The sequence below is a fragment of the Lentimonas sp. CC4 genome, from assembly GCF_902728235.1.
Lineage (GTDB): Bacteria > Verrucomicrobiota > Verrucomicrobiia > Opitutales > Coraliomargaritaceae > Lentimonas.
On record NZ_CACVBO010000001.1, the window covers coordinates 173,015 to 230,685 of the forward strand.

The window sequence follows — 57,671 nt, forward strand, 5'->3', positions numbered from 1 at the left end:
TCGGATTAATGCCATGTGCCTCTAACCAACGACAGAGCATAAAGTGATGCGAAGAATAGAGAGACACCACACCAAGCACGAGCTTACGTGGGCGGTAACCACTCTTAATATAGCGGCGTAAACTGTCACCACACTCCACCCCTTCCTCACACAGTTGCTTCGACAGTGTAATGGCATTGCCATTAGAACTAAGCACCATCCCAGTAATCACTTTACTTGGTGCGACACCAATACCTAATTGCATCACGAACGGCATCGGGCTCAGTGCTTGAGACACATCCAAATCTCCAAAGGCCAGCTTATCTCGAACTGTCGCCCATCCCACCTCACGCTTCAGTTCGACGTTCAACCCGGCATCTCGAAAAAGTCCTAAACTCTCAGCCACGATAAGCGGCGCAGCATCTAAGAGCCGAATATAACCTAAGCGTATTGCAGCCGTAGGTTGTGAGGATATTGAAAAATCTGAAGTAAGTGCTTCCATCTGGAATGCACTTTTAGCATTGACCATGCCCATTCCATTATAAATGAAACAATAGAATTCTTAAAGTTAATGAATTAGATTCATGATAGAAACAATCGACAGTCGACAGCTCCTTGCATTCTGCACCTTGGTCCAAACAGGCAGCTTCACAGATACAGCCCGCGAGCTAAGCCTCACGCAGTCTGCAATCAGTCATTCCGTAAAAAATCTGGAGGAAGATTTACGCTGCCAACTCGTCACACGAACAGGGCGAAAAATCCATATCACAGACGATGGCGAAGAGCTATACAGAGATGCGCAAGCCATTCTCCATCAGATGGAAGCAGCTCGAAACCGCATACAAGATCGAGCCAACTTAGGCAGAGGCCGCCTACGCATTGGGGCGAGCACGACTGCCTGCCAACACATCCTGCCAAACGTCTTACGTGAGTTCAATGAATGCTTCCCCGATTGCATGCTCACCATTACCCCGGCCGACACACCTGAACTACTTGAAATGGTGCGGCGACATGAGATTGATTTAGCGGTCGTAGTCTCACCGGGCACTGTAAAAGACATTATCGTCAAAACACTTTTTTCCGATGAACTGGTGTTAGTGACCTCTCCGATTCACCCTTTTGCCCAACAAAAAACGGTAAAAATGGACGAAATTGCTCAAGAACGTCTCGTTCTATACAATAAAGGCAGCCATACCTTCAGCCTTATTGAGCAGTATTTCCGCCAGAACAAGCTCGCGCTACAGAACTACATTGAGCTCGGCAGCATGGAGGCAATCAAGGAACTGATCGCGATTAATTATGGCGTGAGCTTCCTCGCCTCGTGGATCGTAGAAAACGAAGTCACTCGTGGCAGCCTGACTCGCATCAAATTCGGCCGCAACAAAATCATACGAGAATGGGGCATCTGCTACGCCAACGAGAAGAAACTCTCCATCACCGAAGAAACCTTTCTAGGCATCTGCGAGTCCGTCGCGGATACAATACCGCTGGCGCAGTCTTAGTAAATAGCATTGCCACCAATAAAAATAAGAATGTTTGGAACTTCTTCCCCGCACAGAGGACTACGTAAGCGTCATGTAACACATGACTTTTTCATATGTTAAGTTAGGGGTAACTTATAAGGTATAAAACAGACTCCCCACCACTCTTCGGAGCGGTGGGGTTTAATGTATCTGGAGCCATCGAATACAGTCGAAGGATGCGTGTCGTATATGGGAGGGAAGGCCTCCGCTGCCTGCCGCGTTCTACGCTGCCGTCCGCGGAGCCACAGCACAGAGCCAGTGCACTCAGCCAGAGCACCAGCACGACGCAAGACGAGACGGAGCTCGTCCCTCCCGAATCGGGGCATAAAATATAATGCGCGTGAGCGAAAGCGTCGACACGCGGCGCAGTCGTAGACTGGGACATAGCATTGCCACCACTAAAATAAAAATCTTTGGAACTTCTGTCCCTGGCAGAGGACTACTTTAGCGTCATGTAACACATGACTTTTTCATATGTTAAGTTAGGGGTAACTTATTAGGTATAAAACAGACTCCCCACTACTCTTCGGAGCGGTGGGGTTTAATGTATCTGGAGCCATCGAATGCAGTCGAATGGATGCGTGTCGTATATGGGAAGGATGGCCTCCGCGCCGCCCGCCGAGCCACAGCACAGAGCCAGTGCACTCAACCAGAGCACCAGCACGACGTAAGACGAGACGGAGCTCTTCCCTCCCGAATCGGGGCATAAAATATAATGCGCGTGAGCGAAAGCGTCGACACGCGGCGCAGTCGTAGACTGGGACATAGCATTGCCACAAATAAAATAAAAATCTTTGGAACTTCTGTCCCTGGCAGAGGACTACTTTAGCGTCATGTAACACATGACTTTTTCATATGTTAAGTTAGGGGTAACTTATTAGGTATAAAACAGACTCCCCACCACTCTTCGGAGCGGTGGGGTTTAATGTATCCGGAGCCATCGAATGCAGTCGAATGGATGCGTTTCGTATATGGGAAGGAGGGCCTCCGCTGCCTGCCGCGTTCTACGCTGCCGCCCGCCGAGCCACAGCACAGAGCCAGTGCACTCAACCCCAGCACTAAACCAGAGGCCAGCACGACGCAGCGCGCGGAGCACGCCCCTCCCGAATGCGTGTTACTAAATATAATGCGCGTCAGTAAATTCGCCGTCTAGCTTCGCGACTCATCCGCCGATATACGACATTTCGATTTTAGACTTCGTCGCAGTGCCCGACGAGCGGATCTCGGAATAATGATCGCTACGCACCTGCCAATGCTTAGAGAGGCGTGCAAATAAGTCCTCCTTCGAGTAAGATTCAGAGCGCATATAGGCTTTCAAATCTAAGCCCTCACTCGCAAAGAGACAGGTATATAATTTCCCATCGGCTGAAATGCGCGCACGCGTGCAGCCTCCGCAGAACGGCTGTGTCACTGAAGTAATCAAACCGAACTCTGCGGAGCCATCTGCATAACGATAGCGCTTGGCGACTTCGTTATTCGAAGTCAAATCGACTGGCTCCACATCAAATTCAGAACGAATCAGATCCAAGATTTCACGGCCACTGACGACTTTATCCAGCTTCCAATCATTACAATTACCGACATCCATAAATTCGATAAAACGCAGCGACACACCGAGGTCTTTAAAATAGCGAGCCATCGGCAAGATCTCGCCGCAATTCATGCCACGCTCCACCACCATATTGACTTTCACCCCAAGACCGGCAGCTAACGCAGCATCAATCCCCGCTAAAATCACTTTCGGTCCAATTCCACGACCATTAATCGAGCCACACAATTCTGCATCCAACGCATCCAAGCTGACTGTGACACGATTCAAGCCTGCCTCTTTCAACTCAGCCACCTTCTCAGCAAGGCGAAGCCCATTGGTGGTAATCGCAATATCTTCTAAACCAGAAAACCTCGATAGCCCGTGAATATACTTCACCAACCCTGGACGCAGCAGCGGCTCCCCACCAGTCAGGCGGACCTTACGCACGCCCAACGCAACAAACGCTTCGACCAGATCATCCAATTCGCTAAAGCGCAGCCACTCGTGCTTACGCAAAAACTGATACTCTGGACCGAAGATCTCCTTCGGCATACAATACGTGCAACGCAAATTACAGCGATCCGTTAGCGAGATGCGCAAATCCGTGAGGCCACGAGCTCTTTTATCCAATACCATTCAGTCTTTACATGAGAGAAAGTAAAGAGAGTGCCAAGACGGATCTTCGAGAATCGCCAAAGCACTTCGCTAGAAAAAACAGGCAGGAATGCCTGCGTCACATCAAAAGTGAAACAGGCATTCCTGCCTGTTACTCCTATTAACTCGCAAACGGCACAGTCTTCGGGCCGTCGTAGCCATCTTGCTGCGACTCAACGATTACGTTTGAGCGAATACCACCGCGGCCACGCCAGATTGTCTCAAGGCGCGCCCAACGCGGCTTGGTCACTTCAAACAAATCTTCAAAGATCTTGTTCGTCGCCGCTTCGAAGAAAATCCCCTTATTGCGATAATCGTGCAGGTAGAGCTTCATCGCCTTCAGCTCAATGCAGAGCTCATCGGGTGCGTAGCTAAACACCACCGTGGCATAGTCCGGATGACCAGTCATCGGGCAGGTGGAAGTAAACTCCTCCTGAATATGCTGAATGGTATAATTACGCTCTTGATTTGGATTTGGGAAAGTCTCGATGTCCATAAAACCGAGACAGTGTGAGTTCTCAGCAAAAGTTCAACCACTGAAAGAGACGCTAGAAGTCAGAAGTGTGATTCTCATTGATGTCAGGTTGAACAAATTGAAGCCCCAAAGCCAGGGGCTAGAATTCAGTCTATGTGCATGATCCTAAATTCGCGTTAATTCGCGTCTATTCGCGGTTCCAACTCATCTTTTTAGGATGATTCTTTAGCAGGGGTCGTGCTTGCGCGAACCGCGAATGCAACAAGACATTCCGAGCTTCACCGCCCCAGATCGCATCCACCTCCTCTCACCTACGCGGTCTTCGACGAGCAAAGCCCCTACTTTCCGAATTATAAATCAAAAGTAGGACTACGATTATAACCCAGAAAATCGCCCCCCGCCCTTGAACCAACCTGAGAAACTGCTCTAACTTCACCGCATGCCCGCCCAAGAGCCGCTCTCTCCGCTTAAAATATTCCTGATCTACCTTCGCCTCGGTTGCCTCTCCTTCGGCGGACCAGTCGCGCACTTCGGCTACTACAAGGAAGAATTCGTCAGTCGGCGCAAGTGGCTGACCGATGCACACTATGCTGAACTGCTTGCACTGTGCCAATTCGTGCCAGGCCCATCGAGTAGTCAACTGGGCTTTGCCATCGGCTGGCATCGAGGCGGACTAGCCGGCGCCTGCGCGGCATGGTTGGGCTTCACCATGCCTTCGGCGCTCATCATGATCGCCTTCGCCTATGGGCTCACTGAGCTAAGCGACGGCGCAACGCCCTTCATCCATGGCCTACTCATTGCAGCGGTCGCAGTCGTCGCCAAAGCGATCCTCGACATGGGTAAAAAGCTTTGCCCCGACTTTCCACGTATCGGCATCGCTCTACTCAGTGCAGTGCTGGTGAGCTGTGTCACCAGCGCGTTCATGCAAATCGGCGTGATCTTACTAGGTGCCGCAATTGGTAATGCCCTGTTTCGTCAATCGCCCCAAAACAAACCCGAACTCCATGGCGGCGAAGCCATGGCAGGCCACCGCACGATGCTAATCGGTATCATTGGCTTTAGTGCCCTGCTAGTATTCGCACTACTCACTCCAGCCGACGCACCCGGTGCCATCTATGCGATGAACTATCAAGCGGGCGCTCTCGTTTTTGGCGGCGGCCATGTGATGTTGCCACTCCTATACGATAGTGTCGTGCCGAGCGGGCTCGTCTCAGAGTCCAACTTCCTAGCTGGCTACAGTGCGGTGCAAGCCATGCCTGGCCCCTTGTTTACACTTTCAGCATTTCTCGGCACTGCCAGTCAAACCACGAATCCGCACTGGATCGGCGGGCTGATCGCCCTAATCGCCATTTTCCTGCCAGGCATGCTGCTGCTGGGAGGACTCATTCCAATCTGGAATCAATTTCGCAACAAACTGTGGGCACAAGCAGGGCTCATCGGAGCCAATGCTGCAGTCGTCGGCCTACTAGCCGCGGCGTTCGTCAACCCCGTATGGTCACACGGTATACAACGCTGGCCTGATGCCACCCTGGCCGCCGCCGCGTTCATCGCACTCTATCGCTTTAAAGCACCCGCCTGGCTCGTCGTATTAACCTGCGGTGCAGGTGGGTATTTGGTGAATCTGGTATAGTGCTACGAGTGTGCACGCTGAAGTGAATCATTCACACTTCTCTCTGCGGTTAAATCCGAACCTGCTATCCCTTCGTCGTTTGATACCTGATCGACGATCTGATTTTCCAAGTGAGCTAGGCGGTGTAGAGGGAGGTGCTATTTACTATTTATACCGTTTCTGATATATTTTGCACATGATCAATACCCCTCCCACCCGGCAAGCGGGTGACCTCCCCTTGGCAGCATATCCTTCTACATAAGTCAGAGAGTCGTGAAGTTAGAAATCAACGGCTCCTTCCCTGCGAAGGGAAGGAGTTTTAAAGCTCTCCTCCTTTCCGAAAGTGGAGTGGTCGGCTCTTGACCCGGCGTAGCTCGGAGAGCGTAGACGGTTGCCCGACCTGTCCGCCGTAGCCTTGGCGAAGGTGGAGGTGGTTGACTTCGAAAGTCATGCACGATGTGCGCATTATTTTCAAGAAATGGTATTAGACAGTCTCGAAGCCAAGAGTTCATCGAGGGGCGGCAGCCGCGAGCGAAGTGGGTCATTACGAAACTTCGCTGCAAGTGGCCTTTTCGTGGTCTTCGCCATTCGACAAGCTCATGGTCACGAGACGAGTAAAGCCTCTACGCTGGTAGTCGCGAAATACACAAAAAAACGCCTCCGGTGAAAGAAGCGTTTTTGAAAAAGTGAATCTTAAAAGCCGAAGCCCTTACAAAGGATGCGCCATGAAGTTTACGCGCCGAGTGTAGGTATCCCCATGCTCACGGACAACATCATCCACGTCATTGTAGCCTGAACCTGCCAAGCTCGGAAGACTTAACAACTCCAAGCCTTCATCCGAAACAACTGTCAGCATCACATCCGCGTAGAGCAATGGCAACTGTGAGGTGCCTCCAGTCAAAGTCGCATCCGTGCCACCATACGCATAATCACCACTCAAATTCAAATTGGCATCAACATTCACTGGAACAGTCGATGCTGCCGTAGGATCGTTTTCATAAATCAGCACCTTAAAATCAACAATGTTGGATACCAAATAATTCTCAGCCGCAGTGATATTAGTCTCAGTCCAAAAACTCGGACCTGAAGCATCCAAAATAAGTTGAGGACTCGCGGTATCGCTACGACTCCCCATTAACAGATCAAACGTATCATCAGCGCGTGCAACTGATCGATAGAGGGCATAGACGCTCACCCGATCATCCGCAGCAACACCATTCTGATCATACGACTCCTGATAAGCCAAACGATAGGCTACGGCACAAATATCTCCTGGAATCGCAGTCACTCCATCTGATTCAAGTTTATCACGATCCAAGGCAGGCGTAAACAACTTCAAGGCCACAGTCTGTGAAGTATAGGGAGCGCCAGCGGCCAATGTCTCAGGGCCATCCACTCGCAACCATTGTTGCCCATTATTACGAAACACTGCTGTCTCTAAGTCTTGCGTGATCATATCCATCGCAATACGTGCTTCCGCATTTGCCGAAAGCTTGCCCGAGGAACGAGTCCACACCTTGAGCACCTCACTGGTGATCTGAATAACCAAACCAACGAGGATGACCATGATAACGGTCGCCACCATGATTTCGATCAGAGTAAAGGCGCGTTTCGCAGTGCGACGAGTTCTATGAGATAAAGTATTCATACGGTTAGCTTATCGAACAATTGCCATGTTATATGTAAAGATCGGCTCTAACGCCTTTAACGTCACAAGGTTACTTGTAGCGTTATAGGTCAACGAAGGCTCTTCAGCAAAGATACGCACCTCCATCGCAAAGGAACCTTCTGGGTAAAGCTCAGGGTTCGTTTCAGACATAGTATAGCGCGGATAGTTACCCACTCCTGCATCCGTCATTTCTGTGCTAGGATTCACCGAAGAAGCCGTCAACACGACACGGTAAACAGTGCCCGCAGCTAGCATGTTAGTCCCGTCAGAGACATCGGCAGCCGACAGTTGGGCAGTTGTATCTGTCTCACCGACAAAACCAATCTTCAATGAAATGATGTCATTGTTATCATAGGCACGAAAAACAAGGAGCGTCGCGTAACCATCATTCACCACCGCATCATAAATCGCATTAAACCTAGAGCCAGTCGGTGCAATGTCTGGGGAGTTCTGCAAAAATGCATTGATCGTATTCACGATCGATGACACCTCGTCGGTCTTCTCGACCTCATCGACGGACTTGAGGGTCGGCGCTAGCAAACCCACTAATGCGAGCACAGTGACCAAGAAAATACCAATTGCCAATACGACCTCAATCAAGCTGAAGCCACCAGAGCGGTTGCGTGAGAAACAGGACTTCATATGTCTATTCATGTCTAAGTAATTATTATTCTATTTCAGTAGAACTCGAAGCTTGAATGGCTCCTGGCGATGTAACTGGAGTGGTGGTGCCAGCACGACGAAAAATTAACGCAGCTTTCAAGCCTTGATCTTCCTCTGAGACCTTCAACTGACTGACTTCAGTGTTTTGATCATTAGGGATCATAGTCGCAGCTCGTAGCACTAGATACGCATTTGCATTCGCTGAAGTCCCATTACTGTTGAATTCGTAATACAGGTATTCAGTCGATCCTGTCGTCTGAGCGGACTTTCTAGGATAGTCTAGCGGCAGATTTGTCGCACTCCAATTCGCACCGGACTCTGACTCGCTCGTCGTTGCATCAAAGTAGATACCCTCGGGCAGCAATGTCCCTGGGGTCGCAGCTATCCAGCCTTCAGTGCCCGTGCTATCTGTCCCCTTATATATGATCCCAAATTGTCGGCGATATTTATCCAAGTCAGACGGATCATTATTAATGATTAATAGTGTTTCCGCATTCTTCATAATCGCTTGACCACGTGCCCCCTGAGCAATGCCGGAAACAATGCGCACCGAAGAACTCAGCGAAGCACCGCCCCCCGAGTTACCACCGATGAAAATAATGGAGGATGCCAACAGAATGATACTGATAACAACCAGTAGTTCAATCAGCGTAAATCCGCGTTTGGAGTTCGATTGATTCATTTAACTAAAAAAGGCTAGTCCCAAAGCTTGTAAGTCGGATTGCTTGCATCACTAGGATTAGAGCCAACATAGGCACTCACCGAAGAGCGAATGGTGCCTTCGCCAGCATCTGGACCACTCGGCGTGATCGAGCCATTACCATCGGTATCGACGACAATGAAAATTTGCGTATTATTAAAGCGATCTGCGAGTTGATCCGTCGAAATGGTCCCATCAGCCTTGAGCAAGAACTCTGACTCCGAAAAACTATAAAAAGCAATCTGGCGACGATTTCCACCAAATGACACTCCAGCGTTGCTAGAAGAAGGATCACGCGCAGACAGTGTCTTAATAAATTCAAGACTTTCCGATGAGAGGTCGATTTCATCACTATCAGACGTGCCAGTCACCAGAGGGAAATAACTATACTCCCCCTTAAACAGCTGCATGGCATTCACATAATTAGATAGCTGAGCCTTCGAAGCAGCAACATTTGCCTGCTTCTTAACTGCCCCAACGGTCGGAATTAGAATCCCAGCTAAAATACCGATGATGGCGATCACCATCAACAGCTCGATTAAAGTGAAGCCTTTATTTGTGTGCTTTTTCATATTCATTATTCGCCGGAGTAAATATTATCAATGTTTGTGGGCTCTTTACGATTGTCTGGTGTCAAAACCCCGTCTGCGCCAACCGCAACCGCAGTTCCATCGGGGCCTTTCGAGTAGAGCACAAAACCAAAATTATCCCAGCTAGCAGTGGCACCGGTTTTATACTTATATACATATTCAGTCCCCCAAGGGTCCTGAAAGGCCACTGCGGTCGGCGCGACGTTCACAGCAGAAGGTAAAGTCCCCGTATACTCCATCTTAGAGGGATCAATAAAGGACTTCGGCCCAGTCGCTGGCACCTCACTCGCAGAAACCAAATCAAATGAAGTCGTCGTGCCAGTTCGATTAAACTTCATCCAGCCCATCAATGCCTGAGCCAATTCATCTCCATCAGCAGCCCAGGGATAATCACCATATGTCGATTTATATGCCTCCAGCGCCTGCGAAATCACCGCCAATTCGGCTTTGGCTTGAGTGCGTGCTTGGGCATTTTGCACGCCGCGCGAGATGCCGAAGGTAATACCAGCGAGGACCATGATCACAGCAATGACCATGAGCAGTTCGATCAAAGTGAAACCACTCTTAGTCGAGCGCTTGCGTGCGAAAAGTTCAGATGGGGGATAATCAGAAAACATGCCTAATGGGGATAGAGACAAGGGATTGAGCCGAGGAGATCGGCGAAAGAGGTATATTCGTGCCAAACCAGCCGCGCTGTCAATGCTTTGAAAGCCCCTTTTTACAATTCACCGGGCCCAATGCCGAATTGCGAGAAGCGGGCAATCACGACATTCGCAAAAAAAAGCCCCGGCCAAACGAAATAAATCTATCCCGCATACGGCTTCTTAAAAATCGCACCACTGCGACGACGCTCGGCAATACGCTCCACCTCATCGTCGCTCATCGGCTCAGGAAAGCTCGTTTTCGGGTCAATTTTCCACTTAGCTGGCTTGAGGTCATGATCAACGGCTACGCGGTAATCGAATACGAAACAGTCGCCCTCCCAGAGGCTAGTCTCCTTCGGCATCATCTCCATATAACGCAAAATTCCGCCCTTGAGGTGGTAAACATTTTCAAAGCCCTTCTGCTTCAAATAGGCAGTCGAGCGCTCGCAGCGAATCCCGCCCGTGCAATACATGGCGATTTTCTTGTCTTTCTGTGAGGCGAGGTGCTCGTCCACAAATTTGGCAAATTCGGTAAAATCGTCGGTATCGGGGTTGAGCGCCCCCTTAAATTTACCCACGCCCACCTCATAGTCATTACGTGTATCAATCGTGATCACGTCCGGATCTGAAATCAAGTCGTTCCACTCTTCCGGCTCCAGGTAGGTGCCCACTTCGTCGCGTGGATCGGCGCCGTCTTGGCGAAAAGTGACGATCTCAGGCTTCTTTTTAACCTTAAACTTCGGAAACGGGCAAAAGTCTGCATAGGAATATTTCACGTCCATCGCCGCAAAGCGCGGATCGGATTTGAGTAGCGCGATAGTCGCATCCACCGCCTCGGGCGAGCCCGCACAGGTTGAGTTGATCCCCTCATTCGCAAAGATGATCGTGCCACGCAGCCCGACCTTCAGGCCATGGTCGATGATACGCTCCGCCCAGGCGTCGCGATCAGGTAGTTCGACGAAATGGTAAAAGGCTGCGATTTTCCAAGATTCAGACGAGTCAGGCATAGAGGGGGACGTATTAAAGTTAGAAGGCTCTAAGCAAGGAGAAAGTGAGAGCACTGGCGACAGAAATTAGAATTCCGGACTTAAAACATCCTCAAATCTCAGGTCTCTTTTTTCATATCTCATTAAAAAGCCTTGTCATCGCGTGTGGAACTGTCAAAGCCCTCCGCCTCACTTCTGGAAAGCCCTTAAAATAAGGCGACGCTTTCCTTCACTAGCTCAAGTATCGGTAATATCCGGTCAACGGGCGTATTACAGATATTATGGACATCAAGTTTACCGATCTCGGCCTGCGCGCCGAACTCATCGAAGGTATTCAACGCCTCGGCTTTGAATCTCCCTCTCCTATTCAGGCACAAACCATCCCTGTCGCTCTAAGCGGCAAGGACATCGTCGGCCTCTCCCAGACTGGCTCTGGTAAAACCGCAGCATTTGGCCTTCCAGCGCTCAATCTGATCGACATCGATCGCAAAGAAACACAGGTGCTCGTGCTCTGCCCGACCCGTGAGTTGGCCGTTCAGGTCTGCGAAGAGATCAATCGTCTCGCTTCTGCGCTGCGCGGTCTCGTGGCTGTGCCCGTCTATGGTGGTGCTCCGCTCGACCGTCAAATGCGTGCGCTCCGCAATGGCGCTCACATCGTCGTTGGCACCCCTGGCCGCGTCATGGATCACCTGCGCCGCAAAACACTGCGCACCGACGCCATCAAAATTTGCATCCTCGACGAAGCCGACCGCATGCTCGACATGGGCTTCCGCGAAGACATGGAGATCATCCTCGGCGACATGCCCGAAGAGCGCCAAGCACTGTTCTTCTCTGCAACTATGAACCGCGGCGTCGAAGGCTTGATCCGCAAATTCAGCCGCAATGCCGAGCAAATCTCGATCGAGCGCAAGTCGCTGACCGTTGATACCATCGAGCAGACCTACTACGAAGTGCGCAACCGCTCGAAGATCGAAGTGCTGTGCCGTATCCTCGACCTAGAGACTAAGCCACGCGGCATCGTCTTCTGTAACACCAAGCAAATGGTCGAAGACGCCACTGAAGCACTCGCAGCTCGCGGCTACGTCGCTGACCGCATCCACGGTGACATCACACAAGGCAACCGCGAGCGCGTCATCAAGCGCTTCAAGGACGGCTCGGTAGAGCTCCTCGTCGCAACCGACGTGGCCGCCCGTGGCCTCGACATCGACGACGTCGACATCGTTTTCAATTACGACCTCCCACACGACCCGGAAGACTACGTGCACCGCATCGGCCGCACAGGTCGGGCCGGACGCTCAGGTAAATCCGTCACCTTCGTTTACGGACGCGACATCTACCGCCTTGAAGCAATCGAGCGCTACACTCGCCAAGTCGTGCGCCGCATGCAGATCCCTTCACTGGAAGACGTGGAAGGCCGCAAAGCCGACAAGGTATTCAAGCAAGTGCGCGAACTCCTGGAAGCAGGCAATTTCAAGCGCCACGACGCACTCGTCGACCGTCTCCTCGACGCTGGCCACACACCCACCGACATCGCCAGCGCACTCTTTAACCTGCTCAATAAGGACGACGCAGGCCTTGGCGAAAAAATCGCCGAAGACAGCGAGCCCTACTCAGACACTCCAAATCGCGGCGGCAAACGCGGCGGCGGTGGCGGCGGTGGATACCGTGGAGGCAATCGCGGTGGTGGTTACCGTGGCAATCGCGGCAACGACAATCGCGGCGGAGGCGGCGGAGGCAACTACCGTGGCAACGACAACCGTAGTAATGATCGCGGCAACGACAACCGTGGTGGCGGCAATCGCTCATGGAACGAAGGCGGCGAGCGCCCAAAACGCCCCTTCAAGACCAAGAGCAAATTCGGTGGCGGCCACAGCGGCGGCAACGAAGGTGGCGGTTTCAAGAGCGGCGGCAACAAGGACTTCACTCCGGTGAAGAAGCCAGCACGTCGCTTCAAGAAGCCTGACTAGGCTTTAAGCGGAACAGGCATTGGCTGTCTGCATTGAATTCACACAAACGGCGGACAGCAATGTCCGCCGTTTTTTTTGTGTGTGCACAAAGTGATACAGACATTCTTGTCTGTTTTGCCTGATAGAAGAACAGACATTCTTGTCTGTTTTGCCTGATAGAAGAACAGACAAGACGTAAGTCTGCGGCACGACTGAGCTCGCCGAAGTCCAGAGATGGCGAAGCAAAGTCTGTATCACTTCACCGCCGCCCGCGAAGAATCCCGACGCTCGACTTTTCTGAGCAGCCCCTCTACACATTTCCCTCACACACGAAACGCTATGTCTGAATTACCCTCCTACACACTATCGCCCTCGCAAAAACGGATCATCGCCGCAGGCGCAACTGTCCTGGCGCTGGTCCTCCTCATTGCCACTGCCTTCGGCCTCTTCGTGCTGCTGCAACAGTTCATCCACACCTTTAAAGACGTGCTGCTGCCCCTCGCAATTGCAGCGATCCTAGCGACCCTACTACGCCCCATCATCACCCTCGCGGAAAAGCACACACGACTCTCCAAGACCCAAGGCATCATCTTACTCTACCTGCTCGTAGTGCTTGCCATCGCCACCACCACCGCACTCCTACTGCCGATCATCTTCCGACAAGCAGCCGATTTCATCGAGTCCGCGCCAACCATACGCGACAACATCTTCCTATTTCTACAAGACAAGACCCCCGCTGCCTGGGAATGGCTCCATGCCAAACTCGGCCAGTCGCCCGACGAATATGTGCAGAACATCGTCGCCACTCACTCGGACACCATCACCGCCGCACTCAAAGCCTTACCCGAAAAAGTCGGCATCATTGGTGGTTCCATTGGTGGGTTTATTGGTAGCATGTTCGGAAAAGTCGCCGCCTACGCCATCATTCCCGTCTACCTCTTCTTTATCCTGAATGGGGAGCGCAACATTTGGAACGACTTACAAAAGCAGCTCAGCTTCCTGCCCAACGAGCGCCGCGACGACATCGTCTTCCTCTGCCGCCAATTTAGCGACATCCTAATCTCCTTCTTCCGCGGGCAAATCATCATCGGCCTACTACTCGGCATCGTGCTGGCAATCGGCTTTGCAGTTGTGGGGCTCAAATTTGGCATCGTGCTGGGCATCATCCTCGGCCTGCTCAACATCATTCCCTACCTCGGCACCATGCTCGGCATCATCACTGTGCTCCCGCTCGCCTACTTTCAAGACGGCGGCGGCCTTGCCCTAATCGGCCTCTGCACGGTCGTCTTTATCATTGGTCAACTCCTCACTGACTATTGGTTCACACCTCGAATCATGGGAGACAAGACTGGCATGGGGCCCATGCTCATCATCTTCTCCATCTTTTTCTGGGGCGTCGCACTCGGCGGCATCATGGGCATGGTGCTGGCGATTCCGCTCACCGCATTCTTCCTCGTCTTTTGGCGTCTCGCCCGCGAACGCTACTTGCCCGCACTGACTAAAAACCAACTAGAGGCCTAGTGCCTTAGTCGGCACGAACATCCAACGTCGAACGTCCAATACTGAATGGCAATACACCCTGATTCTTTTTAACTCATTCAATGTTCGACGTTGAGCGTTCAATGTTCGACCTTCGTCCCCTTTTTTTAAATGTCCAACGAAACAGAAACTCCCTTCGCCCGTCCTGATAACCGCGCCATCGACGAACTTCGCTCGATCCGCTTCGAAACTGGCATCGCGCCACACGCGCTCGGCTCTGTGCTCGTCAGCTTTGGCGACACACGTGTCATTTGCGCCGCGTCGATCGACAACCGCGTGCCGGGGTGGATGCGCGCCCAAAAAGTTGAAGGCGGCTGGATGACTGCCGAATACTCCATGCTTCCCTACAGCACGCTCGATCGCAAGCGCCGCGACATCAGCGCCGGCAAAGCCGACGGACGCACCATCGAAATCCAGCGCCTCATCGGTCGCTCGCTCCGCGCCGTGTTCGACCTCAAAAAGCTCACCGGCAAGACGATCTGGATCGACTGCGACGTGCTCCAGGCCGACGGCGGCACCCGCACCGCCTCCATTACCGGCGCCTATGTCGCCGCTCAGATTGCGATCCAAAAACTAATCGCCAAAGGTGAGCTCACCGAAAACCCTTTCACCGAGTCTGTCGCTGCGGTCTCCGTGGGCGTGTTTGAAAACACTCCCGTGCTCGACCTCAACTACCCAGAAGACAAAGACGCGACGGTCGATGCCAACCTAGTCATGACCGGCAGCGGTAAGTTCGTCGAAGTGCAAAGCTCCGGCGAAGAAGCCACCTTCACGCGTGACGAGCTCAATACCCTCCTCGACCTCGGAGCGAAAGGCATCAAAGAGATCAACGAGCTGCAAAATGCCGCGATTGCTGAAGGCCTAAAAGAGTAGTTAGAAGTCAGAAGCTAGGAGTTAGAAGCTCAACATGACACACTTCAGTGCTTTATCCTAGATTCAGGACTTAGACTTTCGTTTGTTGCCGCCTACCGAGCGCAGCGACACTTTATTATGCCCTTGGGCATAACCGAAGGGCGGAGCCCTTTGGCGAAAGCCAAAGAAGTCATAAAACACTGATATTCAGCTCCTCACTCCTAGCCTCTAGCTTCTAACAACTCTTTGAAGGTTCATGAGGCATGATGTCGTTCGCCAAATAGGCGACGGCAAGATGCCACTTGGACGAAATAAAAAACGCGCTGAAACTTTTCAGCGACCTTCGCGATGTATGTGTTAAGCAGCCAATCAAGCGCTGCGAAACCACATAAAAAAACATCATGAAACTCAAAACACTCCTCCTCACAGTTCTCGCAGCATGCCTCCTCCCCGCCCTCGCTCAAGCCGAAGGCAAATCCATAGACGGCGATCAAGACGGTAACGGTAAGCGCAAAGCCCCTCAATCTCAAGAAGAACGCGCTGAGCGCTTCGCCAATGCCGACACCAACGGCGATGGACAACTCTCACTCGAAGAAGTCCAAAGCACCAAAGCGAAACGCCTTGCCGAGAACTTCGATAAGATCGACACAAACGGCGACGGCCAACTAACAAAAGAAGAACTCAAAGCCGCACATCAAAAACGTGGCAAAGGCCAAAAAGGTGACAAAAAAGGCGGCCCCAAGGGTCACAAGAACGCCGCTGACAGCGAAGACTAAGAACCACGATCAACATTCAGCACGTCACTCACTGACGTAGCGAACACTTCGAACCTGAGCGCTTCATTGAAGCCTCAGGTTTTTTTGTGCACACCCGCCTACCGCTGCCCCAAGTCTGGTCAATTATATCCATATGAAGGCAATTTATCACCATTCTAACATTGACCGAATCGCGTATAATGCACTGCTTATACACTTTAGTCTAACCACCGAGAAATAACCCCCTCCCCCACGATACAAACTAAAAGGCTCTCCCTAGCCAATCAATACACTTATGTCATCAACCACCAAAACTCCCATTGTTCCAAAGAACATACTGTTTCCCTTCATCCTGCTAGCGACCTGTTTCGCCATGTGGGGACTGTCCAACAACATGACAGACCCCCTAGTTAAAGCCTTTCTTAATATCTTCCCCGAACTCAGCACTGCTCAAACAGCCCTGATTCAGAATGCCTTCTACGGTGCCTATTTTGTGCTCGCCATTCCAGGCGCAGTCCTCGCACGAGTCTACGGCTACAAAAAGGGAGTCCTCGTAGGCTTAGGTGTCTACATTCTAGGTGGCTTACTGTTCTACCCAGCCAGTTTGATGCTACAGTTCGAGCCGTTCCTACTTGCATTCTTCGTGCTCGCCGGCGGCCTCTCCATCCTCGAGACGAATGCCAACCCATACATCATTTCAATGGGGCCTGCGGAAACAGCAACGCGTCGACTCAACCTCGCGCAGTCCTTTAATCCAGTGGGCTCTCTGATCGGCCTGTTCCTTTGCAAATTTGCAATTCTCACAAAGCTAGAAGTCGTCAACGCCCGCATCTCCGATGACATGCCAGTAGAAGAGGTGAAGGCCATTCAAGTCGAGCAACTCGACATCGTGATGACACCTTACTTCATCGCAGCACTCGTTCTGATCATCCTCTGGGTGCTGATTGCGACCAACAAGAACATGCCTACAATCAAGGAGCATGACCACAAAGCGCACGTAGGCGACACGGTTAAATTCCTACTATCCAAGAAAAACTATGTTTTCGCCGTCGTGGCTCAGTTCTTCTATGTGGGCGCTCAAATTGCGGTTTGGACTTACAGCTTCCACTACATCACCGGTCAGTTAAACATTCCAGATAGTGAAGCGATGAACTACCACATGATCGCCATCATCTTATTCTCAGTCTCACGCTGGGGCTTCACGGCACTCATGGCCATCTTCAAGCCATCCACACTACTTGCTTTCGCCTCAGTGATGGGCATCATCTGCTCGCTCGGCGTCATTTTCGGCGGCGAAATCACCTTCCAAGGTTATATTCCATTCGTAGGCGCAGCGCCGTTCACCCTCGGGATTGCTTGCCTGATTGCTACTTCCGTATTCATGTCGCTCATGTTTCCGACCATCTTCGGCCTCGGCTCACGTGACCTAGGCGAAGCAACCAAGCTCGGCGCATCTGGCCTCATCATGGCGATCCTCGGTGGCGCCCTCCTCGTTGGAGTTCAAGGTAAGCTGATCGACGTCTTCGGTGGAGAAGAAATGATGGGCATCGCAGCAGCCAAGTCCTACGTCGTTCCACTCGTCTGCTTCATCGTGATCGCTTCCTATGCGTTCTATGCAGTGCGCAACGACAAGACCAAGCCCGCTGAAGCTTAAACGTCACCCCGGCCAGAGGTAATCTGACCTAAGTTTTTCAAAAATCCCGTGTTGCTCTGGCGACACGGGATTTTTTTTATCTATACTCAGAGCGATCGATCTAGTCTACCAGTCAAAGACTACCCGATTCGCGGCCTACCGCAGTGGCAGCGCATCCACACCCAGGCGCTCGGCCTCGACCGCTGCCCCCTTGACGGCTCTTTTAGGTAAAATGCATACGATGCCTGGCCAGTATAACCATAGTGTCATTCTTTGCGGGCACTAAACAACCACAGCCCTTCCCAGCGCTCGGAAGGCTCATCCATGCTGGAGGCATCAAAAATGCGCCCGAAGCGCACAGCCTCGAACGCCAACCAACCCGAACTCCGCAACCAAAAAGAAACCACCGACTCAAACGAGACCGGTGGTTCCAAGTAAAGACCATTGACCTGACTACCTTCCTTTCTTTTTCGGCGGCGTATACCCCGCCAAGCGTCGCTTCTCATCCGAGTTCATGTATTTACGAATGTCTTCAATCACACTACCCTTACCTCCCGAAGCACGAATGATCGGTCTAAAGCGCTCATCCAACACACGCCGTGCAGCGACAGGATTTGACCCCGCTGGTGCCAGCACCACAACATTCACAGTCGGATGCTTCAGATCGGCTGGATCATAAATATCCTTACAAATCTGCTCATACGCAGCGACTATATCCTTAGGGTGATCCTTATCATTCGGCAAATAATTCGTCGTCAAGATGAAGATCGTATCTGGCTTTTGAGTCGTCAGCGCCCAAATTAAGCCACGGCCCCAATGATAAGTGCCCTTCTTATATTTAGGTAAATACTTATTATTGATATCCTTTGGCGTGCGATAGTCATAATACCACGCAGGTCCAAAAGCCGGCACGCCCTTATCTAGGCGCTGAGGCCACCGTAATCCACTCAGGCGCTTATTAAACTCCTTGGGGTGGCTGCTACCATAAGTCTTATTCGACCCCTCCACTGGGTTAACCGGAGCCATCCAATTCAACAATTGCTGCTTGTTGGTGCCATTCGCAGGCAGCATCTGAGCGGCAAAGGGCGTGCAATGATTCGCCCAAAAGGCCGCAACGTTAAACAAAGCCTGATCAGGTAACTCCTGCACCATTTCTTCTAAGCGCTTACGAATCGTATAAGCAGTCATCCGCGTATAGGCATTCGAGGTGCCTGCTCCGCTCGTGGTCGCTGGACCGAAGTGCACGACAAATGCAATTTTCTCGCCGCTCGATTTAGCTCCGAAGAAATTAATTTCTGGCATCTTAAGGCCCAGCCCCATGCCACCACTGCCGCCCAGCAGATTGCCACCTCCAATGCCTCCAAGCCCAGCACTGACAGTAAAACTGTCATCCATATCAGGCAAATCGACATCCACATTATCAATCGCGATATTCGCGATCGGTCGCATGCTCAAAGCACGTGGCTGCTGTTTCGGTGGCGGTGGCTTGATTTTCACCTTCACTGGTGGCGGTGGCTCCTTCTCGACTATTACCGGCGGCTCTTCGAACTGCGTATCTTCTTGGATAACAATCGTCGCGACTTTGATAACACCGGCCACAAAGGCAGCACCAACATGGAGGACGACACTGATAAGGATCACCTTCATCAGCATCGGATTCATTTTACGTTTCCTTGGCGGAGGTAACATTATATTTTTAGGATTAGGGTTGAAACTTCTGAGCTAGGGATGCGTCAGAACGCTTTTATCTCAACAGAAATAATGATGCGGTGACAACCAAGAATCCCCCAAAAGACCGAATAGTATAAAATAACCACCTCCAAAGAAGCGATGCTGCGAATTGTTAAAGCTAGGACTGGACTCACCAGCAATTCACCCTAGTTTGCCTCAATGACTACGGCAAAGCATTCAGACGCCTTCGACAGCATCGAATCCGCAATTCGCGATATCGCGGACGGCAAAATGGTAATTGTGACCGACGATGAGTCGCGCGAAAACGAGGGCGATTTAATCATGGCGGCATCCAAGGTGACTCCCCAAGCAGTCAACCAAATGGCGCTCCACGCTCGCGGCCTAATTTGTGTGCCAATGCTCGGGCACCAGCTCCGTCGCCTCGGCATCAGCCCGATGGCCTCTGAAAACCGCGAGTCGCACCAGACCGACTTCGCCATCTCAGTGGATGCCGCCGAAGGCATCACCACTGGCATCAGCGCCTACGACCGCGCAGAGACGATCCGCATTTTATCAGACCCGACCTCACACCCCGACATGCTGGTGCAACCAGGTCACGTATTCCCTCTGCGCGCACGACCAGGCGGCGTGCTACAGCGTGCTGGACACACGGAAGCGGCAGTCGACCTAGCTCAACTAGCAGGCCTCCACCCCAGCGGCGTTATTTGCGAAATCCTCAACGAGGACGGCACACTCGCCCGCGTCCCAGACCTGATCGAATACAAGAAGAAGCACAATTTGAAGATGATCTCGATCGCTGACTTGATCGAGTATCGCCATACGCGCGATCGTCTGGTCGAGCGCGTCCTCACGCGCCCCTTCGAATCCGACTTCGGCACCTTCGACCTACATATTTTCCGCAGCGTGCTCGATGATCGCCAGCATATCGCACTCAGCATGGGTGAGCTCAATGGCGACCCAACACTGGTGCGCGTGCAAAGTGAAAACCTACTAACCGACATCTTCCGCGCCAAGGAACTTGGCGGCTACAGTGCTCTAAACGCTGCAATGCAAAAGATCGCCGAAGCAAAGCACGGCGCGATCATCTATATTGAGCAACCGCAAGGTGGCGTGCGCGTCATCGAGGGCGCTGACAAGACCGAACTCAAGGACGTCGGCCCAATGAAAATGGACTTCCGCGACTACGGTATCGGCGCCCAAATACTAGTCGACCTAGGCCTCAAAAAGATCCGCCTACTCTCAAGCACCACCCGCAAAGTCATCGGCTTAGATGGCTACGACCTTGAGATCGTCGAGCAAGTGGAAGTCTAGAACCTACAACACTCAAACGACTGATCGCATGCAAAAACAAGCAAAAGTAGCCGTCATCCTCTCTGGCTGTGGCGTTTTCGATGGCGCCGAAATCCACGAATCCGTGCTCACACTGCTCGCACTCGCCCGCGCTGGAGCTAAAGTCACCTGCGCCGCACCCGATATCACGCAGCGCCATGTCATCAACCATGCCACAGGTGAAATCGCCGAAGACGAGGACCGAAACGTGCTCGAAGAAGCCGCCCGCATCTCGCGTGGCGAAATCAAGCGCATCAATGAGCTGAGACTAAGCGAACTGGATGCCATCATCTTCGTCGGCGGCTTCGGAGTCGCGAAAAATCTATCGAGCCTGGCCTTTGACGGCAAGGCCTACGACATCGACCCGATCATTCATAGCTTCATCCAAGAAGCGCATCAGGCACACAAAGCACTCGGGTTCATGTGCATCGCTCCAGCGCTCGCAGCATCCGCACTCGGCGCAAATCAAGTGCGCCTGACAATCGGCAACGACTCTGACACCGCGGCCATCCTCGAAAGCAAAGGTGCGCAACACATCAACTGCTCGGTCAATGAGATCGTCGTCGATACAACAAACCGCGTCGTCACCACCCCAGCCTACATGCTGGCCGAAGACATCCTCCAAGCAGAAGCAGGCATCAACAAACTAATCACCGAGCTCCTCAAGCTGATATAATTTAAGACAAATAAACCTGATTGAATACTTGACGGGGCGATTTAAGGCTCTTTAATCCGCGGCCTTTAGAAGACGTCGCACGTCTAATTCATTTTCATCTAAGCAAACAAATCTAATGGGACAGCCAAAACGTAAACAATCCAAGCAACGCAGCCGTAAACGCCGTGGTGCAGTTACATATCAATTGCCTCAACTGGCAAAAGACCCACAGGACGGCACACTGTTCCGCCCACACCGCGTGAATCCGGCCAACGGACTCTATCGTGGACGCCAAGTGCTTGACGTAGAAGTCTAAGCCTCGCGCAACCAATAACAACGTATATTTCGAACCACCTATGGGCGCGAGCGCAGTCAACTGCACCATTGCAGTCGACACCATGGGCGGAGACAAAGGGCCCACTGAATTTATTCGTGGGCTTTTTTATGCCATCGAAGAGCTGAAGCTGGACTGCAACTTCACGCTCGTTGGCAATCAACGCCTGCTCGAACGGCTGTTAAAAGTCCGCAAACTCGACGTTTACTCAGATCGCATCAAAATCATCCACTCCACTCAAGTTATTGGGATGGATGAGAAACCGATCCAAGCGCTCAAGACCAAAAAAGACTCTTCCATGGTCAAGGCCATCGCGCTGCTGAAAAACCAGGAAGCCGATGCCATGATCAGTTGCGGTAACACCGGCGCGCTCATGGCCGGTGGCACACTACGCCTGCGACAGATCCCTGGAGTCGATCGCCCCGCGCTCGGTATCATTGTGCCAAGCAAGCGCAACCCGTTCGTCCTAACAGATGTCGGCGCGAATCCTGAGTCCACTCCGGAAAATCTGGTGCACAATGCCATCCTCGGATCGAATTACGCCAAAGCTGCGCTCAACATCAGCAATCCTCGCGTTGCACTGCTAACCATCGGCACCGAAGAAGGCAAAGGCAACACGCTGACCAACACAACTCATCCACTGCTGCAAAATATAGACGGCGTGATCAACTACGTCGGACCGATCGAAGGATTTCAACTATTCGATGGCGATGTCGATGTCGTCGTATGCGACGGATTCGTCGGTAATATTGTCCTCAAGTCCAGCGAAGCGCTATTTGGTTTCATCGGCAACACCATGCGCGAAGAACTCGTCCGCAATGTGAAGCGCAAAATCGGCGCCGTGCTCTCCAAATCCGCATTTAAGGATATGAAGACTCGCCTCGGCCCCGACCAGCACGCAGGCGCGCCATTACTAGGCCTACGCGGTAACATTTTAAAATCTCACGGATCCTCCAATTTCATCGCAATCGCGAACGCTCTGCGCATCGCAAAAGAGGTCGTGACGCATGATATGATTGACTCCATCGGCAGTGAAATCAATCAAGCTAATGGTTTGATCACAAACTCCGAAGCCGAGAACGCTCCTTAGTTACTCCGGCACACTCTGAAAAACAGAGAACCTCCACTTTTAATGTCTAGCCAAACACAGTCTGTCACTATTCTCGGCACCGGTTCTTACGCGCCAACAAACATCGTGACGAATGACGATATGGCAAAGATCGTCGATACCTCCGACGAATGGATACGCTCCCGTAGCGGTATTGGCGCACGTCACTTTGCCGCCGAAAGCGAAACCACCAGCGACATGGCCTGCATTGCAGCCGACCGTGCCATCCAAGCCGCAGGCATCGAACGTAGCGATATCGACTTGATCATCCTCGCGACGATGACCCCTGACATGGCCTTCCCGTCCACCGCCTGCCTCGTGCAGAGTAAACTAGGACTACCGAACGTCACCACGTTTGATATGCAAGCAGCCTGCTCCGGCTTCGTCTACGCACTCAGCGTCGCCAACGCGATGCTACTCTCCGGCAACTTTAACAAAGCGCTCGTCATCGGTGCAGAAAAAATGAGCGGCATCCTCGACTTCGAAGATCGCACGACCTGCGTATTATTTGGCGATGGCGCAGGAGCGGCCGTGCTGAGCAGAGAGACCACCACTGAGAAAGTCGGCGTATTGGGCACGATCTGCGGAGCAGACGGCACCACCCCCAGCCTACTCCAGCAGCCCGCAGGTGGTTCTGCGATGCCCGCTTCCATAGAAACCATTGCCAACCGTCAGCACTTCTTGAAGATGAACGGCAAAGAGATCTTCAAATCCGCAGTGCGCGTCATGGGGCAAGCCAGCACCGACATCATCGAGCAACAAGGCTACACATCTGAAGATTTAACCCTCGTGATTCCGCACCAAGCAAACATGCGCATCATCGATAGCCTTGCCAAACGCTTGAAGATCCCGATGGAAAAATTCCACAACAATTTGGATCGCTACGGCAACACCTCCGCCGCATCCGTGCCCATCGCACTCGACGAAGCCTACCGCGCAGGACGCATCAAGTCTGGAGACCTCATCCTTCTCGTCGCATTCGGGGCGGGCTTGACCTGGGCTTCAACACTGATCAAATGGAAGTAACTTTTATGCATCGCTCATTTCCTCTCCTACTCGCACTCGGGCTGCTTTTGGCCCCCTCATTGAATGCTGCCTCCCTAAACCCATTCAATTGGTTTGGAGGTAGCAGTGACGCGAACAGTATCGATGCCAGCAGCGAAGTCCAAGACGCTGCAGCCAAACTACTAGCAGTCGCCAAAGAAAAATATGATGCTGGCAACTTGAGCTCCGCAAGACGCACGCTCAAAAAAATCATTAAGAAATACCCAGCATCCAACTCCACCGCGGAGGCACTCATGTTGCGGGCCAACATCTACATGGAGCAAGAGCGTTGGACCAAGGGCTTTGATGACCTTCAAGACGTCATCGTCAAGCACGCCGATTACCCAAACTTCGATCGCGTCATCGCCGATCAATTTGATTGCGCCACCGCACTCATGGAAGGCGCACGAGGCCGCATACTCTGGGTATTCCCTGGCTTCAAACAATACGGCACCTCCGCGAAGCAATTTGAACAAATCGTCCTCAATGCACCTTACAACGACTACGCCCCACTCGCGCTGATGAACGTTGCGCTCGTCTCCGAAAAAACCGGAGAGTCGGAACAAGCAATTGATGCACTCGACCGCCTGATCAACTACTATCCGCAAAGTATGCTTGCACCAGACGCCTACTACAACTTGGCGCAGACCTACTCCGACCTCGTCCAAAGCCACGAGTATGACCAAGGCTCCACTCGACGCGCGATCAGTTACTACGAAGATTTCCTGATTCTCTTCCCGGCCAGCAACTACACTGGCGAGGTCGAAGCAAATCTCAAGAATATGGAAAATCAGCTAGCGAGTAGCCGACTTTACATCGGAGATTTCTACTACTACTACCGTAACAACAACACTGCAGCACTCGTGTTCTATAACGAAGCGATCACCACCGAACCAGACTCTGATGCCGCGGAAGAAGCCGCCCTTCGTATCGCAGATATCGAAGCTGGCGTTCGCCCCACCAACAAAGCTAGCATTGTTCGCAAGCTATTGGGAGCGGAGTAATTCTACACATGTTTTCTAGTCAGCCCACAATGAACACGACGTCCCAGAACTCACTCGTCCGCGCCCTAATCGGCCTCACTGCCATCGTCGTATTAGGTCTATTTAATGGCTGCGCCAACTACAAGCTCGGCTCGGCTGCACCCATCCCATTCAATTCGATTTACATCAAACCAACCACGAACCATAGCTTCGCACCTCAAGCACAGCCGATCGTCAGTGCTCAAATACGCGAAACATTCATCCACGATGGACGTATTAAGCTAGTCGACAACGAAGAGGAAGCCGATGCCGTGCTTTACGTCGATTTGACTGAATACAAGCGAACCGCCGGAGCTCGCACGAGTGAAGACACCGAGGTCGCCAGTGACTTTGACATCACTCTAATATCCAGCGTGTCCCTCTACAGCAACCGAACAGGAGACTTCCTGTTCCAAGACCGCACCATCAGAGCCCAAACAAATGCTTACATCGGCAACCCTTACACCGTCGGCGAGATTATATCTTATCAAGAAAGTGAGCGCCAAGCGATGACTCACCTCGCACGCGAAATGGCCAGAAAAGTAACCGACGAAGTGCTCAGCCCGTGGTAGGCGAAAGCGACTCAACCATTTAAAACAAAAAAAGGGGCGGCGAATTCAATTCGCCGCCCCTTTTGTTTCTCAAAGCCTAGACGTTTCTCAAAGCCTAGACCTGAGCCGGATCGACGAATTCGAGCGATCCGTCCTCTTTTAAACGACGGTAGTAGCAACCCGAACGAGCGACGCCTGCCTGGTTCTTCGTGTGGCATGCGCCCTTGCCCGCAGGAGTCACCGAATACAGAATCGAGTTCTGCTCACAATTGACGCGAATGTCCTCAATCTTCAGGTAGTCCCCACTGGTCTTCCCCTTGATCCACAACTCATTGCGGCTCGTGCTCCAAAAAGTCGCCATGCCACACTCTAGCGCAGTCTGTAGCGCAAGTTCATTCGCATAGCCGACAATCAAGACCTCACCGGTCTTGGCGTCCTGCGCAATCGCAGGCAGCACATCAGCACCGCAATTCGCCACCTTACGCAGCTTCGTGAAATCAAGATTAAGGGCAGCGCCCTGTTCTAATTCTTCGTGTGTCATACTATTGGAGTAAGCTTTTGCCCCCACCTGAGTCGAGTTTCGAATTCAAATTATGCATGACTGTAAAATGAAGAATTCATGGATATACACCCATTTTTCCTTTCAATTCAATAATAGCAGTCCATCGTGCTTGCTTCTCAAACAAAGCAGAACTCGGCGCACACACGCCAAAACACATATACATCATGAACACAGCCACACCATCTAGTGCTGAAACTCTCTCCCAAGCAGCGAATCAAGCGCGCGGACTCGCGATCGATGCGATCCACGCCTGCAGCTCCGGCCACCTCGGTTTGCCATTGGGTTGCGCAGAAATCGGTGCAGTCCTTTTCGGCGACGGCGGCTTGCGCTACAATCCAGCCGCTCCAAAATGGCTGAATCGCGACCGCTTCGTGCTCTCCGGCGGCCACGGCTCCATGTTCATCTACTCATGGCTGCACATTGCAGGCTACGCACTCTCACTCGATGAAGTGAAAAACTTCCGCGTGCTCGGCTCCGAAACTCCAGGTCACCCAGAGTTCGGCGACACTGTCGGCGTCGAAGCCACCACTGGCCCACTCGGCCAAGGCATCGGTAACGCAGTCGGTTACGCACTCTCCGGCAAGCGCGCTGCTGCAAAATTCAACACAGCGGACCACACCATCTTCGACCAGCACATCTTCGCACTCAATGGCGACGGTTGCCTCCAAGAAGGCGTTGCCAAGGAAGCCATCGCTTTTGCCGGTCACAACAAGCTCGACAACCTCATCCTCATCTATGACTCCAACGACGTCACACTCGACGCCATGGCAACTAAGTCACAGAGCGAAGACGCTGAGTCCTACTTCATCTCCCAAAACTGGGATGCGATCACCATCGACGGTCATAACCTGACCGCAGTCAAGGAAGCCATCGCACACGCCAAGTCCAATGACAACGGCAAGCCTACGGTCATCATCGCGAAGACCACCATCGGCAAGGGAATCTCTCAAGTCGAAGGCACCGCAGCTGGCCACGGTGAAGGCGGCGCAAAATTCGCAGCTGAAGCACGCAAGGGCCTCGGCCTTCCAGAAGAGACCTTCTACGTCTCCCCTGAAGTGCGCGCACACTTCGCTGAAGTCGCAGCAGCCGGCAAGAGCACATACGAAGCATGGGAAGCAACCTACGCAGCATGGAGCGCAGCCAACCCTGCACTCGCAGCCGAGCTCGAAGCGTCCGTTAAAGATGAAGTTCCAGCCGACCTGCTCAATCGCATTCCTGAATTCAAGGCCGATGAAGGTGGTGCCACACGCGCCACAGGCGGTGCTGTGATCAACGCCGTTGCCAAGGAAGTGCCACAACTCATCACTGGTTCTGCTGACCTTTACGGCTCGACTAAGAACTACATCAAAGACGGTGGCGACTTCTCCGCTGAAAACTTCGGCGGTCGCAATATCTGGTTCGGCATCCGCGAGCACGCAATGGGTGCTATCTGCAACGGTATCGCATACGACGGCATCTTCCGTCCAAGCGGCGCTACCTTCCTGGTATTCGCTGATTACCTTCGCCCAGCGATTCGCCTCGCAGGCCTCGCAAAGCTTCCTGTGACTTACATCTTCACACACGACTCTGTCGGTGTCGGCGAAGACGGCCCAACGCACCAGCCTGTTGAGACAGTCAGTGGTTTGCGCGTCATCCCGAATGTTGATGTGATCCGCCCATCGGATGCCGAAGAAACTGCAGCCGCCTTCGCAGCCGCAACACTTCGCAAGGACGGCCCAACGGCTCTGATCCTCACACGTCAGAACGTGCCGGCCAACCAAGGCGTCAGCGCAACAGACCGCCGCGAAGGCACACTCAAGGGTGGCTACATCGCAAAGCAGGAAACTGGCGAGCTGAAACTGATCATCATGGCAACAGGCTCTGAAGTGCAACATGCACTCGGCGCAGCTGAGCAACTCGGTGAAGGCGTCCGCGTCGTCTCCCTACCTTGCTTCGAGCGCTTCGAACGTCAGTCAGCAGACTACATCGAAAGCATCCTGCCATCCACATGCACCAAGCGCGTTGCCGTGGAAGCAGGCGTGTCCAGCACATGGGGCAAGTATGTCGGCCTGACAGGCAAGACTGTCTGCATCGACCGCTTCGGCATTTCCGCACCAGGCGACATCGTCATGGAGAAGCTAGGCATGACAGCCGACAACGTCGCAGCCGTTGCTAAAGAACTACTCTAAACCGTAGTTATCATTTAACGACAAAAGGCCGTCTCGCAAGAGACGGCCTTTTTTGTGCTCCGAGTTCTCCGACAATGACTCCAATCACGATGTGCGAAGTTCACTCTATCTTTATGCTGATGAAGCACTCTTCACCTGCCTGCACAGCGACTTCGGCAAAAGCAGCCGCAAGAGTGACCTGGTAACTCCGATGCCGCGATTAACAAATAGAACTGTGGAGCTGAAACAAGATTACACATGAATCTGTCGTTTTAGACGGGAAAGAATAGACCACACCTGTTTGCCCTGCAGTGAGCTAGGGTAGTTTAATTGAAATATAATGTATATAAGTGATGTAACTTCTCGGGCGCGTGATGTAAACTGTTCACAGTTTTCAATTGTCCTACGACTTAAGGGCATTAAGCAAGAAGACACATCAACTGCTTTGATAGCCTAGGCAATCAAGGACTTTAAGATCTACCCCAACGACACTACTTAATAATCAGGAAAATGAAATATACAGTTCTACGACTCCCAGCTGTTATCTCTTCAGCTACCTCACGTAATAGAAGAACATCGAACCGCCATGGTGTTCCTCTTTCAAGCCTTCACAGGCAAACGACCGACAAAACAATGTGTTCTAAGAGTGCATTCACTCTGATCGAACTCCTTACCGTGCTCGCGATCATCGGCATCCTGGCTGCCATACTGATCCCTGCGGTTGGCAAAGTAAGGGCAAAGGCACAGTCCGCGAATTGCATGAGCAATCTTAGACAGTTGACTGCGGGCGCATTGCTTTATTCGAGCGACCACAAAGGAGACATGCCGACACGCCAAGATTTAAGCGAAGATGGAGGACCAAAGTCCTGGCCAGACACGCTAGGCCCATACATCAATGTAGAACGTATAGATGGGAGTTTCGCGACAACTCCGAGCGTGAAGACCTGCCCCACTCAATACGCGATCTACCAACAGAGCCGAACCTACGGGATCAACTACCTGCTTACGAATCAGCAACAAGGAAAAAGCGATCGAGGCCCTACGAACTTGCTTCGCATGGGGCGGGGCGACAACGGTGACACCGCACTGTCTGCCATTCCTTATTTCATGGACGGTGAAATGAACGCTGCGGGCAATTGGAAAATCTTCCGCGCGTGGTCAGAGGATGAAGGCAACGAGAATAACTTCCCGCATGACGGAGCCTGCAACATGTCCTTTCTAGATGGGCATGTCGAGTCGACGAGGTCAGGAGAAGGAATCTGGGCAGACGGTCGTCCGGCCTTTGAGGATGGCAGTAAGGCCTTTTAGTTAAATGCTTGAGATGCTGCAGCGCATCAAGAGTTGTATTTTTTAGCTCAACCCATCCGGCACGGACGTGTGCCGCCTGAGCTTTCCCCACAAGTTGAGGATGCCGAAGTTCGTGGTGAAAACACACCTTCTCTGTCAAGGGAAGGTGCCTCGTCCGCCGAGACGGCATGCGGCCGTAGCCTTGGCCGAGGAGTGAAGGGTTTCGCGCAACATGAGCAGATTCTTTAAACTCCCCCTCCGAACCTCGCGGGACCACCTCCCTTTTCCCTGCATATCCTTATACATAAGCCTGGGATGCCATAGGTTTGGCTATGGATACGTATATTGAACCGCCCGCTTCGCTTCAGAACGCTGAGGTCATAGAGGTTTTTAGTTAAATTAGATTCAAGATCGCCCATTATCTATATTCTCAAGTCAAATACACTCGTATTTACTGAGCACTCATCCCCTCTGCGTCCTCGGCTCTCTAGTGACTCTAGGGAACGGACGGAAACGCATGGGAGACGCGTCGAACAAACAGTAGAAGCGGCTTTCAGCTGCTCTTGAAAGTAAGAGCGCCAAGCAACGCGGCTGGATGTCGCAGCTACCTACAATCAGGTAGGGAATTAAAATTGCTCATTTTCTATACTTCTTCATATTAAAAATAGTTTTTTCCAGTTAGCCCCCAACCACACAACTTAGACATGAAGAAGTTACTATTACTCATTATATGCACTGCATTTATGCAGGCACTATCAGCCGCCGAACTCGTCTCACTGACGAGCACCGATGGACGCACGATTATGGCGACCATTGATAACTTCACTCCACGCGACAACCAACTGACGGTGCGAATCAACGGACAAGGCAGTCGAGTCAAATTTGGATTGGATCGTCTCGACAAAGCCTCGCAGCAGATCGTCGCGGATTGGTATGAGGTCTACTCTGTAATCAAATCAGTGACGATTCGATCAGAGCGCATTCCAGCAAAGAACAAAAAGAATCGTATTTTTGAAATCGAACTATCTAGCGCAGCTGAAAAAGACATTGAAAATGTTCGAATTGATTATGTCGTGCCGATCAAAAGAAACTTGATGAAAGAATCTGAAAAAAGCACCCCGAAGGCGATTAAATATGAAAAAGTCGTAGAGGAGACAATCATCAAAGGTTCAATCAAAGTCGGAACGATCACAGCTCGTAGTAAACGCAATGTATATTCTGACGAGATTGAAGCGACCGCCATTCAAAGCATTCCACAAGGCAAGGGCAAAGACCCCAAGGAAGTCACAAATAAACACTCCATTAAAGGAATTTTACTGAAGGTGTATATCGACGACAAACTGATACGCGAGTATGAGTCCCAGAATGGCGTAAAGGAACTCATTGAAAAATACTCACAAGACTAAGCAACAAAGCGGCTTAGGCCCACAACACCACTGCAGCGTGTTATCGACCAAGCCATCTCGATGGACAGATCGTAATTCTAGCGAAACTGTAGAGTTGCGAGTCGATCAAAATGACGACCGATAACGACGACGGTCAGACATTCACTACCTCGAATTCATGTATCCGTGGTTCCAATACGTTTTAAAGCATCGACTCGAGAGTAATCAAACAGGCTAGCTTCTAGACGCGCATACCGATCCTTATTTCAGCGATTCAAGCTGAACAGGATTCATTCCTAGAGGCTCAATGGCACATGCTCTGCTAATTTCTACGGCAGCGATACAGGCCGTTTGCCTGTTGAGGCTATCTTGAAACTTAATCGGAAAATCACATGTCCAAAGAAAACGTAGAAAAATTACTAGAAGCTGGTGGCTCTGACAAAGAGCTGCGTATCAAATATAATGTCATCGAGACCAAAGAAGAATTCGTCGCGACTGCAAATGCAGAAGGCTATGACTTCACCTCAGACGAGCTAGACGAAGTGCTCAAGGAGGAAGACTTCACATTTGAATCGTATGGCAATCCACGCACACGAGGCATTTGGATACGCTAAAAGAGAATATATCCGATGAAAGGGATCGTCTCATACTACGAGAGCCCAGACTGGCACGACAACGCGCAACAAAAGCAGCACCTCAGAGATGCCGGCTACGTGCTACAAGTATTCAACCTACTTGAGAAGCAATGGGAGGCGTCGAATCTGAATAAGTTCTTTGCAGAACAAGGTATCCACGACTGCGTCAATCCACACGCGCCACAAATCGTATCGGGCGACTTCGACCCTGCATCTCTCGACGAGCGGGCACTGCTGAATGCCATGCTCGAACAGCCCACTCTCATACAGCACCCCTTGATATTTTTCAGGGGACAATTCGCGAGTGGGTTTAAAAATAAATTAGTCACCCAACTGCTTGGCACTGAATAAGCGCCAAGCAGCGGTGCAACCAAAGTTATACTCACGCGCAGCATGATTTGTGAAAAGCGCCTTCATGCTATTTCGCTATCTTGCTGTAGGGGCTTTGCTTGCGAAGACCGCGCAAAGGCCACACACATAGGAAGTTGTAAAACTTTAGCTGCCTTCGCGGGTGCCGCAAGCAGCACCCCTACGCTAGATTCTTCAATTTCACCAATCACAATTTATCATGCGCGGCAGTATAGCCGAGGCGTGTTTGCCTACTAGCTAGTGCAACACGACGCCTCGGCGCCGCTGCAGCCCGCACACGAGGCACAAGCAGAACGCAAGACCTGCGAACGCTCAAAGGTGCTGAACGTGCAGTCAGAGCGATCAAACACTTGCTCAGTCACGCCAACAATACGCACCGTATCAGCTGAAAAATCGATCTGCATTGGCACCGTGCGCATTTCCTCCATATCGATCAGACTGGTAGTCTCCAACGGCTCCATCACCACTTCAGCCGCATCACCGGCCTGAACACGCACACCAGTGTGCACCGTTTTCAACGATAGCAACTCACCATTGGGCGCAAACTGCACGGAGTTTTGATCCGCATGCATCCCTACCATCTCGGCATCAAACGCCAAGACACTACCAATACTCGTATCAATGCGCATCGGTTGCGCGGGCTCGACCGTCTTGAGACTCCCATCCTCATACAATGAGAAACCTGTGCGCACACGCATCAATCCGACAGGTGTCTTCAGCACGATCTTTTCACCTGGCCACAGCGTTAGACTCTTCAACGCACCGCTCTCATAAAAATGAATACCGATCACTTTACTCATAAAGCGCCCCAGCGGTAATTCGAACTCTAGTCGCTCAGCCAGCTCACCTTCATTTTTCTCAGACCAATACCCGTCGATCTTTCCATTCAAAGGAAACAGTCGATTGACCCCACCGCTTTTATAAAAAGTCACTAATTCCGCTTTATATTCATCCAGCGGAGTTTGGATCGGCAAAGGCAGATCCAGCGCAGCACTTTTGATCTCGCCGGAGTCAAAGAACGATAGTGAACTGCGATACTTCTTCTGCCGCTCACCAAACTCATCAGGGCTAAACTGCGGGATCAATTCGCCCACAGGTGTTTGAATCCGATTCTCACGGTTCAACATGCAAGATTCCACATGACCCGACTTACCCTTTTGGATATCAGTCACCCCATGTAGGACGCCGTATTTTGTCTCTAATGTATTCATGATACAGTATCATAAGGCATAAACCGCGCCGATCCCTTTGAAGGCACTAGGATTGCTCAGCACTAATTAATGTTACTTATGAACGGTAATAGCCCAATTAACAAAGGATCAGCATCTACTCACGCGCTGTATAATTTGTGAACAGCGTAGTCGATCGACTTCGCTTCCCTAACGTAGGGGCTTTGCTCGCGAAGACCGCGCAAAGGCCGTAAGCACAGGAAGTTTTGCAATATCTCCTACGGGAGGGATGGCCTCCGCGCCTGCTGCGTTCTACGCTGCCGTCCGCCGAGCCTCAGCACTCAACCAAAGCACAGAACCAAAGCACCAGCACGCTGCAAAACGAGGCGGAGCTCGTCCCTCCCCAATAAATAGACTACAACCGAGCATCAACCAACTCCAGAGCGTTCGACTTAATAAGACAAGTCACCGCTTCCCCATCTGATAACTCAATGGCCTCGGCTGCGTCACGTGTCACCTCAACCCAGAGCGTCGCATCACCGAGACGCACCTGCACCAATGTATTACTATTCACTTCAGCACATGCCACCACGGTTCCGCCAAGCTGATTGCGCACCGACAACCCCTCAACCGGTTTTCGTGCCAAAATAATTTCATCCGGTCGCACTGCCAGGCGCACAGTTTGTCCCGCAGGCAATCCCCAGTTCGGCAAATAGATTTCCAGCGCCTCACCTCCAGTTTGCAATGCAGCACATTGACAACTCGCGCCCGCATCAACCGCATGTGGCAGCACTTCAATCGTATTGCGTAGTCCGGCATCCAGCAAAGTCGTCAGCACCTGTGGCGTCTCGATCAAATCCCCGAGCTGCCCCTGCCCTGCCAAGTTCCCGTTCTCCAATAAAATCACTTCGTCGCACAAGCGTGTGACTTCGTCGATATCGTGACTCACCATCAGAATCGGCACCTTCAACACATCTCGCACACGCTCGATCAACAAAGCCACCTGCCCTTTCAGTCGGCGATCCAAGCCCGACATCGGCTCATCCAGCAGTAACAAACGCGGCTCCGACAACAAAGCACGCCCCAGCGCCACACGCTGCGCCTCGCCGCCCGATAGCCCTACAACGGAACGCTCCAGCAAGCCATCGATCTCAAGCAACTGCACGATCTCATCAAAAGTGAACCGCTGCTCACGTCCCCTCAGACGCTTTTGCCCATACATTAAATTCTGCAACACACTCAGATGCGGAAACAAACGCGCGCCTTGAAACATCGTCGCAATCGCTCGCTTTTCTGGCGGCAGCCAAATCCCCTGCTCCGTATCACACAGCACATCGCCATCAAATACGATTCGTCCACACTGCGGACGCAGCACACCAGCCAAGCAGTGCAACAAAGTCGTCTTACCAGACCCTGACTCGCCAAACACACCCACGGCCTGCGACGCCAAGGTTGCGTCCAGCGACAGCGCAAACGAGCCCTGCTGATGACTGATGTTCAACTCCAGCATCTCACACGCGCCCTCCACTACGCTTACGCATCCGCTGTTGTAAATACTCCGACAGCAACAAAGCCGCGATCGATACCAATACCGACAGCACCACTAAACGATAGGCCGAAGCCTCTCCGCCAGGCACCTGTAGCAAGGAGTAAATCGCCAGTGGCAAGGTGCGTGTCTCATCGGGAATGTTCCCCGCAAAGGTAATCGTCGCACCAAACTCTCCCAATGAGCGCGCAAAGGCCAAGCTCAACCCCGCAAAGATCCCCGGCAACGCCAGCGGCAACGTAATCGAACAAAACACATCCAAGCGTCCCGCCCCGAGCGAACGAGCGGTCGCCTCAATCTGTGGATCGATCTGTTCCACCGACAGCCGCACCGAGCGCACCATCAATGGAAATGCCATCACCGCCGAAGCCACTGCAGCCCCCTGCCAAGTAAAGGCCAAGGTCCACCCGAGCATCGAATCGAGCCACGCCCCCAGCCAGCCATTCCGTCCGAGGCTTACCAATAAAAAATATCCGACCACCACAGGAGGCAGCACCAATGGCAAATGAATCAACGCATCGACAATCGCACGTCCACGGAACTGGAACCGAGCCAGCGCATAGCCCACCAGAACCCCGGGCACCACCACCAACGCCGTGCACACCAACGCCACCCGCAGCGAAAGCGCAATCACACTCCACTCGGCTGCACTAATCACGTGCCCTCCGTCCTTCGATTAAAAAGCCAGAGCCATCAAACACCGCACCGGCGGCAGCACTCTGCAAATACTCATAAAACATCTGCGCAGACTCACCAGCACCACGCACCAAGGCAACCGGATAAATAATATCAGGCTGCAAGGCCTCAGGCACTGGATAGAGCACCTGCACCCGCTTCGACAGCTGCGCATCCGTCGCATACACCACGCCCACAGTCACCTCGCCCGTAGCCACAAAATTCACAGCAGACGATGCATTATTGCCCGCGATCACACGCGGCGCCACTGCATCCCACTCGCCGCTCTGCACCAGAGCCGACTTCACATACATGCCTACCGGCACATGGTCGGGATCCCCCAGCGCCACCATGCCCGTATACTCGCCCAATACCTCACCATCGTCATGCAGCCATTGTAAATCGCCATCAGCCGACACGACCACCAATTGATTGCCCAGCAAGTGCACAGTCGTCCCAGGCACCAAGCGATCGTCTGCCTGCAAATATTCCATCCACTTCACATTGGCCGATAGAAATACATCCGCAGGCGCGCCCGACTCGATCTGCCGCGCTAAAGTCGAGCTCGAAGCCGCATTCACCGCCACTGCAATGCCCGTCTCTTCATAAAATTGAGCCGCGATCGTTTCGACTGCCGCCGCCGTGCTCGCTGCAGCAAACACACGGACACGCTCCTGCGGCCCACAACCTGAGCCACAAACGCAGGCGATTAGCCCAACACTAAGAATGATAAATAAACGCATAACGACACACCGATGAATGCAAGCAATCACTAACAGCAAGTAACTCATCGTCATTTGGACATGATCTCATATTCGTGTAAATTCGTGTTCATTCGTGGTTTCTAAAACTGAAGCTAAGCCTACTTCCGTGTTTAGGTTAATGACAAGGGTCAAGACGCTACACACGCAACCGCGCCCAGCGATCTTCCTGAACCTGCAACGCCTCCTCCATGCGCTCTAAGACCGGCGCCAACCAATCCCAACCGCGCAGATCCGCCATCCAGCGTTCCGGAATACCGAACTCGCCAAATCGCACACCCGCAATCCCACCAGCAATACACGCCGTCGTATCCGTATCATTACCCAGTGAAATCGCTCGTTTAACAATCGCCTCATAGCTATCGGCCTCACACGCATACAGCGCCGAGTGCAAGGAATCGACCACATACCCAGTCCCTTTCGGCGTCGTATCAATTAGAATATGCGTATCCAGTTCCTGCATACAACGCTTCGAGTCCGCATGTATTCGCCGAACGGATTCAACCGCACGCTCCCAAGCATCAGAGAAGCCGCGCAACTCATAGCGCACCCACAGGCAATACAAGCCACAACACAGCTGCGAACGTAGGTGCGAGTGCGTTAAACGCGATTGACGATGCGCATCCATCACCAACGAATAATCATTGCCAGTATGTAACAACGCCAGCGGCAGGCTGCGCATCAACGAACCATTGCCATTATTACGCACGCCCCCCAGACCTGAATAATCAATCGTCTGCCCGCGCTTCAAACGCTGAATCGACACACTAGTCTGATTCCCAACATCAAACACATAGCGATTCACCGCCATGTAGCCGACATCGAACCAACGCAACAAGCGCGATGCAAAGTCATATGGATGATAGCAGCCACAGCGTAGCAACGATGCCAGTAGGCACAGCGCCTGCGCGCCGTCATCCGACCACGAACCCACAGGCACATCCGCATACGAACGAATAAATCCGTCCGGCGGACGCATCTCCAAGTGCTTCAACGGCGGTAACATGCGCGCATCAGTAAACTCATACGGCACGCCACAGGCATCGCCAATTAATAAGCCCAACAACCCGCCACGTGAACGTGCGAGGCGCCCCAACTCCAGTTTCGGTGCTTCTTCACATAGAACCATTACCATAATAATTTCCGCACTGTGTAGCGGCCTCCAATTAATAAATATTCGTCTTCCCCCTTCAACAAACTGTCCGGCAGCAGATCGCTATAAAACACGATCTTCACCAGAGGCACCTTCACCTCCCACACCGTCGACCCAAACTCCCAGGCCTTTTCACGATCCGAGGTAAACGAGCTGATATTATTCAATTGAATTACCTCCTTGCGACGCTCCTGATTTGAATCAATCACCTTATATTCTTCAGGATCATGCGTGCCACGGTAGAGTATCAACGAATTCTCACCTGGCAGACGCCGCTGCAGCTCATACTGACAAAATTCAAAAATCAGATCGAACTGCGAATTAATCGCATTCGTGCGCGCGCTGCCTCGAATCAGATCAATCGCAAACACAGGATTATCTTCAAACGGATTCCCCTTCATTAAGCCCTTGTGAAACGTCGGCGGCACGCCGAAACGGCTCAGCACCCAGCCTTTCAGCACCGCGCCTTCAATCGAGTTACTATCCACGCCCCAGCCCCGCAGGAAACGAACGTAACTATTGCGCAAACTCTTGCGCGCGCTCGCATGATAATCCTCCCACTGGTGTAGCGCGAATTTGACCGACATGTATTCGTGCAGCATCTCCCCGCGCCGCTTCGGATTAGGCTCCTCTTCCAACTGTTCGAAAAAATGCTGATTCGATTCACGCACACCTGCTAGATGAATCGAAGACGGCGTCTCATTGAAGTCCAATGACGTCACCACCCACGGCGGATGTGATATAAAATTAATAAACGGTCGTGCGTGTGTCGTCTGCATAAAGTCGAAGTCTGCATCCTTTTAGCGTTTTGCATGCCAGCACATCGGTTCAAAGGACAATCGGCTGCCAGCCCCCAGCAACAAAGGGAATCAATTTGAGCGCGTCCAATCTCCCACCGCACAAATCCCTACGTAAATGTAGGATCTCTCAAAGCGCACTTACATCTAGGTAGCACGTCGCGGGTGCCCCAAAGGCACCCCACAAAGTTTATCAAAGTATTTCACGCTACAGAACAAAGACTTACGCAACACCGACACACGACTCCCAGTGATTGGCACAAGGCGTGATAAGTCCCTCACAACATCAATTAACACTAAAGTAGAAAATACAATGGATACACTCGAACTCACAATTCTCTTTGGCACTGAAACCGGCAACTGCAAAGACCTCGCCAACAAGGTCGCAAAGAAAGCCGCGAAAAATAACGTCACCACGAAAATCGCCGATCTCGCTAGCTACAGCGTCGAAGACCTCGCAGGCGAAACCGCTCCTGTGCTCTTCATTGTATCGACCTGGGGCGACGGCGCACCTCCACCAAAGTGTGAACCCTTCTTTCAGGCACTGCATACCTCCGAAGGGCCGATGGAAGACCTCAAGTTCGGCATCCTCGCACTCGGCGATTCGGAATACCCTCTCTTCTGCGAATGCGGCAAAAAGCTAGAGGCCAAACTCGAAGACCTCGGTGCCGAAACCATGGTGCCACGCACCGACATGGATGCCGACTTCCTCGTCACCTACATCGGCTGGTCCAAACGCTTCTGGAAAACCATGGCAGGCGTTTACGGCATTAAGAAGTAAGCACTCCTCACCATCACTCCTAACTTTCACTCCTCACTATCACTTTCACTATCACTTTTTCTCACTAATTCCATGATCGCAAAAAAACATCCAGACTCGCGCACCTGCGACGCCAACGAAGCAACTGCTGACGTGGCGTATCGTATGACGGAAGTCATCTCGATCTACCCCATCACACCATCCTCCCCGATGGCCGAGCACTGCGACGAATGGGCCGCAGTGAATCGTCCCAACCTATGGAGCATGACGCCCGACATCGTGCAGATGCAATCCGAAGGTGGCGTCGCTGGCGCCATGCACGGTAGCCTCACAGCAGGTTGCTTGAGCACGACCTTCACCGCATCGCAAGGTCTGCTCTTAATGATTCCGAACATGTATAAGATCGCAGGCGAACTGACACCTGCCGTCATTCACGTATCGGCACGCGCACTCGCCACACATGCGCTCTCCATCTTTGGCGACCATTCCGACGTCATGGCCTGCCGTCAAACCGGCTGGGCGATGCTCGCCTCCAACTCCGTGCAAGAAGCGCACGACATGGCTGCGATCGCACACGCGGCCACACTCAAGTGCCGCATCCCCTTCCTTCACTTCTTTGACGGATTCCGCACTTCACACGAGATTAACAAGCACGCGCCACTCTCCGATGAGATCCTCATGGAGCTACTCGACGAAGACGCACTGACTAGTTTCTACGACCGTTCACTCACCCCAGATAAGCCGAGCATTCGCGGCACCGCACAGAACCCAGACGTCTTCTTCCAGGCGCGCGAAGCAGTCTCCCCGTTCTACAAGGAATGCGTGGAAACCGTCGACACGCTCTTTAAGCGTTTCGAAGAATTGACAGGTCGCAAATATTCGCTGTTCGAATACGAAGGCCACCCAGAAGCCGAAAAGGTCATCGTCATCATGGGCTCTGGCGCCGAAACCGCGGAGGAGACTTCCAAGTTCCTCAATGCCAATGGCGAAAAGACCGGCGTGCTCAAGGTGCGCCTGTTCCGCCCGTTCAATACACCTGCTTTTATTAAAGCACTGCCGGACACCGTAAAATCCATCGCCGTGCTCGACCGCACCAAGGAGCCAGGCTCCATCGGCGAACCGATTCATCTCGATGTCGCCATGGCACTACGCAAAGCACGCACCTGCCCAACAGCAGCCAAGGATATTGATCCTGTGCTCGTCGGTGGTCGCTACGGCCTCGGCTCGAAGGAGTTCACGCCCGCCATGGTCAAGTCAGTCTTCGACGCGCTTGACAGCGAATCACCACAAGACCACTTCACCGTCGGTATCTTCGACGATATCAGCAACAAGTCCCTACCATGGGATCCATCGTTCTCAATCGAATCCGACGACGTGACCAACGCGGTCTTCTTCGGACTCGGCTCCGACGGCACCGTCGGTGCAAGTAAGAACACGGTGAAAATCATCGGCGAAAATGCCGGCCGCAACGCACAGGCCTACTTCGTCTATGACTCGAAAAAGTCAGGCTCGGTCACGGTCTCTCATCTACGCTTCGGCGAAGCAGAAATCCATGCACCGTATCTGATCGAAGCAGGCGACTTCGTTTCCTGCTCGCATACCAAGATATTGGAAAGCATGCCAGTGGTCGAAAAACTCAAGGAAGGCGGCGTCTTCCTGCTCAACGCGCCATGCGAATCAGACCAGATCTGGGACATGCTGCCAGGCACGGTGCAACAAGCACTCATCGAGAAGAAGGCACAGTTCTACCACATCGACGCACTCGCGATCGCGAAGGACGCAGGCTTAGGTGGCCGTATCAATACGATCATGCAAACCTGCTTCTTCCAACTCTCTGGCGTGTTGCCTGCGGAAGAAGCCATCGCCCACATTAAGGCGATGATCACTAAGACCTATTCGCGTAAGGGCGATAAGATCGTCAACATGAACTGCGCCGCAGTCGACGACACACTCTCCAACCTCGCCAAGGTTGAGTTGCCCGATACCGCCACCAGCCAGATCCCATTCGGCGTCGCGATGCCGGATGAGGCACCGGACTTTGTCAAACAAGTCACTGGCCGCATCATTGCAGGCGAAGGCGACCTACTGCCAGTCAGCGCCTTCCCGATTGACGGCACATGGCCCACAGGCACCTCGCAATACGAAAAGCGTGGCATGGCCGCTGAGATTCCCGAGTGGAACACTGACCTCTGCACACAGTGTAATAAGTGCGCAACGGTTTGCCCACACGCAGCGATTCGTCCGAAGTTCTATGAGGATAGCCTGCTGACACTCGCTCCTGAGCCGTTCAAGTCGATGGACTTCAACAACCCTGCGTATCCAGATACCAAATACACGATTCAGCTCTCACCTGACGACTGCACCGGTTGTGGTGTGTGTGTCGAAATGTGTCCGGGTTCGGATGGCGATCTAAAGGCACTCATCATGAAGCCGACCAGCGACATCGTTGACGGCGAACGTGAGTCCTACAAATTCTGGGAAAAGATCACGCAACCTGAATACAAGGGTGCGGAGATGTCGCCCAAGTCCCTACAATTCAAGAAGCCGCTGATCGAATACTCCGGCGCATGCGCAGGTTGTGGACAAACACCTTACCTGAAGATGCTCACGCAGCTCGTCGGCGATCACATGATGGTAGCCAACGCTACAGGTTGTTCCTCAATCTACGGCGGCAATCTGCCAACCACGCCTTACACCACTGATGAATGTGGACGCGGGCCCGCGTGGGCGAATTCACTCTTCGAGGACAATGCCGAATTTGGAATGGGTATGCTCATGAGTGTTGAGACGCGCAGCAACATTGCTAAGTCGCTCTTGCAAAAGCTAGAGCCCATGCTCAACACCGCACTGGTCAACGACATACTCGGTTGCACTTACAAGCGTGCGAAGGACTTAAAGTTACAGCGCGAGCGCATTGAAGCCCTCAAGGAGGAGCTGAAGACACTCGACGATCCCGACGCACGTCGCCTCAACTCACATGCCGACTACTTGGCGAAGAAGACAGTCTGGGTGATCGGCGGAGATGGCTGGGCCTACGACATCGGCTTCGGCGGACTCGACCACGTGCTCGCCTCTGGCAAGAACATCAACATCATGGTCATGGATACCGAAGTCTACTCCAACACCGGTGGCCAAAGCTCCAAGGCGACCCCAATCGCTGCGGTGGCAAAGTTCTCCGCAGCCGGCAAGGAAGCACCAAAGAAGGATCTCGCCACCATCGCCATGAGTTACGGCAACGTGTATGTCGCACAGATCGCACTCGGTGGTAACGAGAAGCAAGCCATGCAGGCGATGAAAGAAGCCGAAAGCTTCGATGGGCCTTCCCTGATCATCGCTTACGGCGCCTGCCTCGCACACGGCTTCGACTTACGCAACGGACACCAACACCAACGCGACGCCGTCAAGACCGGCTACTGGCCACTGTTCCGCTACGATCCGCGCAACGAAGCAAAGGACCAACCACGCTTCGTGCTCGAATCCGGCGAACCCGACGGCGAACTCGGCAAGTTCCTTCGCACCGAAGGCCGCTACCGCGCCCTCGAAAAGACCGCTCCCGGCCAAGCCGAAGAGCTCTTTGAAATGGCCGAAGGTCACATCAACAAGCGCTTCGAACGCTACGAACAGCTCACCAAAATCGGCGCCGAAACGGAAGACGATGACGACGGCTGGGGCTAGGCGCGAAGCGAGCTTTAGCTGAAGAGAAAGATCGGTCGGATCGGACTGATCCGACCGATCCGTCTCTCTTAATTCTTAATTCCTAATTCCTAATTCCTAATTCTCTTATGAACACACTACCAGGCATACCATTCCGTCCACTCGGCCTCATCATGAACGTGATCGAAGGCTGTGGATTTAATCTGGGGCATCTCCACGATGACCTCATTTTCACCGAAGAAAACGTCATCCTCCTAAAAATGGAAGAAGATCCCGGCACCGTGAGCTTCTACGTCAATCAAGACTGCGAAGCCAAGGCGATCCCCGACATGGAAGCGACACTCTGTATCGGCGCCCGCGAAGAAGGCCTCAACTTCATCAAGCGCGGCTCCTACTCACTCGAACCAAACGGAGAAAAATCCTTCAACGTCATCTTCTCCGGAAGCGCTGCGTGATCCAATACTTTTGTAGTAGTAAACAAAAAAAGTAGGCATAGGGAAGGCCGCAGACGAGGCACCGTCTGCGGCCTTTTTGTGTCTGGGAAAAGTGACACAGACATTGCTACGCCATCTCCGGAAGACCTACGTCCTGTCTGTCCCGTCAGAGTCAGCCTCCGCGCACCAGCACCGAGCCACAGCACTCAACCACAGCACCAGCACACCGTAAGACGAGGCGGAGCTCATCCCTCCCCACATAAAAAACGCAATGGGAGGGATGGCCTCCGCGCCGTCCGCCGAGCCTCAGCACAGAACCAAAGCACTCAACCAAAGCACCAGCACACCGCAAGATCGCCCTTCTCAATCGACTTAATCTGGCGGATCGAATCTTTCAGCTCATTCAAGTGTTCTGTGTCCACAGTGCGGAATCGCTTTAGATCACGATTTAAAGTTCAATGTTCGACGTTCTCCCCCAACTGATGGTTTGCTTCGTAAAGATCGGTGTTTCGATGAACAGCATGCAATCAAACTACGACATTGGCGCAGGCGGCCAACAACTAAGTCAATGACGCACTTCAAAGGTAATGACATGCCCCTTTTCAGCTCCTGCTTTTCAGCTCCCTCAAACTGGAGACTGATCAATCATGAAACATTGTCCCCCTTTTAGGAGGGTTTATCAGCATACTGCATTTTGTGTATTATATATTATTATACATTCATCACGCTGCTCGATCACAGTGTTGAGGGCTTGAATTATAGATCATAAACTCTGATTGATGCTGCAGCTCGAACTTTCCGAGCTGTTTTCATTTAATCACCTTTTTGATTTTCAATCCATCACACTCATGAAAGAGCTCGCCACACTTATAGCTGCCACTTTCGTCAGCACTGCACTGACGACATTCGCAGCCCCAGTTCAAGCAGATAGCCCATCCGCAAGCATCGTCAAACCGATCAACGATCTTGGCTACGGCACATTCTCGGGGCGCGTCCAGCTTCTGGCAATGTATCGCGACTTTGAGGACACCGCAGCGGGCGACTATGGCGATGCGACCACACTCGGTGTGGTGCTCAACTACCAGTCACCGGAATTTTCGGGCTTTGATGTCGGTGCCGCCTACAACTACGCGTTTACTCTGGAAGATGGCAATAACACCGATCTCCTGCACAACGACGACATCAACGTAATCAATGAAGCATGGGCGCGTTATAACTTTGAAGCATTCGATTTGGAAGGCACCCAAGCAATGATTGGTCGCCAGATCAACAATGGCGAAGTGTTCCGAAAGGATGATTATAGACAAAAAGCACGTGCGCTCGAAGCCGCACAGTTCACCACCACAGACATTTCGGATCTAGCACTCACCATTGGCCACGCAATCGAGCTCAGCAACTGGATGGACAGCACAAGCACATCAGGCGTGGATCGTTGGGATTTTAACGACTTCGGCGATGTCTTTGGAACGGACTACGACACCGATGGTGTCACATGGGTCGAAGCGATCTACACTGGCGTTGAGAAATGGGAAATTGCCCTCTTCAATGCCTGCGCTTGGGATGTAACGAACCTGATCGGCACGCGTATCCAGTATAACTTTTCCGATGATGCGACGCTCACTGGTTACTACCGACATGAAGGTGACATCGGCAAAGCAGAGAGCAGGAACTCGGATGCCTATGGACTCTCTTACAGCCAAAAAGTGGGTCAGTTCACTCTAGAGCCTGGTTACTTTGGCGTGCACGGCAGCAAGCTCCGCTTCCAAGAAACCACGACGGGTATCAACCACCCGCTGGGAGCTTCGATGATCATCTACGCCAATCAGTTCAACGGCGGTGCACAAACAGCCTACTTTAAGGTAACCACCAAAGTGAACAAGACAGTCCTGTATGCACTCTACAACTACACATGGCAGGACAATGCCGACTACGATGCCCAAGAGTTAAACTTCGTCGCCAAGCATCCGATCACGGATCGCCTAACAGCAAGCTTCAAGGGAGCGTTCGGTCATCGCGACGGCAACTCGGGCAACGGCGACACGACGGCAACCGACGCCCGCTTGTTCCTAACTTACATGTTCTAAGAGCGCCGCATGCGTCGCTCCCCTTGAAGGGCTCAGATGGCGCACCCCAATGCCTGTGCAACGTTCCAGGGCTAAAAAGATGACATGTCGGAATGTTTATAATTCATACTACATATCCCTTCTCCCCCTTTGTTTAATACAGCCGATCCGTCACAATTTCTGCCCGACCACAAAGGTAATGACATGACCCTTTTCTGGGTTTTCCAAGAAGGTGAACGAACTGATCAAGGATATCGACAGGAATCAGTATGAAGGGATAGGAAAACCGGAACAATTGAGGCACTCACTTTCGGGTTTCTGGTCTCGGAGGATAAATGAAGAGCATCGATTGGTTTATCGAATCAGCGAAGACGAGATCCATATTGCCCAGATACGATACCACTACTGACTGGGGACTGAAAAGGGGGTCTGAAAACAACCGTTCCGTTATTCTTATAATTAGCTCCTGAAACACTTCAGAGTCACCCCCTGCGCTCGCATAAAATTTCCCATTGTTCTGGCTCACTACATGAAGGCAAAAAAGGGCAGAGTATCAAAACCTTAGCACTCGGTGGAGGATGACGACGCCCCTGCTCCCAACCCCGCACCGTGCCGACGGGTGTATCTAAAAGTTGCGCAAAGGTAATGACATGCCCCTGTTCGGAGTCCGCTTTTCGGAATCTCCGTCGATAGCCCATTAGCAGTCAGACTGACCCCCATTAGCAATGGCGGTTGACTAAGGTTTAGAGAACGGGCTTTACTCGGAGCATGAAGCGCATTCAAAACCTTGCCTATTTGTTGATTAGCGCATGCATGATAGCATGCGCCGACACCTCGGAGACGGCACACGAGCAAGAGATCGAATCGATGAGCGAAGAGCAGTATGTTAAATTCCTCATGGAGCAGGTCGCCCGACGCTTCGGAGTGCTGCTCGTTGAGATCGAGGATCACACAAAGAATGGGCGATATCAGGAAGCAATTGATCAGATCGACACCTCACTTGAAGCTGATCCGTGGTCCCAATCTCAACAGAGCCAACTCAGTGAATCACGACAATTACTCAGCCAGCTCGCAGAGGCCACTTCGATGGCAGAGCAGATCTCTGACGTAAAGCAGAGTGCAGTGAAAGAACAAACACACGTCCCAACCCCAGAAGCTAACCTCACACCTGATGAATACTGGGCTCAGTTTCAGAAAGCATTTGCCGCGGCGGAGAGCGACGAGGAGCAGACCCGACTCATTCATCAAGTTTCAAAACCAAAGAATTTTCTTTGGAGCGCATCCTACCTAGATCAGCTAACATGCTTGCGAATCGCACCCTTGCTACTCCAAGGTGAACGCGATGCAGCGCTTGAACTGACAACTGAGCATTCAGGGCGCTCAAGTGAGCTGCGAAAGTTTGTAGAATTGGATATACTCGGACGCTTCGAAACAAGACCGGAAAGTATCAACATGGAAGTGGTGAAAGCCGCATTTCTAGGTGCCGCGGAACTCGGTCAGGCGGCATCTCAATCCTGCTATGGACTTATTCTCGCAAATCAATATCCAGAGCGTGAGCACGAAGCTTACAGTGAAGCACTGAGCTGGCTCGAACAAGCTGCGAATCAAGGCGACGCACTTTGCATCGATTTATACCAAGGAGTTCAAAAGCACGCTCGGTATGTGGAGTCAACCAATGAGGAGATGGTAGAACACGAACAAAATCGGAAACTGATTCAAAACTTCGGGTTACCGAGTGACGAGGCGATTACTCGATTCCAGAACTACCCAAGGGGCACCAGCAGTGATGGTTTCGGCCAATCCATTCGAATGAAGAAAGAAATCGAGACACTAGAAGCTGCCGATGAAAGAGCACTCATCGGGCTATGTCGTGACCTTGGCGGCGAAGTGGACTCGGAAACAGGATACGTGAGCAATCTAAGTAAACTACAGCACGAAGCACTCAATGAGGTCGCGGCACGACGCGCCGATAATTATGCTCAGATCCTTCAAATTTTGGACACAACCATAGAGGAAGAGACTAACGCGTTGGCTCAGAATTTCCGCCTCCCCAGTGACGACACGCCCAATTGGCCCGACGACGGCCTATCTAGCAATGCTAGCCGCAGGGCAGCTGAAAGATATGGTGCAGAAGCGGAACACTTCGGGGAGCAGGTAAATGCTCAAACAATTGCCGATCACAATGCACTCAGAAAACTGGCAAGTGACATTGGTGGTGAGCCCGAACGACAGGACGGCGACACACTTTACAGATTCCCATCTACCGCGCAGAACGAAGCATTCGGTCAAGTCTTGGCACGAGCCGACAGAAACCAAGCTCGCCACATGCGAATCTACAACACGATGGAAGAAGAATGGGAAGATTGGAATGAGGCTGAGGAAAAGCGACAAGAATACGCCGAGATGGAAGCAGAGTTGAACAGAGAGGCAGCCGAACGTCGAACGCGTTCAAAAGCCTCATCCGACTCCTACCGTTCTGTGAATGACATCATTATGAACGGGACGGACTTCGGAACTGGTTATTAGTCCTCAAAAAACCTCTTCGTCCGGAACGGGATCGGATCATTGATCCCTCGCTCTTCAATGAAGAGCAGAAATGGGGTCGTTCAGAGCAGAAATGGGGAGCAGAAACAGGGTCGTTCCGTTATTTTTATAATTACTCATCTTTTAAACGCTCAACTTCGATTCATAGTGATACGACTGGCTCCCCGCTTCGCCTTAAGGCTTCTCAGGGCGCTGCTGATGTGACAGACAAGACGTAGGTCTGCGACTCGACTGAGCTCGCCGAAGTCCGGAGATGGCATCGAGATGTCAGTCCCACTTTCCCGAATCTGCGTTCATCTGCGTGGATCTGCGGTTAAAAAGTGATCGTCCACAACTTGACCTCATTGACCGCGCTCTGATCAACCTGAATTTATAGCGCGTTCTTGGAGCAGTTTTGTCGGTATCGGCGGGCACCCGCTTGGAAGAAATGATAGCCCATCGCCGTGTCGTTCGAGCGCCTAAAGGGACTCGACTACGAGGGCTCGAGTGAACTCGCACGCCACGCACTACGCCGACCCTACATAAATGTGATCCGTGTTTTTTGGCTCCTACATTCGCGTAGGATTTATGGGGCTCGAATCGGGGCACAGATTCCATTCGATTATTTATAAAATCGTTTCCGACTCATGATCAGTGACTTGCGAACCACCAAAAGTCGCCAAACACACATTGGCACGGGGCATGTTAAAGGGATGGTGCGTTAAGCGAAAACTTCATTCGAAAACAAAAACCAAAATCAACACATACTAAAATCATGAGAAAAATAGCTATCTACGGTAAGGGCGGTATCGGAAAGTCCACTACAACACAGAACACAGTTGCAGGTCTCGCAGAGATGGGCAAGAAGGTCATGGTGGTCGGTTGCGACCCTAAGGCTGACTCGACTCGCCTACTCCTCGGCGGCCTCGCACAGAAATCAGTGCTCGACACACTCCGCGAAGAAGGTGAGGACGTCGAACTCGAAGACATCCGCTCACCGGGCTACGGCAGTAGCCTCTGCGTTGAGTCTGGTGGTCCAGAACCTGGCGTCGGTTGCGCGGGTCGTGGTATCATCACTTCCATTAACATGCTGGAACAACTCGGCGCTTATGACGAAGACGAGCAACTCGACTACGTTTTCTACGACGTCCTTGGTGACGTGGTTTGCGGCGGATTCGCGATGCCGATCCGTGATGGTAAGGCTGAAGAAATCTACATCGTTTGCTCCGGCGAAATGATGGCGATGTATGCGGCCAACAACATCTGTAAGGGTATTCTTAAGTTTGCTGAAACAGGCGTTGTCCGTCTCGGTGGCTTGATCTGCAACAGTCGTAACGTCGACAACGAGAAGGAAATGATCGAAGAAATGGCCAAGATGCTTGGCACAAAGATGATCCACTTCGTGCCTCGCGACAACGACGTTCAACGCGCAGAGATCAATCGTAAGACAGTGATCGAGTGGGACAAAACTGTGCCACAAGCAGCTGAATACATTGCATTGGCAAAGGCGATCGACGCGAACAAGCAGCTCGTCATCCCAACACCACTCTCCATCGATCAGCTCGAGAAGCTACTCATGGACTTCGGCCTCTTCGAAGCCGCCTAAGTCAGACTTCGGGAGCCAGTAGACAGAACTGATTCATAATCGTTTGTTCTCGTCCATAAGCTGCCTACTGGCTCCCCCTCCCTGATCACACAGAAACTTCAATCCATTCCACATCATGTCAGATACAGAAAAAGGAAGCTCGTTGACACCGGAAGAAGCACGCGAGGAAATGCTCAAGGTTTATCCTAAGAAGGCATATCGCAAGCGTAGCAAACAACTCCTGGTCAACGACCCAGACTCACCCAAAGAGATCGGTGCGAATAGCCGCACCATTCCGGGCATCATCACTCAACGCGGTTGCACCTATGCAGGTTGCCGCGGGGTGGTCATCGGCCCGATCTACGATATCCTCCACATCACTCACGGTCCAATCGGTTGCGGCTACTACAGCTGGCTGACTCGAAGAAACCTCGTGAAGCCGAAGGATAAGGAGCAAACCAACTTCATCCAATACTGCATGAGCACCGATATGCAGGAAGACCAAATCGTCTTCGGTGGTGAGAAGAAACTGGCTAAGGCCATCGACGAAGCGATCGATGAGTTCAGCCCGAAGGCCATCGCGATCTACGCCACCTGTCCGGTGGGTCTGATCGGGGATGACATCCACTCCGTCGCACGTGAAGCTGAGAAGCGTCACCCTGGCGTCAACATCATGGGCTTCTCTTGTGAAGGCTATAAGGGGGTCAGCCAATCAGCGGGTCACCACATCGCGAATAACAAGGTCTTCACCGACATGATCGGCTTGGACGACACACCGCAAACTGCGAAATACAGCATCAACATTCTCGGTGAGTATAACATCGGTGGTGATGCATGGGAGATTGAACGTATCTTCGAAAAGTGTGGTATCAACATTGTTGGCACACTCTCTGGAGACGTCTCCTACGACCAGATCGCCAACTGCCACACGGTTGATCTCAACACCGTGATGTGCCACCGCTCGATCAACTACATCGCTGAGATGATGGAGAAGAAATACGGCATCCCTTGGTTCAAGGTCAACTTCATCGGAGCGGATTCCACTGCGAAGTCACTGCGTAAGATCGCGGAATACTTCGAAGACAAGGAACTGATGGCTCGTGTCGAATCAGTGATCGCCGAAGAAAAGATGCACCTACAGCCGATACGCGACTCGATCACCGAGCGTTGTAAGGGCAAGACGGCCGCACTCTTCGTCGGGGGCTCACGCGCTCACCACTACCAGGATCTGTTCAACGATATCGGTATGGAAGTCGTCGCCGCTGGTTACGAGTTCGCTCACCGAGATGACTATGAAGGTCGCGTCGTGCTACCAACGATCAAGGTCGATGCTGACTCCCGCAACATCGAAGACCTGACCGTTGAAGCCGATCCGACTCGATTCAAGCAACGTCTCTCCGACGAGCAGAAGGCCGCCCGCGAAGCAGGTGGATTCAGCTTCGAAGACTACGAGGGCATGATGAAGCAAATGGGCAAGGAATCGCTCGTGATCGACGACATCTCGCACCACGAGCTGGACAAGTTGATCGAGCTCTACAAGCCCGACGTCATCTGCTCCGGTATTAAGGACAAATACGTTATCGAGAAATTCGGTGTGCCGTGTAAGCAATTGCACAGCTACGATTACTCTGGCCCCTACGCGGGCTTTGAAGGCGCGGCCAACTTCTACAAGGAGATCGACCGCATGGTGAACAGTCACGTCTGGGGCTTTGCAGTCGCACCGTGGCAAAAAGATCCCGACGCCGCGTTCGAGCTCAAGAGCCCGAACAAGGATAAAACAGACGCCCGTGAAGCTGCAACAGCTGAGGCATAACCCGGAGGACTTATCACATGTTAAACGGAACTAAAGCAGAAGTAAAAGAACGCGAAGCTCTACGGGTGAATCCCGCTAAGACTTGCCAACCCATCGGTGCGATGTATGCCGCTCTCGGCATCCACGGATGTATGCCACACAGTCACGGTTCACAAGGTTGCTGCTCCTATCACCGCAGTCAGCTGACCCGTCACTTCAAGGAGCCCGTCATGGCGACTACCAGCTCCTTCACAGAAGGTGCCTCCGTGTTCGGCGGCATGTCCAACCTGAATACAGCGATTACCAACATCTTCGAAATCTATGATGCCGATGTGATTGCCGTCCACACGACCTGCCTCTCTGAGGTGATCGGTGACGACATCCCAACGATCATCAAGAAGGCAAAGGCTGAAGGTAAGATCCCTGAAGGTAAGGAAGTGTTTCATACCAACACCCCGTCCTTCGTCGGATCAGAGATCACTGGATTCGCCAACATGGTGACCTCCATGGTCAAATACTACTCCGAATCAACCGGAGAGACCAAGGACGTGATCAACATCATCCCTGGCTGGGTCGATCCATCTGACATGCGCGAGTTACACTACTTGTGCGATGAGATGGGCGTAAAGCACATCATGATGCCCGACACCTCCGACGTGCTCGATACACCGCAAACCGGCATCTATGAGATGTATCCGAAAGGCGGCGTAACGATCGACGAGATCAAGGCAACTGGTGACAGCATCGCGACTGTCTCACTCGGCGACTTCGCATCCCTACCGGCAGCGACACTGCTCGAGAAGAAGTGCAACGTGCCGTTCTGCGACCTGAGCATCCCAGTCGGACTCACCAACACCGATACCTTCCTCAATGCGATACGGAAGATCACCGGTGCGGAAGTCCCTGCCGAATTGGTTCGCCAACGCGGACAGTTGCTCGACGCCATGGTCGACATGTCACAATACCTGCACAAGACCACGGTTGCCATCTCTGGTGCGCCGGATCATGTGATCGCGATGACGCAGTTCTGCATCGATATGGGCATGACTCCGAAATACGTGATCACTGGCACACCCGGCAAAGCCTTCGAGCGCACGATCAATGCGATGCTCGAAGAAGCGAAGATCGAAGGTTCAGTGGTTCGCGCCAACTCTGATCTGCACTTCATGCATCAGCACATCAAGAAGGAGCCAGTCGACCTACTGATTGGCAACACGCACCTGAAGCACATGTCACGCGGTGAAAACATCCCACTCGTGCGCTTCGGATTCCCGATCCTCGACCGTATGGGTCATCGCTACATGTCGAACATCGGCTACCGCGGCGGACTTCGTCTCCTCGAAAAAATTACAGACGCCCTACTCGACCAAAAGGACAAGGATTGTCCTGAAGAATGGTTCGAGCTCGTCATGTAAGCTCCCTACCGAAGGGGTCTGTTTCGGCAGGCCCCTTTTTTTATATCAGTCTTACTCATACTCTTAATCTTAATCTTAATCCACGTAGGGGCTTTGCTTGCGAAGACCGCGCACAGGCCACAGGCACACGAACGTTTTTAACATCTCCTGCCTCCGCGGTTCGCGCGAGCACGACCCCTACAAAAACAAAAAAATGCAACGTGATGATTAAGAGTAAGATTAAGATTAAGAATCCGACGTAGGGGCTTTGCTTGCGAAGCCCGCGAACAGGCCACAGGCACACGAACGTTTTTAACATCTCCTGCCTCCGCGGTTCGCGCGAGCACGACCCCTACAAAAACAAAAAATGCAACGCGATGATTAAGAGTAAGATTACGAATAAGATTAAGAATCCGACGTAGGGGCTTTGCTTGCGAAGACCGCGACTAGGCCACAAGCACACGAAGTTTTGTAACGCCCCCAGGCCTCCGCGGTTCGCGCGAGCACGACCCCTACGAAAAACAAAAAATGCTCATCACTTGAGGCAGCCTAAAAGCAGACAGCCGTTAACACATTTAATCATATTCGGGAGGGACGAGCTCCGCCTCGTCCGCCGAACCTAACTCCAGAACTAACACACAGAACTAACACGCTGCGGACGGCGCAGAGGCCGTCCCTCCCTAGAAAATCCCCGTAATTGATCAAAAAATTACCCCAATCAGTTAAACCGAACAACTTTCACCACATACGCCCAATTGGCATCAGCGATGCTATTTAAAGACAACGAACTCTAAAATGTAAATCAGTATCCAAATGACCGATACAATCGACATACTTGACAGCCGAAAAGACCAGGTTTTTACCAAAGGCAGTAGCGCAAAATTTGTTTGCGACAAGAAGAGCCTAACCGGATCTGTCAGCCAACGCGCATGTGCATTCTGCGGCTCACGAGTCGTTTTGTATCCAATCGCAGACGCCCTACATATCGTGCACGGCCCTATCGGCTGCGCAGTGTATAACTGGGATATTCGCGGAGCCGAATCCTCTGGCCCGCAGCTGCATCGCAATAGCTTTTCCACCGACATGAAGGAGATGGACATCATCTACGGCGGCGAAAAAAAGCTACAAAAAAGTCTGATTGAACTGATCGATAAATATAATCCCAATGCCGCTTTTATTTATTCGACCTGCATCGTCGGAGTCATCGGTGACGATGTGAACCGCATCGCGAAACAAGTCGAAAAGGAGAAAGGCATCCCCATCATTCCCGTCAGCTCCGAAGGTTTTCGCGGCACCAAGAAGACCGGCTACCAAGCCGCGTGTGAAGCGGCCTACACACTCGTAGGCACCGCCGACACATCTGACATTCCGAAGCACAGCATCAACATTCTAGGCGACTTCAACATCGCTGGTGAAACATGGATCGTGCGCAGATATTTTGAAGAAATAGGCGTGCACATCGTCGCGACGATTACAGGCGACGGCCGCGTCAACGACCTACGCAGATGTCATGGCGCGTCACTCAACCTAGTGCAATGCTCCGGCTCGATGACACACCTAGCAAAGCTGCTAGAGAAGGATCATGACATCCCAATGAAGCGCGTCTCGTTCTTCGGCATCGAAGATACGGCTGAAGCACTCTACGAAACGGCACGCCACTTCAACGACCCAGAAATGATGGCGAAGGCACAGGCACTCGTTGCCCGCGAGATCGGTGGCATCATGCCAGAAATCAAGAAGATGAAGAAGGCGCTCGCTGGCCGCAAAGCCGCGCTCTACGTCGGCGGCGCCTTCAAAGCCTTCTCTCTAGTGCGTGCCCTCGGTAATTTAGGCGTCAAGACCGTGCTCGCTGGCACACAAACCGGCAGCGCCGAAGACTACGAACAGCTCAAAGAGATCTGCGATCCCGGCACGATCATCGTCGACGACTCCAACCCACTCGAGCTCGCCAAATATGTGCAAGAAAAGGAAGTCGATATCTTTATCGGTGGCGTGAAAGAGCGCCCCATCGCCTACAAGCTCGGCATCGGATTTTGCGACCACAACCACGAGCGCAAGGTGCCACTCGCCGGCTTTGAAGGCATGGTGAATTTCGCCCGCGAAGTGTATGCCACCGCGACCAGCCCAGTGTGGCAGTTCGCCGACTACAAGCATAAGACAAAAACACTCACTGAAACGAAGGAGGATGCGTCATGATCGTCTCAAACGAAGACCTCGATACCACACACTACGAAAGTGGCGCGACGTGCAATGCGTGCAAACTCTGCACACCGCTGGGCGCCTGCATGGTGTATGCCGGCATCGAAAAGTGCATCCCGATCCTACATGGCTCTCAAGGGTGCTCGACTTACATCCGGCGCTATATGATCAGCCACTTTCGCGAGCCCGTGGACATCGCCTCCTCCAGCTTCACTGAGGCAGACACCGTTTACGGCGGCGCACGGAACCTGGCGCTCGGCATCAAGAATCTAATCGAGCAATACAGCCCGGCGGTGATCGGCATCGGCACCACCTGCCTCTCCGAAACCATTGGTGAAGATATTGGCGGCATGGTTAAAGAGATCGAACGAGGCGTTGCCGACGAAGCAGGCGTGCCACTCGTGCATGTTTCCACTCCGAGCTACACCGGCACCCATACCGACGGCTTTCACGCAGCCTGCCTCTCCTTGGTCAAACGATTCTCCGAGGGCACCTCCCACCTAGAGGACTCGAAACTTGTTAACATGTTTCCAGGCATGGTCTCTCCTGAGGATCTGCGCTACTACAACGAAATCCTCGAAGATCTTGCCCTCGATGGGATCATGATCCCCGACTATTCTGATACACTCGACGGAGTTAGCTGGGGTGAATATCATCGTATACCAGAAGGCGGCACGACACTTGAATCGCTCAAGCTCAGCGGCACTGCAAAAGCCAGTATCGAATGCGGCTCCCTACTCGCAAAAAACAAAGAGACCGCAGGGCGCTACTTGGAGGAGACGCATCAAGTAAAGAATTATGCACTGCCACTCCCTGTCGGCATCCGAGCAACTGATGCATTCATCGAAGCACTGGAAAGCCTTGCAGGGCATTCGCTCAGCAAGCGTCTAGCCGACGAGCGAGGACGCCTCGTCGACTCTATGTTCGACGCACACAAATATCTCTTCGGCAAAAAGGTAGCGGTGTATGGCGATCCCGACCTAGTCGTCGGCATCGTCGCACTCATCAGCGAAATGGGCATGGTGCCAGTCGTCTGCGCCACAGGTGGCAAAGTCCCCCACTTCCGCGAAGAAATTGATAAGGTTCTTCAAAACGACGACGGCGAAGCAATCGAGATCCTAACCTCGGCCGACCATGTGCGCATTCACGACCGCTGCGAAGAACGCAAGCCCGATCTAATTATCGGCAGCAGCAAGGGCTACTCCATTTCCCGCAAGACAGGCATCCCAATTGTGCGTGTTGGATTTCCAGTGCACGACCGTATGGGCGGGCAACGCCTACTCCATGTCGGTTACCGCGGAGCTCAGCAGCTCTTCGACCGTATCGTCAACACCATCTTAGAGCACAAACAAGCTCAGAACGACGTCGGCTATACGTATCTCTAAGAACGTCGAACTTTGAAAATCCAACGTCGAACGCCGAACTTTAAACACTTTCAACAAATAATCACGAATCCAACCACTCTCCACATCCAATGAATCTCGAAGACATCAACATCGACAATCATCCATGCTTCAACCCTGGAGCCTGTAGTAGTTTTGGCCGCGTGCATTTGCCCGTCGCGCCGAAGTGTAATGTGTCCTGTAATTTCTGTAACCGGAAGTTTGACTGCGTGAACGAAAGCCGCCCTGGGGTGACTTCCAACATCATGACACCGAAGCAGGCATTGGAATACACCAAGAAAGTATTCGGCAAGTCGGACAAAATTTCGGTCGTTGGTATCGCAGGCCCCGGAGATCCGTTCGCTAATCCAGAAGAGACCATGGAAACCTTCGAGCTCGTGCGCGAAGAATACCCCAACACGATTCTCTGTGTTGCGAGTAATGGCCTCGGCATTCTCCCGTATGTGCCGCGCCTCGCAGAACTAAAGATTTCCCACGTGACGATTACCGTGAATGGCATCGATCCGGACGTCGTGTCTGAAGTGTATGCATGGGCACGCGCCGACAAGAAAGTCTATCGCGGCCGCGCGCTTGGTGAGATGATCGTGGCGAAGCAACTGGAAGCGATCAAAGCGATCCGTGCCGCAGGCATCCTAGTTAAGATCAACTCCATAATCATCCCTGGCGTCAATGATCACCACATTCCAGAAATCTCGGCACTCGCGAAAGAGCACGGCTGTGAGATCATGAATTGTATCCCAATGATTCCGGTCGAAAACACACCGTTTGAATCACTCGGTGAGCCAGACCAAAAAATGGTTGCACGCACGCGCCTCCTTTCGGGGCAAAACGTTAAGCAAATGCTGCACTGCGCACGCTGCCGCGCCGATGCGGTCGGCCACATTGGCAACGGTATCGAAGACGAATTTAAGGAGATCCTCGAAAATGCCACACAACCGCTTTACGATCCCGCTCGTCCCTACGTCGCTGTGGCATCGCTTGAGGGCGCACTGATTAACCAACACCTCGGCGAAGCTAACCGCTTCCTAGTGTTCGAGCGCACTGACGAGACTGAGTCCGGGTTCAAATACCGCGAACTACGCATGGCTCCGACACCAGGCGCAGGCGAAAGTCGTTGGAAAGCCCTCGGAGGGCTACTCAAAGATTGTAAAGCGATCGTTGTGAATGCCGCCGGCGATAAGCCTAAGAAAGCGATGCAAGACACCGGCCTAGAAATCATCGAAGCCGATGGCATGATCGACGACGTGCTGGAATACGTCTTCAGCAATCAAGAGATCCCCAATCGCATGCAAAACGAGTTCAAAGGCTGCGGCTCCGGCGTGACGTGTAAAGGCTCAGGTATGGGCTGCGCGTAGCAGTGTGAAGTGAGAAGTGAGAAGTTCTAACAGCTCATAACAAAATTCCTAACCTTAATCCTAATCTTAATCTTAATCATAATCTAAAACCCAACTCATCATGATCAACAACACCATCAAACTCGCAATCGACAAACAGGCAACACACGAACTCTACGCCGCTCATTCCTATTACGCCCTCTCCATGTGGTGCGAAGCGAATGACTACGGTGGCTACGCCAAATTCTTCAAGCAACAAGCAGCTGAAGAATTTGAGCATGCGGAGAAATTCTTCGACCACGCATTAGAGCGTGGTGCCTTGCCAACCATCGGAGCCATTAGCGCACCGAAGTCAGACTACCAGGATCTGCTCTCAGTCGCCGAAGCAGCACTCGCGCTGGAGCAAGCCAACACCGCAGGCATCGTCGCGGTCTATGAGCTCTCTCTAGCCGAGAAAGACTACCCATCGCAGAGCATGCTGCAGTGGTTTATCTCCGAGCAAATGGAAGAAGAATCCTGGGCTGAATCCATGGTCACCAAAACAAAACGCGCACAATGCTC

At 52.4% G+C, this 57,671-nt stretch carries 50 protein-coding genes and 1 pseudogene (2 of these 51 running past the window's edge); 33 read left to right on the forward strand and 18 right to left on the reverse strand.

Features of this window, described 5'->3' with window-relative positions:
• On the reverse strand, positions 1-508 hold the 5' end (the start) of the coding sequence (locus GZZ87_RS00760; protein ID WP_162027087.1) for a CmpA/NrtA family ABC transporter substrate-binding protein. Its footprint begins 578 nt before the window's first position; 508 of the gene's 1,086 nt are visible here — the first part of the coding sequence; its start codon is at positions 506-508; its stop codon lies off the left edge, out of view.
• A 55-nt stretch (positions 509-563) separates the two neighbouring features.
• Here GZZ87_RS00760 and GZZ87_RS00765 point away from each other — a divergent pair, with 55 nt between their 5' ends.
• Together GZZ87_RS00765 and GZZ87_RS00770 are read left to right on the forward strand one after the other, a co-directional pair.
• On the forward strand, positions 564-1,481 hold the full coding sequence (locus GZZ87_RS00765; protein ID WP_162027088.1) for a LysR family transcriptional regulator: 918 nt from the start codon (positions 564-566) through the stop codon (positions 1,479-1,481).
• Positions 1,482-2,427: 946 nt separating this feature from the next.
• A complete protein-coding gene (locus GZZ87_RS00770) occupies positions 2,428-2,655 on the forward strand; it encodes a hypothetical protein (protein ID WP_162027089.1) in 228 nt (75 codons plus the stop codon).
• 9 nt (positions 2,656-2,664) lie between these two features.
• Here the strand turns inward: GZZ87_RS00770 and moaA are convergent, their stop codons facing one another.
• Together moaA and queF are read right to left on the reverse strand one after the other, a co-directional pair.
• On the reverse strand, positions 2,665-3,669 hold the full coding sequence (gene moaA, locus GZZ87_RS00775; protein WP_162027090.1) for a GTP 3',8-cyclase MoaA: 1,005 nt from the start codon (positions 3,667-3,669) through the stop codon (positions 2,665-2,667).
• Positions 3,670-3,808: 139 nt separating this feature from the next.
• On the reverse strand, positions 3,809-4,183 hold the full coding sequence (queF, locus tag GZZ87_RS00780; RefSeq protein ID WP_162027091.1) for a preQ(1) synthase: 375 nt from the start codon (positions 4,181-4,183) through the stop codon (positions 3,809-3,811).
• 418 nt (positions 4,184-4,601) lie between these two features.
• Between queF and chrA the strand changes: the two genes are divergently transcribed.
• Positions 4,602-5,792, forward strand: coding sequence for a chromate efflux transporter (chrA, locus tag GZZ87_RS00785; RefSeq protein ID WP_162027092.1), 1,191 nt, complete (start codon positions 4,602-4,604; stop codon positions 5,790-5,792).
• 688 nt (positions 5,793-6,480) lie between these two features.
• Here the strand turns inward: chrA and GZZ87_RS00790 are convergent.
• From GZZ87_RS00790 to GZZ87_RS00815, 6 genes are all read right to left on the reverse strand, one after another.
• The gene (locus GZZ87_RS00790; protein WP_162027093.1) at positions 6,481-7,419 is read right to left on the reverse strand and encodes a prepilin-type N-terminal cleavage/methylation domain-containing protein; all 939 of its coding nucleotides are present in this window, start codon (positions 7,417-7,419) and stop codon (positions 6,481-6,483) included.
• Positions 7,420-7,428: 9 nt separating this feature from the next.
• Entirely contained in the window at positions 7,429-8,094 is a 666-nt protein-coding gene (locus GZZ87_RS00795) for a prepilin-type N-terminal cleavage/methylation domain-containing protein (RefSeq protein WP_162030727.1), read from the reverse strand.
• A gap of 13 nt (positions 8,095-8,107) precedes the next feature.
• Positions 8,108-8,785 (reverse strand): type II secretion system protein, encoded by a 678-nt coding sequence (locus GZZ87_RS00800; protein WP_162027095.1) that lies wholly within the window; start codon positions 8,783-8,785, stop codon positions 8,108-8,110.
• Between the two features lie 14 nt (positions 8,786-8,799).
• On the reverse strand, positions 8,800-9,375 hold the full coding sequence (locus GZZ87_RS19735) for a prepilin-type N-terminal cleavage/methylation domain-containing protein (protein ID WP_244648163.1): 576 nt from the start codon (positions 9,373-9,375) through the stop codon (positions 8,800-8,802).
• A gap of 5 nt (positions 9,376-9,380) precedes the next feature.
• Complete coding sequence (locus GZZ87_RS00810; RefSeq protein ID WP_162027096.1) at positions 9,381-10,010, reverse strand: prepilin-type N-terminal cleavage/methylation domain-containing protein; 630 nt, start codon at positions 10,008-10,010, stop codon at positions 9,381-9,383.
• 188 nt (positions 10,011-10,198) lie between these two features.
• Entirely contained in the window at positions 10,199-11,044 is an 846-nt protein-coding gene (locus GZZ87_RS00815) for a rhodanese-related sulfurtransferase (RefSeq protein WP_162027097.1), read from the reverse strand.
• A gap of 260 nt (positions 11,045-11,304) precedes the next feature.
• On the opposite strand from GZZ87_RS00815, the gene GZZ87_RS00820 reads away from it, so the two are divergent.
• From GZZ87_RS00820 to fucP, 5 genes are all read left to right on the forward strand, one after another.
• Positions 11,305-12,990 (forward strand): DEAD/DEAH box helicase, encoded by a 1,686-nt coding sequence (locus tag GZZ87_RS00820; protein WP_244648164.1) that lies wholly within the window; start codon positions 11,305-11,307, stop codon positions 12,988-12,990.
• A gap of 318 nt (positions 12,991-13,308) precedes the next feature.
• The gene (locus GZZ87_RS00825) at positions 13,309-14,490 is read left to right on the forward strand and encodes an AI-2E family transporter (RefSeq protein ID WP_162027098.1); all 1,182 of its coding nucleotides are present in this window, start codon (positions 13,309-13,311) and stop codon (positions 14,488-14,490) included.
• Between the two features lie 129 nt (positions 14,491-14,619).
• Complete coding sequence (gene rph / locus GZZ87_RS00830; protein WP_162027099.1) at positions 14,620-15,381, forward strand: ribonuclease PH; 762 nt, start codon at positions 14,620-14,622, stop codon at positions 15,379-15,381.
• A 380-nt stretch (positions 15,382-15,761) separates the two neighbouring features.
• A complete protein-coding gene (locus GZZ87_RS00835; protein WP_162027100.1) occupies positions 15,762-16,136 on the forward strand; it encodes a hypothetical protein in 375 nt (124 codons plus the stop codon).
• 274 nt (positions 16,137-16,410) lie between these two features.
• Positions 16,411-17,769, forward strand: coding sequence for an L-fucose:H+ symporter permease (gene fucP, locus GZZ87_RS00840; protein ID WP_162027101.1), 1,359 nt, complete (start codon positions 16,411-16,413; stop codon positions 17,767-17,769).
• 245 nt (positions 17,770-18,014) lie between these two features.
• Here the strand turns inward: fucP and GZZ87_RS00845 are convergent, their stop codons facing one another.
• On the reverse strand, positions 18,015-18,182 hold the full coding sequence (locus tag GZZ87_RS00845) for a hypothetical protein (protein ID WP_162027102.1): 168 nt from the start codon (positions 18,180-18,182) through the stop codon (positions 18,015-18,017).
• A 19-nt stretch (positions 18,183-18,201) separates the two neighbouring features.
• Complete coding sequence (locus GZZ87_RS00850; RefSeq protein ID WP_162027103.1) at positions 18,202-19,437, reverse strand: hypothetical protein; 1,236 nt, start codon at positions 19,435-19,437, stop codon at positions 18,202-18,204.
• A 201-nt stretch (positions 19,438-19,638) separates the two neighbouring features.
• On the opposite strand from GZZ87_RS00850, the gene ribB reads away from it, so the two are divergent.
• The 7 genes from ribB (at position 19,639) to lptE (ending at position 25,504) form a co-directional block, all read left to right on the forward strand.
• Complete coding sequence (gene ribB, locus GZZ87_RS00855; protein WP_162027104.1) at positions 19,639-20,751, forward strand: 3,4-dihydroxy-2-butanone-4-phosphate synthase; 1,113 nt, start codon at positions 19,639-19,641, stop codon at positions 20,749-20,751.
• A gap of 28 nt (positions 20,752-20,779) precedes the next feature.
• Entirely contained in the window at positions 20,780-21,445 is a 666-nt protein-coding gene (gene elbB / locus GZZ87_RS00860; RefSeq protein ID WP_162027105.1) for an isoprenoid biosynthesis glyoxalase ElbB, read from the forward strand.
• Positions 21,446-21,560: 115 nt separating this feature from the next.
• Entirely contained in the window at positions 21,561-21,740 is a 180-nt protein-coding gene (rpmF, locus tag GZZ87_RS00865; protein WP_162027106.1) for a 50S ribosomal protein L32, read from the forward strand.
• Between the two features lie 40 nt (positions 21,741-21,780).
• Positions 21,781-22,848 (forward strand): phosphate acyltransferase PlsX, encoded by a 1,068-nt coding sequence (plsX, locus tag GZZ87_RS00870; protein WP_162027107.1) that lies wholly within the window; start codon positions 21,781-21,783, stop codon positions 22,846-22,848.
• A 42-nt stretch (positions 22,849-22,890) separates the two neighbouring features.
• Positions 22,891-23,892: a beta-ketoacyl-ACP synthase III gene (locus tag GZZ87_RS00875; RefSeq protein WP_162027108.1), complete on the forward strand. Its 1,002-nt coding sequence runs from the start codon at positions 22,891-22,893 to the stop codon at positions 23,890-23,892.
• 5 nt (positions 23,893-23,897) lie between these two features.
• Complete coding sequence (bamD, locus tag GZZ87_RS00880) at positions 23,898-24,914, forward strand: outer membrane protein assembly factor BamD (protein WP_162027109.1); 1,017 nt, start codon at positions 23,898-23,900, stop codon at positions 24,912-24,914.
• A 29-nt stretch (positions 24,915-24,943) separates the two neighbouring features.
• Positions 24,944-25,504, forward strand: coding sequence for an LPS assembly lipoprotein LptE (gene lptE, locus GZZ87_RS00885; protein WP_162027110.1), 561 nt, complete (start codon positions 24,944-24,946; stop codon positions 25,502-25,504).
• A gap of 94 nt (positions 25,505-25,598) precedes the next feature.
• Here the strand turns inward: lptE and GZZ87_RS00890 are convergent, their stop codons facing one another.
• Positions 25,599-26,024: a phosphoribosyl-AMP cyclohydrolase gene (locus tag GZZ87_RS00890; protein WP_162027111.1), complete on the reverse strand. Its 426-nt coding sequence runs from the start codon at positions 26,022-26,024 to the stop codon at positions 25,599-25,601.
• A gap of 185 nt (positions 26,025-26,209) precedes the next feature.
• Here GZZ87_RS00890 and tkt point away from each other — a divergent pair, with 185 nt between their 5' ends.
• From tkt to GZZ87_RS00915, 5 genes are all read left to right on the forward strand, one after another.
• Complete coding sequence (tkt, locus tag GZZ87_RS00895) at positions 26,210-28,213, forward strand: transketolase (RefSeq protein WP_162027112.1); 2,004 nt, start codon at positions 26,210-26,212, stop codon at positions 28,211-28,213.
• A gap of 612 nt (positions 28,214-28,825) precedes the next feature.
• A complete protein-coding gene (locus GZZ87_RS00900; protein WP_162027113.1) occupies positions 28,826-29,500 on the forward strand; it encodes a prepilin-type N-terminal cleavage/methylation domain-containing protein in 675 nt (224 codons plus the stop codon).
• Between the two features lie 683 nt (positions 29,501-30,183).
• A complete protein-coding gene (locus GZZ87_RS00905; protein ID WP_162027114.1) occupies positions 30,184-30,885 on the forward strand; it encodes a hypothetical protein in 702 nt (233 codons plus the stop codon).
• A gap of 371 nt (positions 30,886-31,256) precedes the next feature.
• On the forward strand, positions 31,257-31,478 hold the full coding sequence (locus GZZ87_RS00910) for a Nif11-like leader peptide family natural product precursor (RefSeq protein WP_162027115.1): 222 nt from the start codon (positions 31,257-31,259) through the stop codon (positions 31,476-31,478).
• 15 nt (positions 31,479-31,493) lie between these two features.
• Entirely contained in the window at positions 31,494-31,850 is a 357-nt protein-coding gene (locus GZZ87_RS00915) for an ArsC/Spx/MgsR family protein (RefSeq protein WP_162027116.1), read from the forward strand.
• A 251-nt stretch (positions 31,851-32,101) separates the two neighbouring features.
• On the opposite strand, the gene GZZ87_RS00920 is transcribed toward GZZ87_RS00915, so the two are convergent.
• The 6 genes from GZZ87_RS00920 to GZZ87_RS00945 form a co-directional block, all read right to left on the reverse strand.
• Complete coding sequence (locus tag GZZ87_RS00920; RefSeq protein WP_162027117.1) at positions 32,102-33,079, reverse strand: hypothetical protein; 978 nt, start codon at positions 33,077-33,079, stop codon at positions 32,102-32,104.
• A 373-nt stretch (positions 33,080-33,452) separates the two neighbouring features.
• Positions 33,453-34,538 carry a molybdenum ABC transporter ATP-binding protein gene (modC, locus tag GZZ87_RS00925; RefSeq protein ID WP_162027118.1) on the reverse strand — a complete coding sequence of 362 codons (1,086 nt, stop codon included), beginning with the start codon at positions 34,536-34,538 and terminating at the stop codon, positions 33,453-33,455.
• A 10-nt stretch (positions 34,539-34,548) separates the two neighbouring features.
• A complete protein-coding gene (gene modB, locus GZZ87_RS00930) occupies positions 34,549-35,241 on the reverse strand; it encodes a molybdate ABC transporter permease subunit (RefSeq protein WP_162027119.1) in 693 nt (230 codons plus the stop codon).
• Entirely contained in the window at positions 35,234-36,001 is a 768-nt protein-coding gene (gene modA / locus GZZ87_RS00935; RefSeq protein WP_162027120.1) for a molybdate ABC transporter substrate-binding protein, read from the reverse strand. Before modA ends, modB begins: the two co-directional genes overlap by 8 nt.
• A 157-nt stretch (positions 36,002-36,158) precedes the next feature.
• Positions 36,159-37,148 (reverse strand): ADP-ribosylglycohydrolase family protein, encoded by a 990-nt coding sequence (locus GZZ87_RS00940; protein WP_162027121.1) that lies wholly within the window; start codon positions 37,146-37,148, stop codon positions 36,159-36,161.
• Positions 37,148-37,951 carry an NAD(+)--dinitrogen-reductase ADP-D-ribosyltransferase gene (locus GZZ87_RS00945; RefSeq protein WP_162027122.1) on the reverse strand — a complete coding sequence of 268 codons (804 nt, stop codon included), beginning with the start codon at positions 37,949-37,951 and terminating at the stop codon, positions 37,148-37,150. The genes GZZ87_RS00940 and GZZ87_RS00945 overlap by 1 nt, the downstream gene beginning before the upstream one ends.
• A 331-nt stretch (positions 37,952-38,282) precedes the next feature.
• Here GZZ87_RS00945 and GZZ87_RS00950 point away from each other — a divergent pair, with 331 nt between their 5' ends.
• From GZZ87_RS00950 to GZZ87_RS01010, 13 genes and pseudogenes are all read left to right on the forward strand, one after another.
• Positions 38,283-38,750, forward strand: a complete 468-nt coding sequence (locus tag GZZ87_RS00950) for a flavodoxin domain-containing protein (protein WP_162027123.1) — start codon at positions 38,283-38,285, stop codon at positions 38,748-38,750.
• A 72-nt stretch (positions 38,751-38,822) separates the two neighbouring features.
• On the forward strand, positions 38,823-42,404 hold the full coding sequence (gene nifJ, locus GZZ87_RS00955) for a pyruvate:ferredoxin (flavodoxin) oxidoreductase (RefSeq protein WP_162027124.1): 3,582 nt from the start codon (positions 38,823-38,825) through the stop codon (positions 42,402-42,404).
• A 107-nt stretch (positions 42,405-42,511) separates the two neighbouring features.
• Positions 42,512-42,838 (forward strand): hypothetical protein, encoded by a 327-nt coding sequence (locus GZZ87_RS00960; RefSeq protein ID WP_162027125.1) that lies wholly within the window; start codon positions 42,512-42,514, stop codon positions 42,836-42,838.
• Between the two features lie 758 nt (positions 42,839-43,596).
• Positions 43,597-44,901, forward strand: coding sequence for an OprD family porin (locus GZZ87_RS00965; RefSeq protein WP_162027126.1), 1,305 nt, complete (start codon positions 43,597-43,599; stop codon positions 44,899-44,901).
• Positions 44,902-45,106: 205 nt separating this feature from the next.
• Positions 45,107-45,289 (forward strand): annotated as a pseudogene (locus GZZ87_RS00970) (Txe/YoeB family addiction module toxin); the annotation flags it as partial.
• Between the two features lie 359 nt (positions 45,290-45,648).
• Positions 45,649-47,406 (forward strand): hypothetical protein, encoded by a 1,758-nt coding sequence (locus tag GZZ87_RS00975; RefSeq protein ID WP_162027128.1) that lies wholly within the window; start codon positions 45,649-45,651, stop codon positions 47,404-47,406.
• 772 nt (positions 47,407-48,178) lie between these two features.
• On the forward strand, positions 48,179-49,009 hold the full coding sequence (gene nifH, locus GZZ87_RS00980; RefSeq protein ID WP_162027129.1) for a nitrogenase iron protein: 831 nt from the start codon (positions 48,179-48,181) through the stop codon (positions 49,007-49,009).
• A 115-nt stretch (positions 49,010-49,124) separates the two neighbouring features.
• Positions 49,125-50,801 (forward strand): nitrogenase molybdenum-iron protein alpha chain, encoded by a 1,677-nt coding sequence (nifD, locus tag GZZ87_RS00985; protein ID WP_162027130.1) that lies wholly within the window; start codon positions 49,125-49,127, stop codon positions 50,799-50,801.
• A gap of 17 nt (positions 50,802-50,818) precedes the next feature.
• Positions 50,819-52,195 carry a nitrogenase molybdenum-iron protein subunit beta gene (gene nifK, locus GZZ87_RS00990; protein ID WP_162027131.1) on the forward strand — a complete coding sequence of 459 codons (1,377 nt, stop codon included), beginning with the start codon at positions 50,819-50,821 and terminating at the stop codon, positions 52,193-52,195.
• A 792-nt stretch (positions 52,196-52,987) separates the two neighbouring features.
• Positions 52,988-54,370: a nitrogenase iron-molybdenum cofactor biosynthesis protein NifE gene (gene nifE / locus GZZ87_RS00995; protein WP_162027132.1), complete on the forward strand. Its 1,383-nt coding sequence runs from the start codon at positions 52,988-52,990 to the stop codon at positions 54,368-54,370.
• Positions 54,367-55,758: a nitrogenase component 1 gene (locus GZZ87_RS01000; protein ID WP_162027133.1), complete on the forward strand. Its 1,392-nt coding sequence runs from the start codon at positions 54,367-54,369 to the stop codon at positions 55,756-55,758. Before nifE ends, GZZ87_RS01000 begins: the two co-directional genes overlap by 4 nt.
• A gap of 89 nt (positions 55,759-55,847) precedes the next feature.
• Positions 55,848-57,131: a radical SAM protein gene (locus tag GZZ87_RS01005; protein WP_162027134.1), complete on the forward strand. Its 1,284-nt coding sequence runs from the start codon at positions 55,848-55,850 to the stop codon at positions 57,129-57,131.
• Positions 57,132-57,231: 100 nt separating this feature from the next.
• Positions 57,232-57,671, forward strand: partial view of a ferritin gene (locus GZZ87_RS01010; RefSeq protein WP_162027135.1) — the 5' portion only. The gene runs 55 nt beyond the window's last position; the window shows 440 of its 495 coding nt (coding positions 1-440); it begins with the start codon at positions 57,232-57,234; its stop codon lies off the right edge, out of view.

Excerpts from the sequence above, each read along its gene's own strand:
- nifJ (WP_162027124.1), top strand. The coding sequence starts at position 38,823 with ATGATCGCAAAAAAACATCCAGACTCGCGCACCTGCGACGCCAACGAA.
- GZZ87_RS00800 (WP_162027095.1), bottom strand. The coding sequence starts at position 8,785 with ATGAATCAATCGAACTCCAAACGCGGATTTACGCTGATTGAACTACTG.
- elbB (WP_162027105.1), top strand. The coding sequence starts at position 20,780 with ATGCAAAAACAAGCAAAAGTAGCCGTCATCCTCTCTGGCTGTGGCGTT.
- ribB (WP_162027104.1), top strand. The coding sequence starts at position 19,639 with ATGACTACGGCAAAGCATTCAGACGCCTTCGACAGCATCGAATCCGCA.
- GZZ87_RS00850 (WP_162027103.1), bottom strand. The coding sequence starts at position 19,437 with ATGTTACCTCCGCCAAGGAAACGTAAAATGAATCCGATGCTGATGAAG.
- nifE (WP_162027132.1), top strand. The coding sequence starts at position 52,988 with ATGACCGATACAATCGACATACTTGACAGCCGAAAAGACCAGGTTTTT.
- GZZ87_RS00825 (WP_162027098.1), top strand. The coding sequence starts at position 13,309 with ATGTCTGAATTACCCTCCTACACACTATCGCCCTCGCAAAAACGGATC.
- GZZ87_RS00900 (WP_162027113.1), top strand. The coding sequence starts at position 28,826 with ATGTGTTCTAAGAGTGCATTCACTCTGATCGAACTCCTTACCGTGCTC.
- GZZ87_RS00795 (WP_162030727.1), bottom strand. The coding sequence starts at position 8,094 with ATGAATAGACATATGAAGTCCTGTTTCTCACGCAACCGCTCTGGTGGC.
- GZZ87_RS01000 (WP_162027133.1), top strand. The coding sequence starts at position 54,367 with ATGATCGTCTCAAACGAAGACCTCGATACCACACACTACGAAAGTGGC.
- GZZ87_RS00815 (WP_162027097.1), bottom strand. The coding sequence starts at position 11,044 with ATGCCTGACTCGTCTGAATCTTGGAAAATCGCAGCCTTTTACCATTTC.
- GZZ87_RS00910 (WP_162027115.1), top strand. The coding sequence starts at position 31,257 with ATGTCCAAAGAAAACGTAGAAAAATTACTAGAAGCTGGTGGCTCTGAC.
- GZZ87_RS00905 (WP_162027114.1), top strand. The coding sequence starts at position 30,184 with ATGAAGAAGTTACTATTACTCATTATATGCACTGCATTTATGCAGGCA.
- fucP (WP_162027101.1), top strand. The coding sequence starts at position 16,411 with ATGTCATCAACCACCAAAACTCCCATTGTTCCAAAGAACATACTGTTT.
- GZZ87_RS00915 (WP_162027116.1), top strand. The coding sequence starts at position 31,494 with ATGAAAGGGATCGTCTCATACTACGAGAGCCCAGACTGGCACGACAAC.
- GZZ87_RS00965 (WP_162027126.1), top strand. The coding sequence starts at position 43,597 with ATGCTGCAGCTCGAACTTTCCGAGCTGTTTTCATTTAATCACCTTTTT.
- GZZ87_RS00835 (WP_162027100.1), top strand. The coding sequence starts at position 15,762 with ATGAAACTCAAAACACTCCTCCTCACAGTTCTCGCAGCATGCCTCCTC.
- bamD (WP_162027109.1), top strand. The coding sequence starts at position 23,898 with ATGCATCGCTCATTTCCTCTCCTACTCGCACTCGGGCTGCTTTTGGCC.
- plsX (WP_162027107.1), top strand. The coding sequence starts at position 21,781 with ATGGGCGCGAGCGCAGTCAACTGCACCATTGCAGTCGACACCATGGGC.
- modA (WP_162027120.1), bottom strand. The coding sequence starts at position 36,001 with ATGCGTTTATTTATCATTCTTAGTGTTGGGCTAATCGCCTGCGTTTGT.
- GZZ87_RS00820 (WP_244648164.1), top strand. The coding sequence starts at position 11,305 with ATGGACATCAAGTTTACCGATCTCGGCCTGCGCGCCGAACTCATCGAA.
- nifK (WP_162027131.1), top strand. The coding sequence starts at position 50,819 with ATGTTAAACGGAACTAAAGCAGAAGTAAAAGAACGCGAAGCTCTACGG.
- nifD (WP_162027130.1), top strand. The coding sequence starts at position 49,125 with ATGTCAGATACAGAAAAAGGAAGCTCGTTGACACCGGAAGAAGCACGC.
- GZZ87_RS01005 (WP_162027134.1), top strand. The coding sequence starts at position 55,848 with ATGAATCTCGAAGACATCAACATCGACAATCATCCATGCTTCAACCCT.
- GZZ87_RS00890 (WP_162027111.1), bottom strand. The coding sequence starts at position 26,024 with ATGACACACGAAGAATTAGAACAGGGCGCTGCCCTTAATCTTGATTTC.
- GZZ87_RS00975 (WP_162027128.1), top strand. The coding sequence starts at position 45,649 with ATGAAGCGCATTCAAAACCTTGCCTATTTGTTGATTAGCGCATGCATG.
- GZZ87_RS00950 (WP_162027123.1), top strand. The coding sequence starts at position 38,283 with ATGGATACACTCGAACTCACAATTCTCTTTGGCACTGAAACCGGCAAC.
- GZZ87_RS19735 (WP_244648163.1), bottom strand. The coding sequence starts at position 9,375 with ATGAAAAAGCACACAAATAAAGGCTTCACTTTAATCGAGCTGTTGATG.
- GZZ87_RS00945 (WP_162027122.1), bottom strand. The coding sequence starts at position 37,951 with ATGCAGACGACACACGCACGACCGTTTATTAATTTTATATCACATCCG.
- GZZ87_RS00920 (WP_162027117.1), bottom strand. The coding sequence starts at position 33,079 with ATGAATACATTAGAGACAAAATACGGCGTCCTACATGGGGTGACTGAT.
- lptE (WP_162027110.1), top strand. The coding sequence starts at position 24,944 with ATGAACACGACGTCCCAGAACTCACTCGTCCGCGCCCTAATCGGCCTC.
- GZZ87_RS00790 (WP_162027093.1), bottom strand. The coding sequence starts at position 7,419 with ATGAATACTTTATCTCATAGAACTCGTCGCACTGCGAAACGCGCCTTT.
- queF (WP_162027091.1), bottom strand. The coding sequence starts at position 4,183 with ATGGACATCGAGACTTTCCCAAATCCAAATCAAGAGCGTAATTATACC.
- tkt (WP_162027112.1), top strand. The coding sequence starts at position 26,210 with ATGAACACAGCCACACCATCTAGTGCTGAAACTCTCTCCCAAGCAGCG.
- moaA (WP_162027090.1), bottom strand. The coding sequence starts at position 3,669 with ATGGTATTGGATAAAAGAGCTCGTGGCCTCACGGATTTGCGCATCTCG.
- GZZ87_RS00810 (WP_162027096.1), bottom strand. The coding sequence starts at position 10,010 with ATGTTTTCTGATTATCCCCCATCTGAACTTTTCGCACGCAAGCGCTCG.
- GZZ87_RS00940 (WP_162027121.1), bottom strand. The coding sequence starts at position 37,148 with ATGGTTCTATGTGAAGAAGCACCGAAACTGGAGTTGGGGCGCCTCGCA.
- GZZ87_RS00960 (WP_162027125.1), top strand. The coding sequence starts at position 42,512 with ATGAACACACTACCAGGCATACCATTCCGTCCACTCGGCCTCATCATG.
- rpmF (WP_162027106.1), top strand. The coding sequence starts at position 21,561 with ATGGGACAGCCAAAACGTAAACAATCCAAGCAACGCAGCCGTAAACGC.
- rph (WP_162027099.1), top strand. The coding sequence starts at position 14,620 with ATGTCCAACGAAACAGAAACTCCCTTCGCCCGTCCTGATAACCGCGCC.
- GZZ87_RS00875 (WP_162027108.1), top strand. The coding sequence starts at position 22,891 with ATGTCTAGCCAAACACAGTCTGTCACTATTCTCGGCACCGGTTCTTAC.
- GZZ87_RS00770 (WP_162027089.1), top strand. The coding sequence starts at position 2,428 with ATGTATCCGGAGCCATCGAATGCAGTCGAATGGATGCGTTTCGTATAT.
- nifH (WP_162027129.1), top strand. The coding sequence starts at position 48,179 with ATGAGAAAAATAGCTATCTACGGTAAGGGCGGTATCGGAAAGTCCACT.
- GZZ87_RS00765 (WP_162027088.1), top strand. The coding sequence starts at position 564 with ATGATAGAAACAATCGACAGTCGACAGCTCCTTGCATTCTGCACCTTG.
- chrA (WP_162027092.1), top strand. The coding sequence starts at position 4,602 with ATGCCCGCCCAAGAGCCGCTCTCTCCGCTTAAAATATTCCTGATCTAC.